Source organism: Nocardia sp. NBC_00565 (genome assembly GCF_036345915.1).
GTDB lineage: Bacteria > Actinomycetota > Actinomycetes > Mycobacteriales > Mycobacteriaceae > Nocardia.
Window position 1 is genome coordinate 789,942 of record NZ_CP107785.1, and the last position, 57,671, is coordinate 847,612.

The 57,671-nt window shown below is 67.3% G+C and carries 51 protein-coding genes and 1 riboswitch (2 of these 52 cut by a window edge); of the genes, 32 read left to right on the forward strand and 19 right to left on the reverse strand.

Annotated features, from left to right (window positions below):
• Positions 1 to 450: the beginning of an LLM class flavin-dependent oxidoreductase gene (locus tag OG874_RS03985; protein ID WP_330253774.1), read on the reverse strand. 708 nt of this gene lie to the left of the window's left edge; 450 of the gene's 1,158 nt are visible here — the first part of the coding sequence; the start codon lies at positions 448 to 450; its stop codon lies beyond the left edge, outside the window.
• On the reverse strand, positions 447 to 653 hold the full coding sequence (locus OG874_RS03990) for a hypothetical protein (protein ID WP_330253775.1): 207 nt from the start codon (positions 651 to 653) through the stop codon (positions 447 to 449). Before OG874_RS03990 ends, OG874_RS03985 begins: the two co-directional genes overlap by 4 nt.
• 10 nt (positions 654 to 663) lie before the next feature.
• Positions 664 to 757, reverse strand: a riboswitch (SAM riboswitch).
• 316 nt (positions 758 to 1,073) lie between these two features.
• Here OG874_RS03990 and OG874_RS03995 point away from each other — a divergent pair.
• Positions 1,074 to 1,820 carry a hypothetical protein gene (locus OG874_RS03995; protein ID WP_330253776.1) on the forward strand — a complete coding sequence of 249 codons (747 nt, stop codon included), beginning with the start codon at positions 1,074 to 1,076 and terminating at the stop codon, positions 1,818 to 1,820.
• 151 nt (positions 1,821 to 1,971) lie between these two features.
• On the opposite strand, the gene OG874_RS04000 is transcribed toward OG874_RS03995, so the two are convergent.
• The 5 genes from OG874_RS04000 to OG874_RS04020 form a co-directional block, all read right to left on the reverse strand.
• Positions 1,972 to 3,144: a glycosyltransferase family 2 protein gene (locus tag OG874_RS04000; protein WP_330253777.1), complete on the reverse strand. Its 1,173-nt coding sequence runs from the start codon at positions 3,142 to 3,144 to the stop codon at positions 1,972 to 1,974.
• Positions 3,145 to 3,169: 25 nt separating this feature from the next.
• On the reverse strand, positions 3,170 to 3,874 hold the full coding sequence (locus OG874_RS04005; protein WP_330253778.1) for an LppM family (lipo)protein: 705 nt from the start codon (positions 3,872 to 3,874) through the stop codon (positions 3,170 to 3,172).
• A 152-nt stretch (positions 3,875 to 4,026) separates the two neighbouring features.
• Positions 4,027 to 4,830 (reverse strand): carotenoid biosynthesis protein, encoded by an 804-nt coding sequence (locus OG874_RS04010; protein ID WP_330253779.1) that lies wholly within the window; start codon positions 4,828 to 4,830, stop codon positions 4,027 to 4,029.
• Positions 4,827 to 6,395 (reverse strand): phytoene desaturase family protein, encoded by a 1,569-nt coding sequence (locus tag OG874_RS04015; RefSeq protein ID WP_330253780.1) that lies wholly within the window; start codon positions 6,393 to 6,395, stop codon positions 4,827 to 4,829. Before OG874_RS04015 ends, OG874_RS04010 begins: the two co-directional genes overlap by 4 nt.
• Positions 6,392 to 7,009: a GNAT family N-acetyltransferase gene (locus tag OG874_RS04020; RefSeq protein WP_330253781.1), complete on the reverse strand. Its 618-nt coding sequence runs from the start codon at positions 7,007 to 7,009 to the stop codon at positions 6,392 to 6,394. The genes OG874_RS04015 and OG874_RS04020 overlap by 4 nt, the downstream gene beginning before the upstream one ends.
• A 171-nt stretch (positions 7,010 to 7,180) precedes the next feature.
• On the opposite strand from OG874_RS04020, the gene OG874_RS04025 reads away from it, so the two are divergent.
• The 24 genes from OG874_RS04025 to OG874_RS04140 all read left to right on the forward strand — a co-directional run bounded on the left by OG874_RS04025 (position 7,181) and on the right by OG874_RS04140 (position 35,056).
• Positions 7,181 to 7,621, forward strand: coding sequence for an SAV_6107 family HEPN domain-containing protein (locus OG874_RS04025; protein ID WP_330253782.1), 441 nt, complete (start codon positions 7,181 to 7,183; stop codon positions 7,619 to 7,621).
• A 142-nt stretch (positions 7,622 to 7,763) separates the two neighbouring features.
• Entirely contained in the window at positions 7,764 to 8,186 is a 423-nt protein-coding gene (locus OG874_RS04030) for a DUF3040 domain-containing protein (RefSeq protein ID WP_330253783.1), read from the forward strand.
• 428 nt (positions 8,187 to 8,614) lie between these two features.
• Positions 8,615 to 9,046, forward strand: a complete 432-nt coding sequence (mraZ, locus tag OG874_RS04035) for a division/cell wall cluster transcriptional repressor MraZ (RefSeq protein ID WP_330253784.1) — start codon at positions 8,615 to 8,617, stop codon at positions 9,044 to 9,046.
• A gap of 261 nt (positions 9,047 to 9,307) precedes the next feature.
• The gene (gene rsmH, locus OG874_RS04040) at positions 9,308 to 10,285 is read left to right on the forward strand and encodes a 16S rRNA (cytosine(1402)-N(4))-methyltransferase RsmH (RefSeq protein WP_330253785.1); all 978 of its coding nucleotides are present in this window, start codon (positions 9,308 to 9,310) and stop codon (positions 10,283 to 10,285) included.
• On the forward strand, positions 10,282 to 11,064 hold the full coding sequence (locus tag OG874_RS04045) for a hypothetical protein (protein ID WP_330253786.1): 783 nt from the start codon (positions 10,282 to 10,284) through the stop codon (positions 11,062 to 11,064). Before rsmH ends, OG874_RS04045 begins: the two co-directional genes overlap by 4 nt.
• Positions 11,061 to 12,977 (forward strand): peptidoglycan D,D-transpeptidase FtsI family protein, encoded by a 1,917-nt coding sequence (locus OG874_RS04050; RefSeq protein ID WP_442943278.1) that lies wholly within the window; start codon positions 11,061 to 11,063, stop codon positions 12,975 to 12,977. Before OG874_RS04045 ends, OG874_RS04050 begins: the two co-directional genes overlap by 4 nt.
• A gap of 142 nt (positions 12,978 to 13,119) precedes the next feature.
• On the forward strand, positions 13,120 to 14,859 hold the full coding sequence (locus OG874_RS04055; RefSeq protein ID WP_442943279.1) for a Mur ligase family protein: 1,740 nt from the start codon (positions 13,120 to 13,122) through the stop codon (positions 14,857 to 14,859).
• A complete protein-coding gene (locus OG874_RS04060; protein WP_330253787.1) occupies positions 14,856 to 16,370 on the forward strand; it encodes a UDP-N-acetylmuramoyl-tripeptide--D-alanyl-D-alanine ligase in 1,515 nt (504 codons plus the stop codon). Before OG874_RS04055 ends, OG874_RS04060 begins: the two co-directional genes overlap by 4 nt.
• Positions 16,367 to 17,443, forward strand: coding sequence for a phospho-N-acetylmuramoyl-pentapeptide-transferase (mraY, locus tag OG874_RS04065; protein ID WP_330253788.1), 1,077 nt, complete (start codon positions 16,367 to 16,369; stop codon positions 17,441 to 17,443). The genes OG874_RS04060 and mraY overlap by 4 nt, the downstream gene beginning before the upstream one ends.
• A gap of 49 nt (positions 17,444 to 17,492) precedes the next feature.
• Positions 17,493 to 18,938, forward strand: coding sequence for a UDP-N-acetylmuramoyl-L-alanine--D-glutamate ligase (murD, locus tag OG874_RS04070; RefSeq protein ID WP_330257165.1), 1,446 nt, complete (start codon positions 17,493 to 17,495; stop codon positions 18,936 to 18,938).
• The gene (ftsW, locus tag OG874_RS04075) at positions 18,935 to 20,491 is read left to right on the forward strand and encodes a putative lipid II flippase FtsW (protein ID WP_330253789.1); all 1,557 of its coding nucleotides are present in this window, start codon (positions 18,935 to 18,937) and stop codon (positions 20,489 to 20,491) included. Before murD ends, ftsW begins: the two co-directional genes overlap by 4 nt.
• The gene (gene murG / locus OG874_RS04080) at positions 20,488 to 21,675 is read left to right on the forward strand and encodes an undecaprenyldiphospho-muramoylpentapeptide beta-N-acetylglucosaminyltransferase (RefSeq protein ID WP_442943281.1); all 1,188 of its coding nucleotides are present in this window, start codon (positions 20,488 to 20,490) and stop codon (positions 21,673 to 21,675) included. The genes ftsW and murG overlap by 4 nt, the downstream gene beginning before the upstream one ends.
• A 44-nt stretch (positions 21,676 to 21,719) precedes the next feature.
• On the forward strand, positions 21,720 to 23,159 hold the full coding sequence (murC, locus tag OG874_RS04085; RefSeq protein ID WP_330257167.1) for a UDP-N-acetylmuramate--L-alanine ligase: 1,440 nt from the start codon (positions 21,720 to 21,722) through the stop codon (positions 23,157 to 23,159).
• Between the two features lie 6 nt (positions 23,160 to 23,165).
• A complete protein-coding gene (locus OG874_RS04090; RefSeq protein ID WP_330253790.1) occupies positions 23,166 to 23,870 on the forward strand; it encodes a cell division protein FtsQ/DivIB in 705 nt (234 codons plus the stop codon).
• Positions 23,871 to 24,236: 366 nt separating this feature from the next.
• Positions 24,237 to 25,475 carry a cell division protein FtsZ gene (gene ftsZ, locus OG874_RS04095; RefSeq protein ID WP_330253791.1) on the forward strand — a complete coding sequence of 413 codons (1,239 nt, stop codon included), beginning with the start codon at positions 24,237 to 24,239 and terminating at the stop codon, positions 25,473 to 25,475.
• A 38-nt stretch (positions 25,476 to 25,513) separates the two neighbouring features.
• A complete protein-coding gene (pgeF, locus tag OG874_RS04100) occupies positions 25,514 to 26,242 on the forward strand; it encodes a peptidoglycan editing factor PgeF (RefSeq protein WP_330253792.1) in 729 nt (242 codons plus the stop codon).
• Positions 26,239 to 26,991 (forward strand): YggS family pyridoxal phosphate-dependent enzyme, encoded by a 753-nt coding sequence (locus OG874_RS04105; RefSeq protein WP_330253793.1) that lies wholly within the window; start codon positions 26,239 to 26,241, stop codon positions 26,989 to 26,991. The genes pgeF and OG874_RS04105 overlap by 4 nt, the downstream gene beginning before the upstream one ends.
• 135 nt (positions 26,992 to 27,126) lie before the next feature.
• The gene (locus OG874_RS04110) at positions 27,127 to 27,903 is read left to right on the forward strand and encodes a cell division protein SepF (protein ID WP_330253794.1); all 777 of its coding nucleotides are present in this window, start codon (positions 27,127 to 27,129) and stop codon (positions 27,901 to 27,903) included.
• Positions 27,904 to 28,027: 124 nt separating this feature from the next.
• The gene (locus tag OG874_RS04115) at positions 28,028 to 28,318 is read left to right on the forward strand and encodes a YggT family protein (protein WP_330257168.1); all 291 of its coding nucleotides are present in this window, start codon (positions 28,028 to 28,030) and stop codon (positions 28,316 to 28,318) included.
• A gap of 80 nt (positions 28,319 to 28,398) precedes the next feature.
• Entirely contained in the window at positions 28,399 to 29,262 is an 864-nt protein-coding gene (gene wag31, locus OG874_RS04120) for a DivIVA-like cell division protein Wag31 (RefSeq protein ID WP_330253795.1), read from the forward strand.
• A gap of 88 nt (positions 29,263 to 29,350) precedes the next feature.
• The gene (locus OG874_RS04125; RefSeq protein WP_330253796.1) at positions 29,351 to 29,551 is read left to right on the forward strand and encodes a hypothetical protein; all 201 of its coding nucleotides are present in this window, start codon (positions 29,351 to 29,353) and stop codon (positions 29,549 to 29,551) included.
• A 318-nt stretch (positions 29,552 to 29,869) separates the two neighbouring features.
• On the forward strand, positions 29,870 to 33,064 hold the full coding sequence (gene ileS / locus OG874_RS04130; RefSeq protein WP_330253797.1) for an isoleucine--tRNA ligase: 3,195 nt from the start codon (positions 29,870 to 29,872) through the stop codon (positions 33,062 to 33,064).
• Positions 33,065 to 33,450: 386 nt separating this feature from the next.
• Complete coding sequence (locus OG874_RS04135) at positions 33,451 to 34,020, forward strand: NlpC/P60 family protein (protein ID WP_330253798.1); 570 nt, start codon at positions 33,451 to 33,453, stop codon at positions 34,018 to 34,020.
• Positions 34,021 to 34,105: 85 nt separating this feature from the next.
• Positions 34,106 to 35,056: an SMP-30/gluconolactonase/LRE family protein gene (locus tag OG874_RS04140; protein WP_330253799.1), complete on the forward strand. Its 951-nt coding sequence runs from the start codon at positions 34,106 to 34,108 to the stop codon at positions 35,054 to 35,056.
• A gap of 15 nt (positions 35,057 to 35,071) precedes the next feature.
• On the opposite strand, the gene OG874_RS04145 is transcribed toward OG874_RS04140, so the two are convergent.
• Complete coding sequence (locus OG874_RS04145; protein ID WP_330253800.1) at positions 35,072 to 35,947, reverse strand: UTP--glucose-1-phosphate uridylyltransferase; 876 nt, start codon at positions 35,945 to 35,947, stop codon at positions 35,072 to 35,074.
• Between the two features lie 307 nt (positions 35,948 to 36,254).
• Between OG874_RS04145 and OG874_RS04150 the strand changes: the two genes are divergently transcribed.
• The 3 genes from OG874_RS04150 to OG874_RS04160 all read left to right on the forward strand — a co-directional run bounded on the left by OG874_RS04150 (position 36,255) and on the right by OG874_RS04160 (position 41,725).
• Complete coding sequence (locus OG874_RS04150) at positions 36,255 to 37,700, forward strand: DNA polymerase IV (RefSeq protein ID WP_442943377.1); 1,446 nt, start codon at positions 36,255 to 36,257, stop codon at positions 37,698 to 37,700.
• Positions 37,701 to 37,799: 99 nt separating this feature from the next.
• Positions 37,800 to 38,303, forward strand: coding sequence for a hypothetical protein (locus tag OG874_RS04155; protein WP_330253801.1), 504 nt, complete (start codon positions 37,800 to 37,802; stop codon positions 38,301 to 38,303).
• 155 nt (positions 38,304 to 38,458) lie between these two features.
• Entirely contained in the window at positions 38,459 to 41,725 is a 3,267-nt protein-coding gene (locus tag OG874_RS04160) for an arabinosyltransferase domain-containing protein (RefSeq protein WP_330253802.1), read from the forward strand.
• A 49-nt stretch (positions 41,726 to 41,774) separates the two neighbouring features.
• Here the strand turns inward: OG874_RS04160 and rarD are convergent, their stop codons facing one another.
• A complete protein-coding gene (rarD, locus tag OG874_RS04165) occupies positions 41,775 to 42,713 on the reverse strand; it encodes an EamA family transporter RarD (RefSeq protein WP_330253803.1) in 939 nt (312 codons plus the stop codon).
• On the opposite strand from rarD, the gene OG874_RS04170 reads away from it, so the two are divergent.
• Both OG874_RS04170 and OG874_RS04175 read left to right on the forward strand, forming a co-directional pair.
• Positions 42,712 to 45,135, forward strand: coding sequence for an HAD-IC family P-type ATPase (locus OG874_RS04170; protein ID WP_330253804.1), 2,424 nt, complete (start codon positions 42,712 to 42,714; stop codon positions 45,133 to 45,135). The two genes, rarD and OG874_RS04170, sit on opposite strands and share 2 nt — an antisense overlap.
• Positions 45,136 to 45,214: 79 nt before the next feature.
• Positions 45,215 to 46,033: a PhzF family phenazine biosynthesis protein gene (locus OG874_RS04175; RefSeq protein ID WP_330253805.1), complete on the forward strand. Its 819-nt coding sequence runs from the start codon at positions 45,215 to 45,217 to the stop codon at positions 46,031 to 46,033.
• Between the two features lie 44 nt (positions 46,034 to 46,077).
• Here OG874_RS04175 and OG874_RS04180 read toward each other — a convergent pair whose 3' ends face one another.
• The 3 genes from OG874_RS04180 to lspA all read right to left on the reverse strand — a co-directional run bounded on the left by OG874_RS04180 (position 46,078) and on the right by lspA (position 48,423).
• Complete coding sequence (locus tag OG874_RS04180; protein ID WP_330253806.1) at positions 46,078 to 46,704, reverse strand: hypothetical protein; 627 nt, start codon at positions 46,702 to 46,704, stop codon at positions 46,078 to 46,080.
• Between the two features lie 103 nt (positions 46,705 to 46,807).
• Positions 46,808 to 47,734: an RluA family pseudouridine synthase gene (locus OG874_RS04185; RefSeq protein ID WP_330253807.1), complete on the reverse strand. Its 927-nt coding sequence runs from the start codon at positions 47,732 to 47,734 to the stop codon at positions 46,808 to 46,810.
• Positions 47,731 to 48,423, reverse strand: a complete 693-nt coding sequence (gene lspA, locus OG874_RS04190; protein ID WP_442943282.1) for a signal peptidase II — start codon at positions 48,421 to 48,423, stop codon at positions 47,731 to 47,733. Before lspA ends, OG874_RS04185 begins: the two co-directional genes overlap by 4 nt.
• Positions 48,424 to 48,512: 89 nt before the next feature.
• On the opposite strand from lspA, the gene OG874_RS04195 reads away from it, so the two are divergent.
• Entirely contained in the window at positions 48,513 to 49,475 is a 963-nt protein-coding gene (locus tag OG874_RS04195) for a hypothetical protein (RefSeq protein WP_330253809.1), read from the forward strand.
• A gap of 83 nt (positions 49,476 to 49,558) precedes the next feature.
• Entirely contained in the window at positions 49,559 to 50,026 is a 468-nt protein-coding gene (locus OG874_RS04200; RefSeq protein WP_330253810.1) for a VOC family protein, read from the forward strand.
• Positions 50,027 to 50,087: 61 nt separating this feature from the next.
• Here OG874_RS04200 and OG874_RS04205 read toward each other — a convergent pair whose 3' ends face one another.
• The 7 genes from OG874_RS04205 to OG874_RS04235 all read right to left on the reverse strand — a co-directional run.
• Entirely contained in the window at positions 50,088 to 50,549 is a 462-nt protein-coding gene (locus OG874_RS04205) for a QcrA and Rieske domain-containing protein (protein ID WP_330253811.1), read from the reverse strand.
• 21 nt (positions 50,550 to 50,570) lie between these two features.
• A complete protein-coding gene (locus OG874_RS04210) occupies positions 50,571 to 51,167 on the reverse strand; it encodes a DUF6529 family protein (protein ID WP_330257170.1) in 597 nt (198 codons plus the stop codon).
• Positions 51,157 to 51,810, reverse strand: a complete 654-nt coding sequence (locus tag OG874_RS04215; RefSeq protein WP_330253812.1) for a hypothetical protein — start codon at positions 51,808 to 51,810, stop codon at positions 51,157 to 51,159. Before OG874_RS04215 ends, OG874_RS04210 begins: the two co-directional genes overlap by 11 nt.
• Before the next feature lie 280 nt (positions 51,811 to 52,090).
• Positions 52,091 to 54,022 carry an acetate--CoA ligase gene (acs, locus tag OG874_RS04220; RefSeq protein WP_330253813.1) on the reverse strand — a complete coding sequence of 644 codons (1,932 nt, stop codon included), beginning with the start codon at positions 54,020 to 54,022 and terminating at the stop codon, positions 52,091 to 52,093.
• A 46-nt stretch (positions 54,023 to 54,068) separates the two neighbouring features.
• Complete coding sequence (locus tag OG874_RS04225; protein WP_330253814.1) at positions 54,069 to 55,706, reverse strand: solute symporter family protein; 1,638 nt, start codon at positions 55,704 to 55,706, stop codon at positions 54,069 to 54,071.
• On the reverse strand, positions 55,703 to 56,059 hold the full coding sequence (locus OG874_RS04230) for a DUF485 domain-containing protein (RefSeq protein WP_330253815.1): 357 nt from the start codon (positions 56,057 to 56,059) through the stop codon (positions 55,703 to 55,705). The genes OG874_RS04225 and OG874_RS04230 overlap by 4 nt, the downstream gene beginning before the upstream one ends.
• A 169-nt stretch (positions 56,060 to 56,228) precedes the next feature.
• Positions 56,229 to 57,671 carry the 3' portion of a sodium/solute symporter gene (locus OG874_RS04235; RefSeq protein WP_330253816.1) on the reverse strand. 315 nt of this gene lie beyond the right edge of the window, so 1,443 of the gene's 1,758 nt are visible here — the last part of the coding sequence; its start codon lies beyond the right edge, outside the window; it ends in the stop codon at positions 56,229 to 56,231.

Genomic DNA, 57,671 nt, shown 5'->3' on the forward strand with positions numbered 1-57,671 from the left:
GGTCACGCTGTCGCTGTCCCACAGTGCCCGGAACAGTTCGTAGCCTTCGCGATTGCGATCCCACTGATCGTCGGTGGTGACGTGGTACAGCTTTGCCTGCGCCGCGCCGTTGCCCTTGCCGATAATGAGTTCGAGGCGTCCACCGGAGAGGTTGTCCAGCGTCGAGTAGTCCTCGAACGCGCGGACCGGATCGAGCAGGCTGAGCGTGGTGACGGCGGTGAACAGACTGATCCGCGAGGTGACCGCCGCAATGTGGCTGAGGAGCACCGGCGGTGCGGCCGAGAGGAACGGATCCTCGTGCCGCTCACCGACAGCGAAGCCGTCGAAGCCGAGTTCCTCGGCGAGGCGGGCCTGTTCGATCACATCGCGCAACCGCTCCCTGGTCTCGGGCAGTCGTCCGGTGACCGGATCGGGCACCCGGGTGACGAGGGTGAACAGCAGGAACTTCATGCGCGGACTCCCACCGGCCCGTGGATGAATTGCGCGAGCAGCACGAGTGCGATCGCGCTGACCACCCAACGCCAGGGGTGCCAGGCTTTGGCGACCGTCGGTGCGGTCGCTACGGCACGCCCGGGTGCTGTGGCATCGGGCGGGTGGGCACCCGGTATCGGAACATCCGATACTGGGGCATCGGATGCGACGGACGCGCTCATGGTTTCGGTTCCTCCATCGTTCCCGGCGGAAGCACCCGCACCCGGTGACCGGGGGGTTGCTGCGACGTCGACGAGCCAGGTCTCTCGGTCGCTCTGGATGGTGTCCGACGCCGAGCACGGGTCGGGTCAATGGGTCTAGCCGAAATATCATGCGAAGCAGGCGAAGTCCGGCACAAGGGTACGAATCACGGTGAGCGCAGACCTTGTCCGAAAGGTTGTGAACAGGGACTATTGTGCGGATCGTGTGGTAGCTCCTGATGCGCCCGCCCTGCTCGTGGCCGCGTATTTCGCCTGGAGCGCCCGGACGGCGTGTCGTCGCGACAGCCCGATACGGCGTGCGGCGCGCGGGTGTCGCCCGCCGAAATCAGCGTAGTTGCGGAGGTTTGCCGGAGTACTCTCGGACCTCGATCGTGCCCGACGATGAGGAGGTCCACTGTGGCCGTGCTGCGCCGTCTGACCACGCTTACCGCCATCGCGTCCGCTTCGGCCGCGCTGACTTTCGCCGCTCCCGGCGTCGCCACCGCCGGTCCGGTAGCGGCTCCGATGCCCGCCCCCGCGGTTCCGGCCGCGACGGCGCCGGATGATCCGCCCGGCCGAGCCGGAACCGTCGCCCCCGGCGATCTGCTCGGCGCCTACCGTGCTGCGGTCGACGCGCTGCGCACCTTCGGCGTCGAGCCGTTCCTGTATCCGGCCGCGGCCTTCTGCTCCGACGCCAGGCTCGGCCTGGTCCCCGCCGTTGCGGGCGCGGTCCCCGGGCCGTGGCCCAAGACCACCGTGGCAATCCCCGGACTCGACCTGTCCGCGGTCAAGGCGGGCCAGGTCCTGTTCACCTTCGTGCCCTACGGCGTCGCCGCGGACAACGCCAACACCTCCGGTATGAACGTCGCCTGGCTCAACCTCGCCAACGGTCGCAGCGGAGTCACCCCGATGGGCCCGCTCTCCGACGTCATCCGGACGATGGTCCCCGCCGCGATCCCACCCGAGCTGAGACCCTTCGCCGAACGCACCATCCAAGACGTCTTCGCCGCCTTCCCCACCAGCGCCGTCCGCGCAGTCCCAGTGGACACCGGCTCCGGCACAGTCCTCGCCGCAGTCTTCGGAACCGTCGACAACGCCGGCAAGCCCTGCGTCTTCCTCCCGACTGTGGGCATCACGTCGGTGCGCTGAACCCGCGGTCTCGGGAGAGCCTGGGGCTGAGGGGAAATGCGGCTGTGGGCCGCGAGGCCGCTGGAGCAGCGAGGTTGCGGGTTCGTGGATCAAGATCAGGTGAAACTGGTGAAGTGGGTCTTTTGCCGCCATGGATTCCACCTGATCGTGATCAGCCGGGGGACAGGTGGCGGGATTTCCAGGTGAGGGTGTTGGTGTGGCGCGCACGGCGGGAGTGGGAGTACAGGCGGAGGTAGGCGGCCATGGAGATTGGATGGGCTAGGGCCGCGAGGAGATCGGTTCGGGTCAGGGTGGTGCTTTCCAATGAACGGGCGAGTAGGCGACTGGCTACTGCTGCGCTGTAGCCGAGGAGTCCTGCCGTGCGCGTCGAACCTCGGCCACCGATGGCGGCCAAGGGCGGTACGCAGTAGGCGAGTGCCGCAACGGCTCCGACTGCTGCGCCGCCGATGGTGGTGGCGCCGTAGGCCGACCAGAGCCAGCGGGTGTAGCCCGTTTCCAGTTCGGCTGCGTCGCGGTACATTCGGGTGCTCGCGGATCGGCCCGCCGCGACCAGCGCGGTTCGGCGATCCGAACGGCGCAGTGCGCGAGCGATATCCAGGTCCTCGGTGGGGCTGGCGGCCACTGCCGCGTGAGCGCCGATGGCGTGGTAGGCCGCCGCATCGAAGACGAGGAACTGGCCGCAGGCAACCGCGGTGGAGCGGCGGCGGCTGCGGTTGGCCACCGCGATCGGCAGGCTGGCCGCCCACGACCAGCACAGCAGCGGCTGCACCAACGCCTCCGCCAGCGATTCGGCCACCTGATATGGCCACGGCGACAACAACGCGGCCTCGCTGTGGCGCAGTTCGGTGACCGCGGCGGCGATCGCCGTCGGTGCCAGCCGCACATCGGCATCGAGGAAGATCAGCACCGCCGCATCCGCCAGCTCGGCCAGTCGTGCGCAGGCCGCGGTCTTCCCGGTCCAACCCGGTGCGGGTTCGGCCTCGGAGCGGACCACCGTACATCGCGGATCGCTTGCAATCGCTGCCAGCGCAGCGGCTTCGGTTCCGTCGCTGGAGGCATCGTCGAGAATCAGCACCCGCAGCTGCGGTACACCTACCTGCCCACGAAGATCATCGATCAGCCCGGGCAGCCGCTGCGCCTCGTCGCGCGCCGGGATGCACACCGTGACCGATTCGATCGTTGTGGTCGGATCGACCGGCAGCCTCCGTACTGTCGCGCGGTTGAACAATGCGACCCCACAACCCAACAGCGCGGTCGCCGCGCCGATCCGTGTCGCTGTCGCCGCGCTCGCGTTCAACGCTCGCACCACCCGCGCGTTCAGCATGGGCGTGCGATACCCGGAGGCAATCTCAGCGTCGCAGCGTCGAACGCCACAGATTGCTCAGCGAGATACCGCCCTGCGGTGCGCCGGGAGGTGCTGGGTTGCGGTCCATGTAGGCGACGGCGCAGATGATCGCGGCGACGGCCAGGGTGATGCCGCCGACGATTCCGGCCCAGCCCGCGAACGAGCGGGTGTTCGGGTCGGCGTAGCTGACCTCGGCGCGCAGCGTGGAGACGTCGCCGGGTGGCAGCTTCCAGGAGACGGTGGAGTCGTCCTCGCGGTTGCCGTTGGTCTTGGCGACCCGGGCCGGGAAGGCCACCGTGAACTGCACGTCCGAACCGTGCGGCGGTACGGATTTCAGATCGACCCGGCCGTTGAGGCTGACCAGGTCGCCGGTGCGCTGGAACGACAGGTTGAACATGCCCTGGGTCTGGTCGGACAGCCCGCCGAGCTGGCCGACCTCGCCGAATGACAGATCTTCGAAGAACACCTTGCTGCCGACATAGCCGTCCTGGCTGTACGGTTCGACCCGCACCTTCGCGGCCAGCGAATCGGGCGCCTTCAGCTGCGGGCCCTTGTCATTGGCGTCCGCGGGCACGACCGCGGCCACGATCCGGCCGGAGACCCGGTCGTTGGACGACACACCCATCGATACCTGCACCCGTAGGCAGCCCGCGAGCGCGGGCACCAGCAATGCGGCCAGTAATACTGCCGCCGCCACCCGCCGCACCATGGACCGGGGTGAGCGTGGCGACGATAGAACCGGGGCGTCGGGCGTCGCGGTGTGAGGACTCGGGTGCACGGCTCACATCGTGCCAGGCCGTCGACCCGGATTGCCACGCGACGGGCGGAACGCGCGCCGAGCGAAATGGTCACCGCGCGGATTCAGCTCCGTCGCGCCAGGACCGACCGCACCAGCAGCGGCACGCCGAGCACACCCAGCCCGACACACCCGTACCAGGCCGAATACGGCAGATCCAGGAAGACCGCGTGCGCGAGTGTCGATCCCAGCCAGGTCCACAGAAACACCGCCACCGGCACGATCACCGCCGATGGAATCGGGAACCCAGTACGTGTCCCCACCGCGCGATCCGAACCAGCCAGCAATACCGCCATCACCAACGCCACCGCGAACCAGCCCAGATAGTTGGTATACGGAATGTCCCCGAGACCGGGCAGCCCCCAACCGGCCGCGCACCAACTCCACTGCCCATCCGCGACCATCTGCGGATCCAGAAACAGATCCCAGCCAACCGCCCCGACCGCCGTCAACACGATCCGAACCGCGATCCGCCGAGTCAGCATCCCGGCCACCACCCACACCGGATACAGCCCGCCGGTCCAGGCCAATGCGACCACCAACGGCACCCCGGCCACCGCGGGCCCCAACCGGCCGTCGGCGTAGTCATAACAACCGAATGGGAATCCCGTTGCGGTGCCGACGATCTCGGCGATCAGTCCGAGTCCGGAGACGATGACCAGAAACCCGACGGCATACCGAACCCCGCACGTCGCTCCCGCATGCGCCAACGCCGTCCCCGCCGAGAGCAGCACGACAACGACGGTCACCCGGTCGCGGGCGACCCCCGAGGTCAGCGGATAACCGATCTGCGCGAGCACCAGCAGCACCGCGAATGCGGCAGGCACCACCCATCGCGGCGTCCTCAGGAACGAGAGCGGCTCGCTCATCGCCTGCGCAGCAAGGGAAACCGGCTCCGCCGCCGATCACGCAGCACCAATTGCGCCGCACTACGCCCACTTGCCCCGGACACCCCACCACCCGGATGCGTCGACGCCCCGGTCAGATACAACCCGGCCGCCCCCGGCACCCGCTGCCCGGACAACTCCGGCAACGGCCGCCACAGCATCATCTGATCCAGCGACATCTCCACATGCATCACATTCCCGCCGCGCAACCCCATCTCGCGCTCGAGATCAACCGGCGTCTGGACATGCCGCCGCAATATGCTCTTGGCGAACCCCGGTGCGTAGGAATCGACTTCGGCGATGATCCGATCGGCCTCCGGCTCCGCGTGCGCGGTCCAGTCGCTGCCATCGGCCAACTCGTACGGATGCCACTGCGCCCACAGCGAAAGCTGATGTTCACCGGCCGGAGCGATACTCGGGTCGACCGCACTGAAACTCATCGCGAGCACTACCGGTCGCGGCGGCAGATCCCCGGCCGACGCCGCACCGTGCGCCCGGCGCAGCTGCCGCCGATCGGCGACGAGAAACTGCAGCCCGTTGGCGGATTCGGCGGTCGAGCTGCCGGGATACCGCGGCAGCGCGTCGGTCGCGAGCCGCACCACCATGCCGATGCCCGGTCCGACCCGGATCCGCCGCCGCCAGTCGTCGAGCACGGCTGCGTCGAAGCCGCCGTCCTGCAACAGATCCAGTGTGGTCAGCACGTGCGTGCCCGCGATCACGGTATCCACCCGCAGCTTTCGGCCCGCAGCGGTGCGCACCTCCCAACCGGCACCGATCTGCCGCAGTGTGGTGACCGCGTCGCCCGCCGCAACCACGCCACCGTCGGCACGCAACCGCGCGACCAGAGCCGCTGTCAGCGCCCCACTTCCGCCCACCGCCCGACCGGGCGGCAGCGTATGCATCAGCGCGGCGAACCCGATCATCGGCGCGGTCCCCGGTTCCGACATCGGCGGCCCGGACTGCGCACCGAACCAGGCCAGCGACGCTTTGAGCCGCTCGTCGTCGAAATACGCGTCCAACAGGGCGTCCCCGGTCTGCAGGAACTCCCGCGACAAGGCGCTCCCACCGTCCCGAGCGTCAAGCCCCCAGAACGAACGAAGCAGCCTGCCCGGGGTCGGCGGCGCGCCGAACGCCCGCATCACCCGCGCCGACCGAGGCCCCCACACGCCGACGAAGCGCCGATACGCCGCCGCATCCCGCGCGCCGCATGCCTGCTCGATCGCCGCACAGGTGCGATCGAGATCTCGATGGAACACGATGGGCGCACCGCCCCGTGGCCCGGCGGGCGTGAAACCCCAGGGGTCACAATCGATGTAGCGCAGCCCGAAGCGCGACAGCTCCAGCTCCTCGATGATCCCGGTGTGACGCACCATGATGTGCGCCGAAGACCCGCGATCGACCAGATGGCCGGGAAAACGTTCGACCGTGGACACCGCGCCGCCGAGCACCTCATCGCGCTCGAGCACCTCGACCCGCTCGCCGGCGCGCGCCAGATAGCACGCGGCGACCAGCGCGTTGTGGCCCGAGCCGACAATGACAATGGTCACAGGGGCAGCCGGCGTCCGAGCACGGCGAACGGCCTGGTATCCCCGGCGAAGACGAAACTGCGGATCACATCGGTGAATCCGAGTCGCCGATACAGCTTCCAGGCGCGGTTGGCCTCGCGCTCGACCTCCGGCGTGGACAGCAGTACCGCGCCCTCGGTGCGGTGCTCGAGCAGTCGCGTCAGCAGTGCACCGCCGATGCCTCGGCCCTGCGCGGCGGGATGCACGTGCAGCTCGGTCAGTTCGAAATAGTCCGAAAGCAGTTCGCGCGCAGAGTGTTCCGGCCAACCCGAGCGCCGCATCCCGCTGTGCACCTGCTGATGCCACCACTGGTGCGCGGCGCCGCGATAGCCGTAGGCGATCGCCACGATCGGCGCGGTCCGCAGGTCGATCTGCCCGGAATCGTCCGGGATGACGGCGGCGACGGCCTGCCAGCCGGCGCGGGTGGTGTGCTCGGTCCACATCGGCGCGCGATGGTGCTCGGTGCCGTGTGGATATTCCATCGCCGCCACGTACACCCCCAGCACGTCGTGCAGCCGGGAGCGTAGGGCCGTGATCGAGAGATCGATGACGACAGGTGCGTTGGCGGGGGTGTGTTTGGGCTTGACGGCGGTCATGGCTCTCGTCGGTCCGCGGAAAGTTGTCGGTGGGTGTCCTTATATTCAATCTCAATTCAAACGTTCGAATACCTGTTCGATCCGTGCGGTGCTGTGAACTCGGTGCTCGCGCACACGATAGGCCAGGTCAGCGACGCTGAACGACTCTGAACGAACTCGGAGGGACGACTGATGTCCGGTCGGATCGAATACCCGGGGCAACCCGGCAAGGCGGGCAAGCTGCTGCGGCGGGCGGACGGCTTGCTGATGCAGGCGGCGGGGGAGCAGGACCCGCGCGAGCGTTTCCGGACCGCCTATCTCGCCGCGCTGCGCGGTGCCGGTGCGGTGCTCGCGTTCACCGGGGCCGACGCCGCGCCGCGGGCGCGCTCGCGCAACGCGTGGGTGCTGTTGCAACGCGCCGCGCCCGAATTCGTGATGTGGGCCGATTATTTCAGCGCCCGATCCGAGACCAGGGCGGCGCTGGAGGCGGGGCTGGATCGGCATATCGATGATCAGGAGGCCGACGAGTTCTATTCGCGGGTGGGCGCATTCCTGCACGATGTGGAAGATCTGGTCGAACCGGGGAGTCGGCTACGCCCCGCGCCGGGCTTGACGGGCGGCCTTACGGCATAGATCACAAGGCATGACCGCTTAGTTATCGGCGAGTAGGTGGTACGGCACTGATCGAACTCGTATCATTGGTGGCATAGCCGACCTTGGCTACCTGTCGCCTACCCGGAGGCGACAGCCACGTCCTAGTGCCGGGGGAGGTACCGTGCCACTCTCCGAGCACGAGCAGCGCATGCTCGAACAGATCGAGAGCGCGCTCTATGCTGAGGATCCGAAGTTCGCCTCGTCCGTCCGCGGCGGACGACTTCGCTCGACCTCGAGTCGCCGCAGACTCCAGGCCGCGGCTTTGTTCGTCCTCGGTCTGTTTCTACTCGTCGCTGGTATCGCCGCTCCGGTGAAGCTCGGCGACTTTCCGATCATCAGCCTGATCGGATTCATCGTGATGTTCGCCGCGGGCGTGCTGTTGCTGCTCGGCAGTTCCAAGGGCATTGCCAAGGGCGACCGGTCGGGCAATGCCCCGTCCGGTGGCGCGAGCGGCGGATCGAGCGGACGTGGGCGACAGCGCAAGTCCGGTGGTTTCTCCGAACGCATGGAGGATCGGTTCCGGCGCCGCTTCGATCAGGAGTAGCGCACCCGTAGCCGACATCTACATACCGAACGCGCCGCCGCACCGAACAGGGTGCGGCGGCGCGTTCTCATGCGTGAACCATCCGGCTGCTGAGTGATCTCCGTGCGAGGTTCCCCACCACTCCCCACCATCCACTCCCCACCGTGCCCCGATATCTGCTGAAACCGAGTGCACCAGGGTGTTTGCTGGTTGTTGTCGGGCGGTCGTGTAGCGACACGGCGTGTGTCGTCAGAACACGGTAGAAGTTCTCCACCACCGTGATAGCTGGGATGACCTGCGTAATCGACGACGCGGGGAGCCAGATCACCCGGAGTTTCGATTGAAAGTGGGGGAAAGTGGGGTAATGTGGAGCGCGCACTACAGGAGAGGACATACATCCGAGGTGATCACGCTCCCCGCGTCGTGGGGTTGATCCAGGAGGTAGCGGGTTGTTTCTCGGTACCTACACACCTCGGTTGGATGACAAGGGGCGACTCACGTTGCCTGCGAAGTTTCGAGACGATCTGGCGGGAGGGTTGATGGTCACGAAGGGTCAGGACCACAGCCTTGCCGTATATCCGAAGGAAGAGTTCACCGCGCTCGCACGGCGGGCTGCGGCGGCGTCTCGAAGCAATCCGCAGGCTCGCGCGTTCGTCCGGGCACTAGCGGCGGGAACGGACGAACAGCGTCCGGACGCCCAGGGCCGGATCGTGTTGTCGGCCGATCATCGTCGCTACGCGAACCTTTCGCGGGATTGTGTGGTGATCGGATCGGTCGACTTCCTCGAAATATGGGATAAGCAGGCGTGGGAGTCCTACCTCGCCGAGCACGAGGAGGACTACGCCGAAGCGAGAGACGAGTCGCTGGGCGGCATCTTCTAGCCCTGAGCGAACGAGTGCCACGCGGCCTCTGCCCGGACGCGCGGACCCTGACGTACTTCCCCGACGCCAGGTGCCGAGGCTCCGGTCAGAGACCCCGCGGCATTCGTATTTTCGAAAGCAGCTGTGTAACAAGGTGGCCCGTGGGCAAGCGCAGCGATTAAATCGAGCACAGTGCAGCGATCAATCCAGCACAGCGCGGCGATCAATCCAGCACACGGTGTCGATGCGCGACGAGGCGAATCAGGATTCCGGGAGGTCGAGGTGAACCGTGAACAGGACGGCCCTCGCCATGTTCCGGTTCTGCTCCAGCGAGCCGACGCGCTGCTCGGCCCGGCCCTATCCGAACCCGGGGCGGTATATGTCGACGCGACATTGGGTTTGGGAGGACACGCCGAACACTTTCTGCGGAGCTACCCCGGCATTCATCTCGTCGGACTCGACCGCGACACCCACGCGTTGGCACTCGCCGGTGACCGACTAGCGCCGTATGCCGATCGAATCACGTTGGTGCACATCCGATATGACGGAATCGCCGCCGCGCTGAAACAGGCGGGGCTGCCGACAACGGGTTCGGTGAGCGCCATCCTGATGGATCTCGGCGTCTCCTCGATGCAGCTCGACGAGACCGAGCGCGGCTTCGCCTACTCGGTCGACGCGCCGCTGGATATGCGGATGGATCCGACCACCGGCATCACCGCCGCCGACGTGCTCAACACCTATAGCCACGGCGACCTGGCACGGGTGCTGAAAACCTATGGCGAGGAACGCTTCGCGGGCAAGATCGCCTCCGCGGTGTTGCGCCGTCGTCAGCACAAGCCGTTCACCACCAGTGCCGAACTCGTCGAATTGCTCTACGCGACAATCCCGGCCGCGACCAGGCGGACCGGCGGTCACCCGGCCAAGCGCACTTTCCAGGCGCTGCGGGTGGAGGTGAACGGTGAGCTGGATTCGTTGCGCGCCGCCCTGCCCGCGGCATTGGACTCGCTGCGGGTCGGCGGCCGGATCGTGATCATGTCCTATCAGTCGCTCGAGGATCGGGTGGTCAAACAGGAATTGGCGCCGCGTACGACATCCAGGACGCCGGTCGACCTGCCGGTCGAATTGCCCGGTATGGGACCGGAATTCAAGTTGCTGACCCGCGGCGCCGAGAAGGCGACGGAACAAGAGATCGAAGAGAACCCGAGGGCGGCTCCCGTGCGGATGCGCGCGGCGCAGAGAATCCAGGAGGGGACACCATGAGTGTGCGCACGCGCGCCGTCGAGGCGCCGGGCCGGCTCGCTCGCCGGGTTCAGGCCGCCGAGCGGGTGAAATCGGGTGCCGCACAACGGGCCTACGCCAAGCGCCGGATGCGTGCCGAACAGTCGGGGGATCAGCAGAGCCTGCCCAAGCAGCGCGCATCGGTGATGGCCGCGCGAATTCCGTTCGTGGCGGCCATCATCGCGTTGCTCGGCTGCGGCCTGGCGCTCACCCTGCTGCTCACCACCCGCTCGGCGGAGGACAGCTATCAGCTCGGCGACGCCAAAGCGACCAATCGCAAGCTGGCCGACGAACGGGCAGCGCTGCAGCGGGAAGTAGAGGCCGCCGATTCGGCGCCCGAACTCGGCGCTCGGGCCGGCGAACTCGGGATGATCCCGGCCAAGGATCCGGCCCGCCTGGTGATCGGGCCGGACGGTGGGGTAACCGTGATCGGCAAGCCGACGCCCGCGCAGGGTGCGCCGGTGCCGCCGTTGAACAGCTCGCCCAACGCGCCCGTCGTACCTCCGTCGGGCAATGCGCAGGCGCGCGGTGAGCGAGTTGTGCCCGTGTCGACCACGCCACCGCGGCCCCCGGCGAACACTGGCCAGCCTGCGAATACCGTTGCGGGACACGCGAGTCCGCAGCCAGCGAGCCCGACACCGAGCATCCCGGTCCCGACGCCGAGCCCGATCGCGCAGACCCCGGTGGAGACGCCGCAGCCGGAGACTCCACAACCCGAGACGCCGCAACCGCAGACCACCCCGGACGGTGAGATTAGATGAGCACGCGGGAGACCAGGCCCGCGTCGCGTCAGCGGCGCGGGCCCGCGCCGTCCAAGGGGGCCGGATCAGCCAGGACGGCAGGATCTTCCAGACGGACGGTCGCCGTTGATCGGCCGCTGCGTCTGCGGCTCGGTGTCGGCCGGGTGATCATGCTGGTCGCGCTGGTGGTCGTCGCGGTGCAATTGCTGTGGATCCAGAGTATTTCCGCGCCGGGGCTGTCCGCGCAGGCGGCCGACCAACGCACCACCACCTTCACCGAGCAGGCGATCCGCGGTCCCATCACCGATCGCAACAGCAAGTTACTTGCCTTCACTACCACTGCGAAAGACCTGACCTTCCAGCCCGTTCAGGTGCGCAAGGAGCTCGCGGCGGCGAAGGAGAGGAGCGCCAAGGCCCCCGATCCGGATGAGCGGCTGAAGGCCATTGCCAAGATCATTCACGATAAGCTCGGCAAGCAGGCGCCTACGGAATCGGCGCTGCTGGACAAGCTGCGCAGCGATGAGCCGTTCGTGTATCTGGCCCGCGATGTCGACGCACGTATCGCCACCGATATCAGGTTGCAGTATCCGGAGGTGGGCGCGGACGCACAGCCGCTGCGCGAGCACCCCGGTGGGTCGTTGGCGGCCAACATCATCGGCGCCACCGGCTGGGACGGGCACGGTCTGATCGGCCTGGAATCGTCGCTGGACTCGGTGCTGGCCGGTACCAACGGTTCCCAGACCTATGATCGCGGTTCGGACGGCGCGGTGATCCCCGGAAGTTGGCGCGACAAGCAGCCCGCCATGAACGGCAATGGTGTCGAGCTGACCCTGGACTCGGATCTGCAGTTCTACGTGCAGCAGCAGGTCCAGCAGGCAAAGGAGATGTCCGGCGCGAATGCGTCTTCGGCGGTGGTGCTGGACGCCAAGACCGGTCAGGTGCTCGCGATGGCCAACGACAACACCTTCAATCCGGAGTTGGGGTCGGAGAATTGGGGTACGGCCAAGACCAAGAACCCATCGGTGGAGGATGTGTTCGAGCCGGGGTCGGTCAACAAGATCGTCACCGCGTCCGCTGCCATCGAGTACGGGCTGACGAATCCCGATGAGGTACTCCAGGTTCCGGGCAGGATCAGCATGGGTGGCGTCATAGTCTCAGATGCCTGGGTGCACGACGTTGTGCCGTACACGACCACTGGCATCTTCGGAAAGTCCTCCAATGTCGGCACGCTGATGCTGGCGCAGCGGGTCGGTGAAGAACGGTATGCCGATATGCTCCGGCGATTCGGACTCGGTGTGCGCACCGGGGTCGGGTTACCCGGTGAAAGCACCGGTGTCGTGCCTGCCCGCGATCAGTGGTCCGGTTCCACCTTCGCCAACCTGCCCATCGGGCAGGGGCTTTCGATGACAATCCTGCAGATGACCGGCATGTATCAAGCCATCGCCAATGACGGCGTGCGTATCCCGCCGCGAATCGTGAAGTCCGAGATCGCACCGGACGGCACCCGCACCGAGGAACCGCAGCCGGACGGCGTGCGGGTGGTGAGTCCGCAGACGGCTGCGACGCTGCGGACCATGTTCCAGGCCGTCACGCAGCGTGACCGGACCGACGCCAATCAGACCGGTACGGGTGCGCCCGCCGCCGTCGATGGTTACCAGGTCGCCGGTAAGACCGGTACCGCGCAGCAGATCGACCCGCGGTGCAAGTGCTACTCCAACTCCAGCTACTGGATCACCTTCGCGGGCATGGCTCCGGCCGACAATCCGCGCTACGTCATCGGCATCATGCTCGACGCTCCTATTCGCAGCTCCGACGGCTCCGGCGGCGGCTCCGCAGCGCCCCTGTTCCACAACATCGCCTCCTGGGCTCTGCAACGCGACCGTATTCCGCCGTCCACGGAACCGTCGCGGCACTTTGTGCTGCAGGCCGGGTGAGGTGGACAATCCGAGACGACTCGCCGTTGCACCCACCTGTCGTTCCAACGGGTGTCGAGACACCCCAATACCGAGCCGCGTTGTCCGGGTATGACCGATCGTCGGTAACCTGACCTGTCGATCCGAATTCGATCTGCATCGGATGACCGCCCGAGCCATCCAGACCGAGAGGAGCTTCGTGCCCGTGCAGCCCAGTTCGCAGGTGTTGCGTCCGGCTGCGCCGCCGACGACAACCCTGCGGATGCTTGCCGAGCGCACGGGCCTGCGCCCGAGCGGTGGCGATGACGACGCGATCGTGGTCACCGGGATAGAGCAGCGCTCGAATGCCGTGCAACCAGGTGACCTGTTCGCCGGACTGGCCGGCGCGCACGCGCACGGCGCCCGCTTCGCTCGCGACGCCGTCGAGCGCGGTGCGGTGGCCGTGCTCACCGATCCGGCCGGAGTCGAGCTGATCGGAGCTATCGATGTTCCGATTCTGGTGCACGACGACCCGCGCGCGGTGCTCGGCGAGGTATCGGCGACCGTCTACGGCAATCCGTCGCATCGGCTGCGCATCATCGGGATCACCGGCACCTCCGGCAAGACGACCACCGCCTATCTGGTGGAGGCCGGGCTGGCCGCCGCCGGGCTGTCCACGGCGCTGATCGGCACCATCGAGACCAGGATCGGCGGTCGGCGGGTGCCGAGCGCGTTGACCACGCCCGAGGCGCCGCAGTTGCACGCGATATTCGCGCTGATGGTCGAGCAGGGTGTGGACGCGGTCGTGATGGAGGTCTCCAGCCACGCGCTGGCGCTGGGCCGGGTAGACGGCGTGCGGTTCTTGGTCGGTGCGTTCACCAATCTCTCGCAGGACCATCTGGACTTCCACGCCGACTTCGAGGACTACTTCGCCGCCAAGCGCAGGCTTTTCGAGCCGCAGTCGCCACTGGCGGCCCGCAATGCGGTCATCTGCGTCGACGACGAGTGGGGACAGCGCCTGGCCGCCGACCTCGCGCACCCGATCACCGTGTCCACGACCGGTTCCGGCGTGTGGCAGGTGACCGGCGAGGTATCCGCGCATGGCGGCGAGCAGGAATTCACCGCTGCCGGCCCCGAGGTGAATCTCGATGTGCGCCTGCGGCTTCCGGGCCGCTACAACATCGCCAACGGACTGCTCGCGATCGCCGTGTGCGCCGCCGCAGGCGTCGATCCCGCCGTCGCCGCGCCCGCGCTGGCCACCGTCGACGTGCCGGGCCGGATGCAGCGGGTCGAGCGCGGACAGGACTTCCTGGCGATCGTCGACTACGCGCACAAGCCCGCCGCGGTCGAGTCGGTGATCGCCACGCTGCGCGGCCATCTCGCCACCGATCCGGCGCCGGCGACGGGCCCGGAGGCGGTAGCGGAGCGTGACCACGCAGGGCGCCGGGAGCGCGAATCGGATACCGCCGGTCGGCTGGCCGTGGTCGTCGGCGCGGGCGGTGACCGGGACGCGGGCAAGCGACCGCTGATGGGCGCGGCCGGTGCGCGCGGTGCCGATCTGCTGATCATCACCGACGACAACCCACGCACCGAGGATCCGGCGGCGATCCGCGCCGCCGTACGCGCGGGCGCGCTCGCGGTGCCGGCGGCCGAACGCGGCGAGGTGCGCGAAATCGGGGACCGGGCCGCGGCCATCGCCGCCGCCGTGGACTGGGCGCGCCCCGGTGACGTGGTGCTGGTGGCAGGCAAGGGACACGAGGCAGGGCAGGAGATCCAAGGTGTGAAGCAGCCGTTCGACGACCGCGACGTGCTCGCGGCCGCGCTGGAACGGCGACTGGGGGGATCGGAGCGGAGCGATCAGGCGCCGCGGAACACAGAGCACAGTCCGCAGGGGTCGGACGCGGAGGACTTGACGGTTTCATGATCGAGATGACACTGCGGGAGATCGCGGAGGTCGTCGGCGGCACGCTGCACGACGCCCCCGACCCGGAGGTGACGGTAACGGGTTCGGTCGAATTCGATTCGCGCCGAATCGGTTCCGGTGATCTGTTCCTTGCCCTGCCCGGCGAGCACGCCGACGGACACGACTACGCGCGGGTGGCGGTGGCGGCCGGTGCGGTGGCGGTGCTCGCGGCCCGCCCGGTCGGCGTGCCCGCGATCGTCGTGGCCCCGAGCCCGGGCACCGTACCCGCGAAATCCGTTGCGCTGGCCGGTGATTCGGACGGGTCGGGGGCCGCGGTGCTGGCCGCACTCGCTACGCTCGCCCGGGTGAGCGTCGAACGTCTTTCCGCGGCAGGCGGACTCACCGTGGTCGGGGTGACCGGCTCATCGGGCAAGACTTCGACCAAGGATCTGCTCGCGGCCGTGCTCACCCCGCTCGGTCCGGTCGTCGCACCGCCCGGGTCGTTCAACAACGAGCTCGGCCACCCGTGGACCGCGCTGCGCGCCGATGCCGACACCCGCTTCCTGGTGCTGGAGCTCTCCGCCCGCGGTCCCGGCCACATCGCCGCACTGACTCGGGTCGCACCACCGAAGATCGGCGTGGTGCTCAATGTCGGCACCGCCCATCTCGGCGAATTCGGCAGCCGCGACGCCATCGCGCAGACCAAGGGCGAACTCGTCGAGGCGCTGCCCACGACGGGTCTCGCGGTCCTCAATGCCGACGATCCGCAAGTGGCCGCGATGGCCGCGCGCACCCGGGCCCGCGTAGTGACGGTCGGCCAGGCGACGAACGCTGAAATCCGCGCCACCGACGTACAACTCGACACCGAGGCACGGGCGGGCTTCACCATGCACACCACCAAGGGCAGCATCCCGGTGCGCCTCGCAGTGCACGGTGAACACCAGGTCGGCAATGCGCTGGCGGCCGCCGCGGTCGCCCTCGAATGCGGCGCCGATATCGACACCGTCGCGAAGGCACTGTCCGATGCGCACGCCGCCTCGGCCCGCCGCATGGACGTGCGCACCACCGCCGACGGCGTCACCGTCGTCAACGACTCCTACAACGCCAATCCGGACTCGGTGCGCGCCGCCCTCAAGGCCCTGGTCACTATGTCGCGGGCCGGCGACACCCCGCGCCGCAGCTGGGCCGTGCTCGGCGAAATGGGTGAACTGGGCGAGGAATCCGTCATCGAGCACGACCGGATCGGCCGCCTCGCGGTGCGCCTGGATGTCTCCCGGTTGATCGTGGTCGGTACCGGAAGGCCATCCCACGCGATGCATCAGGGGGCGGTGATGGAAGGCTCGTGGGGCGAGGAGTCGATCCTCGTGCCCGATATCGGCGCGGCCATCGCGCTGCTCGACGCAGAGGTCGAGGCGGGCGATGTGGTGCTGGTCAAAGCGTCCAAGTCGGTCGGCCTGTGGGCGGTCGCCGAGCATTTGACCGGTACGGAACGTGCGGGAACTAGCAGTGGTAGCACGGAGGCTCTCGGATGAGGCAGATTCTGTTCGCGGCCGGGATCGCGCTGGCGGTCTCGATCCTGCTGACGCCACTGTTGATACGGATCTTCGCCAAGCAGGGCTTCGGCCAGGAGATCCGGGTCGACGGCCCGGCCAGTCATCAGGCCAAGCGCGGCACCCCGACCATGGGTGGTGTCGCCATCTTGGTCGGCATGTGGGCGGGTTACCTCGGCTCGCATCTGATCGGCATCGGCTACGACGCCGACGGACCATCGGCCTCCGGCATCCTGGTGCTCGGGCTGACCACCGCACTCGGTGTGGTCGGCTTCCTCGACGACTTCATCAAGCTGCGCAAGCAGCGCAATCTGGGGCTGTCGGCCGCGGGCAAGTACATCGGTCAGCTCAGCGCGGCGGTCCTGTTCGGCGTGCTCGCGCTGCAGTTCCACGGCGGCAACGGGTTGACCCCGGCGAGTAAGCATCTGTCCTACGTGCGCGACATCACCACGGTGTCGATGGGCGTGATCATCTTCCTGTGCTGGGTCTGCCTACTGGTGGTGGCCTGGTCGAACGCGGTGAACCTGACCGACGGCCTGGACGGTCTGGCGGCGGGTTCGATGAGCCTGGTGCTCGGCGCGTACGTGATCATCACGTTCTGGCAGTACCGCAACGCCTGCGCGACGATTCCGGAGGCCGGCTGCTACAACGTGCGCGATCCGCTGGATCTGGCCCTGGTCTGCGCCTCGGCCGCGGCCGCATGCGTCGGCTTCCTGTGGTGGAATGCCGCGCCCGCCAAGATCTTCATGGGTGACACCGGTTCGCTGGCATTGGGCGGCATGCTCGCCGGACTGTCCATCACGACCCGCACCGAACTGCTGATGGTGGTGATCGGCGCGCTGTTCGTCGCCGAGACCGCCTCGGTGGTGCTGCAGGTCGCGGTGTACCGCACGACCCGCAACCGGCTATTCAAGATGGCGCCTTTCCATCATCACTTCGAACTCAGCAAATGGGCCGAGACTACGGTGATCATCCGGTTCTGGCTGCTCGCGGCAATGGCCTCCGCGGTCGGACTCGGCCTGTTCTACAGCGAATATCTCTCAGCGGTCGGGTGAAGTAGCGATGGTCGAACATTCTCCGAGGGCCCTGCGAACACCGGGGCCCATGCTCGAATTCCTGCGTGGCCGTGACGTATTGGTGGCCGGTTGGGGCGTCTCGGGTCGCTCGTTGATCGAGCCGCTGCGCGATATCGGCGCCCGGCCGGTGGTCACCGACGGCGGTGCGGCCGCACTGGCCGAAGCGGCCGGACTCGGCCTGGACATCGCCACCTGCACCGAACTGGAGACCGCCGACTGGAGCCGCTTCGCGCTGGTCATCACCAGTCCGGGCTGGCGGCCGGATTCGCCGGTGCTGGCCGCGGCCGTGACCGAGGGCACCCCGGTGTGGGGCGATGTCGAATTCGCCTGGTGGGTCGATCAGGCCAGGATCTACGGCCCGGTCCGCAAGTGGCTGGTGGTGACCGGCACCAACGGCAAGACCACCACCACCTCGATGGTGCATTCGATCCTGCGGGCCGCCGGTATCGCCAGTGTCGCCTGCGGCAATATCGGGCTGCCGATCCTGGACGCACTGCGGCGCAGTCCGGGGCCGCAGGTGCTCGCCGTGGAACTGTCCTCGTTCCAATTGCATTGGGCGCCTTCGGTGCGGCCCGAGGCCGGTGTGGTGCTGAATGTGGCCGAGGATCACCTGGATTGGCACGGCGGCCTCGATGCCTATGCCGCCGCGAAATCCAGGGCGCTCTACGGTCGTGTCGGCGTCGTCGGACTCGACGATCCGGTGGCCGCCTCGCTGGCCCGGCGCAGTAAGGCGCGCCGCACGGTCGGCTTCCGGATCGGCGTGCCCGCCGACGGCGAACTCGGTGTGGTGGACGGCAAACTGCTCGACCGCGCCTTCACCAAGGCCGCGATCCTGGCCGAGGTCGGCGATATCAGCCCCAAGGGACCCGCCGGTGTCGCCGACGCACTCGCCGCCGCCGCGCTGACCAGGGCCATCGACGTCGCACCGCAGTTCGTGCGCGAGGGTCTCATCGAACACAAGGTCGGCCCGCATCGCGCGGCGTTCGTCCGGGAACTGGCCGGGGTCGAATTCGTCGACGACTCCAAGGCCACCAACCCGCATGCCGCGCGCTCATCGATCCTGGGCCACCCGCAGGTGATCTGGCTCGCCGGTGGGCAATTGAAGGGCGCGACGGTCGAGGACCTGGTCGAGGAGATCGCCGACCGGCTCGTCGCCGCCGTGCTGATCGGCGCCGACGCGCCGGTGATCGCGGCCGCATTGGCGCGACACGCGCCCGAGGTCCCGGTCGTCGAGGTCCGCGCGGGAGACCATGCAGGGATGGGTGACGCTGGGATCGATGAGGCCGCGAGCGCCGACGCCGTCATGGTGCGGGCCGTGCGGGCCGCGGCCGGATTCGCCCGACGCGGCGACACCGTACTACTGGCTCCGGCCGCGGCCTCCTTGGATATGTTCGCCGACTACACCCACCGCGGGCGCAGCTTCGCCGCGGCGGTGGCCGCGCTGGAAGACGGGGACATCGGGCGGACGCTATGACCGAGACCCCGCGGCGCGAGCTCAGGGCACGGAGGCGGCAGCGGAGCGTGACCACGGAGGGACCCGGGAGCGCCGCGAATCAGACACCGCGGCGGAACCGGTTGGCGGCAACGAAATTCGGCGCCTGGCTGGCGCGTCCGCTGGCATCGTTCCATCTCGTCGTCACCATCGCCACGCTGCTGACGGTGCTCGGCCTGGTCATGGTGCTCTCGGCGTCGAGCGTGGAGGCGTATGTCGACGGCGGGTCGGCGTATTCGCTGTTCATCCAGCAGGCCATGTTCGCCGCGGTCGGCGCGGTGCTGTTCTATCTGGCGCTGCGCATTTCGCTGCGGCGACTGCGGCAATGGTCGTTTCCGCTGTTCGCGATCTCGGTGCTGGCGCTGTTGCTGGTGCTGATTCCGGGCATCGGCTCGCAGGTGCAGGGTGCGCGGCGCTGGTTCTTCCTCGGTCCGATCTCGGTGCAGCCCTCGGAGATCGTGAAGGTGACCCTGGTGGTGTGGGGCGCGCATCTGCTCGCCTCGCGCCGCTCCGAACAGGCCAGCCTCAAAGAGATCCTGGTGCCGCTGGTGCCCGCCGGTCTGCTGGTGTGTCTGCTGGTCGTGCTCGAGCCGAACCTGTCGACCACCATCGCGCTCGGCATCGTGCTGGCGGCGCTGCTGTGGTTCGGCGGGCTGCCGGTGCGACTGTTCGTCACCATCGCGATCTCGGGCCTCATCGCCGCCGGTGTGCTCGCGCTGTCCGCGGGTTATCGCTCGGACCGGATGCGCGCGTTCTTCAATCCGGGCGACGATCCGCAGGGCATCAATTACCAAGCGCGCCAGGCGTTGTACTCGCTGGCCGACGGCGGCATCTGGGGTCGCGGTCTCGGGCAGAGCCGGGCCAAATGGCAGTATCTGCCCAACGCGCACAACGACTTCATCTTCGCCATCATCGGCGAGGAACTCGGCTTTCTCGGCTGCGCACTGGTGCTCGGGCTGTTCGCGCTGTTCGTCTACACCGGTCTGCGCATCGCGAGCCGGTCGGTCGATCCGTTCCTGCGACTGCTCACCGCGACCGCGACGACCTGGATCACCGGCCAGGCGCTGATCAATATCGGTTACGTGGTCAACCTGCTCCCGGTGACCGGTCTGCAGCTGCCGCTGGTCTCGGCGGGCGGGTCATCGCTGGCGATCACCCTGTTCATGTTCGGCATCATCGCCAACGCGGCCAGGCATGAGCCAGAGGCCATTTCGGCGCTGCAGGCCGGACAGGACGGCCGATTCAGCAGGCTGCTGCGGCTGCCCAAACCGGAGGTGTACTCACCGGCGAAGGCGGATGCGGCGCGGGCGCGCTCGGCCGCCGCCAAGGCCAAGGCCGCCGAGGATCGGGCCAGGGCGGAACGGGCCAAGGCCGATCGGGCCAGGGCCGGAGTGCCGCCCGGCCGACGGACGCAATCGGATCCGGGTCGGCGTCGGGTGCCCGAGAGCCGGGGGACGAGTTCATTGCGGGCGACCAGGGCATGGGAGCCCAGCTATCCGATAAACCATGCGAGAGATCGGGGAAGATCCAGGTGAGTGATGTGCGGCGCCCGGGAGCGGAGCCTGCGCAGCGACCCGGTAGCGCGGAAGCGGAGCTTGCGGAGCGACTTCGCAAACCGCTGTCGGTGATCGTCGCCGGCGGCGGCACCGCGGGACATATCGAGCCCGCGCTGGCCGTCGCCGACGCGCTGAAGCGACTCGACGATTCGATCCGGGTCACCGCACTCGGCACCGAACGCGGGCTCGAGACGAAGCTGGTGCCCGAACGCGGCTATCCACTCGAGCTGATCCCCCCGGTCCCGCTGCCGCGCAAGCCGACCGCGGACCTGTTGCGCCTGCCCAGCCGGGTGCGCGCGTCGGTGGCCAGGACCCGGGCCGTCATCGACGCGGTCGAGGCCGATGTGATCGTCGGCTTCGGCGGCTATGTCGCATTGCCCGCCTACCTGGCCGCGGGCCGGGGTGTGCTCGGCCGTCGGCGCGCGGTGCCGGTGGTGGTGCACGAGGCGAATGCCAAGGCTGGCATCGCCAACAAGGTCGGCGCCCGGCGCGCAGCCAGGGTGCTTGCCGCCGTGCCCGATTCCGGTCTGCGCAACGCCGAGGTCATCGGTATCCCGGTGCGCGGCTCCATCACGTCACTGGATCGGGCGGCGCTGCAGGCCGAGGCCCGCGCGCATTTCGGCCTGCCCGCCGAGGGGCCGGTGCTGCTGGTCTTCGGTGGATCCCAGGGCGCGGTGTCGTTGAACAACGCGGTCTCCGCAGCGGCGCGGCAGCTGGCCGCGGCGGGGGTCTCGGTGCTGCACGCGCACGGCCCGAAGAACACCCTCGACGTCCCGGATTCAGGTGAGGGCGCATCGCGGTATGTCGCCGTGCCGTATCTTTCCCGGATGGACTTGGCCTATGCCGCCGCCGACGCGGTCGTGTGCCGCTCCGGCGCGATGACCGTCGCCGAGGTGTCGGCGGTCGGGTTGCCCGCGTTCTATGTGCCGCTGCCGCACGGCAACGGTGAGCAGGAGCTCAATGCCAGGCCGATCGTCCGCCAAGGGGGTGGCAGAATCGTCCCCGATGCCGAGCTGACCCCCGACTATGTGATCGACGAGGTGATACCGCTGCTGACCGACCGCGCACGGCTGATCGAGATGAGCCTGTCCGCCGCAGGCGCCGGGCACCGCGACGCCGCCGACGAGCTGGCGCGCATCGTCGTGGAGGTGAGCCGCCGGTGACCACCGAAGCCGATGCCCTGCCGCCCGAATTGGCGCGCGTGCACATGGTCGGGATCGGCGGGGCCGGGATGTCCGGTATCGCCCGCATCCTGCTCTCGCGCGGCGGCTCGGTATCCGGTTCGGACGCCAAGGAGAGCCGCGGCGTGCTGGCGCTGCGGGCGCGCGGCGCGCAGGTCCGCATCGGTCACGACGCCAGCGCCCTCGACCTGCTGCCCGGCGGCCCGACCGCGGTGGTCACCACCTACGCCGCCATCCCGAAGACCAATCCCGAACTGGTCGAGGCGAATCGGCGCGATATCCCGGTGCTGCTGCGGCCCACCGTGCTCGCCTCACTGATGCGCGGACATCGCACGCTGCTGGTCTCGGGCACACACGGCAAGACCTCCACCACCTCGATGCTGATCGTGTCGTTGCAGCACTGCGGGTTCGACCCGTCCTTCGCGGTCGGTGGCGAACTCAACGAGGCGGGCACCAATGCCCACCACGGCACCGGTGAGATCTTTGTCGCCGAGGCCGACGAGAGCGATGGCTCACTGCTGCAATACGACCCGGACGTCGCCGTGGTCACCAATGTCGAATCCGATCACCTGGACTTCTTCGGTACCGACGAGGCCTATATCCAGGTCTTCGACGACTTCGCGGACCGGCTGGCCGCGGGCGGTCTGCTGGTGGTGTGTCTGGACGATCCCGGCTCGCGGGCGCTGGCCGAACGGGTCGGTCAGCGGTTGGCGGACAAGAACATTCGCGTACTCGGCTACGGCTCGGGCGAGCTGACCGACGCGCCGGTGCCGGTCGGCGTGCGGTTGCATAGCTGGGAGCCGCGTGATGTCGGCGGGTTGGCCCAGTTCCAGCTCGCCGATGAGGCCGCACCGCGCACCTTGCGACTCGCGGTGCCCGGTCGGCATATGGCGCTGAACGCGATGGCCGCGCTGCTCGTCGCGCGCGCCGCCGGCGCGGATGTCGGCGAAATCATCCAGGGGCTGGAGGGCTTCGGCGGTGTACACCGCCGGTTCCAGTTCGTCGGTCGGGAAAACGGCGTGCGGGTTTTCGACGACTACGCCCACCACCCGACCGAGGTGCGCGCCAACCTCCGCGCCGCGGCCGAACTCGTCGAGCAGGAGGCCCGCGACGGTGCCAGGTCCCGGCAGGGGCGGGTCATCGTGGTGTTTCAACCACACCTCTACAGTCGCACCGCCACCTTCGCCGCGGATTTCGGCGCGGCACTCAGCGTCGCCGACGAGGTGGTCGTGCTCGATGTCTACGGCGCGCGTGAGGAACCGCTGCCCGGCGTGAACGGTGCGCTGGTGGCGCAGGCGGTCACCAAACCAGTGCACTATCAACCGGATCTGTCGCGGGTCGGCCGTCAGGTCGCCGCACTCGCGCTGCCCGGTGATGTGGTGATCACCATGGGTGCGGGTGATGTGACGATGCTGGGCAGCCAGATCCTCGACGGGCTGCGAGCGCGTCCGCAATACGGACGGTGACCCGCGATGCGAACCACGGGTGACTGGTTCGAACAGTGGGCACGGCGGGGTCGTTCCGGCCGCTTTCGACTGTGGAGTTTGCTCGCCGTGTGCGTCCTTACCGTTCTCGCGGTGCTGGCCTGGTTCACCCCGGTGCTGTCGGTGAGTACCGTGCAGATCGACGGATTGGTCGCGGTGTCCGAACAACAGGTGCGCGCCAAACTCGAGATCCCGTCCGGGCGCTCGATGTTGCGCATCGATACCGACGCCATGGCGCGGCGGGTCGCGAGTATTCCGAAGGTGCGCACCGCCCGGGTGCAACGGGTATTTCCGTCGACCGTCAAGGTGACCGTCGTGGAGCGCACGCCCGTATTGTTCTGGGACAGCCCGCAGGGCGCGCACCTGATGGACGCGGAGAGTGTGGAGTTCGCGATCGAGGACCCGCCCATCGGCGTCCCCGAGCTCAGGACCGAGCACCCAGGCGGCGCCGATCCGGTCACCCGCGCGGCGGTCGCGGTTTTGTCGGTGCTGCCTGCGGATTTGACCACTCAGGTGGACAAGGTTGTCGCGCGGTCGATTTCGGATATTTCACTGAACCTGAGCGACGGTCGCACGGTACTGTGGGGTGGAATCAATGACGCGGAACGCAAGGCGGCCGTGGTAATGCCGCTGTTGACCCGCGATGGAACGGTGTTCGATGTTTCGAGTCCGAATCTGGTCACGGTAAAGTGATCCATACCCATTGTGCCCAGGGGATTTTCGATGGAACTGTGACCACGGTGGGAGCAGGACCAGCGAGACCGGGGTTTTGGGGGCAACCGTCCACGATACGGAGTGTTGTGCGGCGAGACGAGAGGGATCACACAAGATTCTGTTACTCGTTTCGGCGCGCCTGCGCGCCTATCGCGGCGGCTGCGAATAGCGTTCCGCAGCAGTCGGATACTTGACATAACGCTGACCCTATGGTTGAGGTTTAGGGTTTGCCCGAGCAGTGGAGCACTTCGTGAAACTGCCGGGCGAAAACAACCGGGGTTTGCACGGGCTGAGTGTCGAGAATCCGAAAACGACAGACTTTAGATCGAAGGAAGGCGAAGGCCCATGACGCCCCCGCACAACTACCTTGCTGTGATCAAGGTCGTCGGTATCGGCGGCGGCGGCGTGAATGCCGTCAACCGGATGATCGAACAAGGACTCAAGGGAGTCGAGTTCATCGCGGTCAACACCGACGCGCAGGCGCTGCTGATGAGTGATGCCGACGTCAAGCTCGACGTCGGCCGTGAACTCACCCGTGGTCTCGGCGCCGGTGCCGACCCCGAGGTCGGCCGAAAGGCCGCCGAGGATCACAAGGACGAGATCGAAGAGGTGCTCAAGGGCGCCGACATGGTCTTCGTCACCGCTGGCGAGGGCGGTGGCACCGGTACCGGTGGCGCGCCCGTGGTCGCCAGCATTGCGCGCAAGCTCGGAGCGCTGACCATAGGCGTTGTCACCAGGCCGTTCTCCTTCGAGGGCAAGCGGCGCGGCAACCAGGCCGAAGTAGGTATCAACCTGCTGCGCGAATCCTGCGACACGCTCATCGTCATCCCGAACGATCGGCTGCTGCAACTCGGCGATGCCGCGGTGAGCCTGATGGACGCCTTCCGTTCCGCCGATGAGGTGCTGCTCAACGGTGTGCAGGGCATTACCGACCTGATCACCACCCCGGGTCTGATCAACGTCGACTTCGCCGACGTGAAGAGCGTGATGTCCGGAGCCGGTAGCGCTTTGATGGGCATCGGCTCGGCCCGCGGCGAAGGCCGTTCGGTCAAGGCCGCCGAATCGGCGATCAACTCGCCGCTGCTCGAGGCGTCGATGGACGGCGCGCACGGCGTGCTGCTCTCGATCGCGGGCGGGTCGGATCTCGGTCTGTTCGAGATCAACGAAGCCGCCTCACTGGTGCAGGAGGCCGCGCATATCGAGGCCAACATCATCTTCGGTACCGTCATCGACGATTCGCTCGGCGATGAGGTTCGCGTCACGGTGATCGCGGCCGGATTCGACGGCGGCGGTCCGGCCCGGCGCACCTTCGAGGCGGGGCGCGGCGCGATCGGTGCCGCCCGAGCCGGTGAGGTCGGCCAGAGCAGCCGCACCAGCGAGGTCGCCGCGTCCACACGTGCCGAAACCGCCTCCGCCGCAGGTCAAACCGGCTCCACTCGGGGCGTGGTGCCCAGCTACCGCGATACCGAACGAGCCCGCACCCTGGCCGAGCCGACGGTTGCACACAACTCGCGCACCCACATCGAGCCGCCGGACACCGACGATGACGACGATGTGGACGTGCCTTCGTTCATGCGTCGCTAGGAAAGAAGTACCCCCCGGGCGCGGATAAGCTCGGGGGTATGACAGCGCCGACGACAGTGACCGTTCGACGAGTGACCACCACCAGAGCGGGCGGTTTCTCGGCGCCGCCGTACGATTCGTTCAATCTCGGGGATCATGTGGGGGACGACCCGGCGACCGTGCAACGGAACCGGGTCCGGCTGGCCGAGGGGATCGGCCTGACGCCGGATCGGCTCGTGTGGATGGAACAGATCCACGGGCGCAATGTCGAAATCATCGATGGGCCACGGAATGCGCCGGTGCCCGCCACCGACGCACTGGTGACGACGGTGCCGGGGCTGGCGCTGGTGGTGCTCACCGCGGACTGTGTGCCGATTCTGCTCTCCGATGACGAGGCGGGTGTGCTCGCGGCCGTGCATGCCGGGCGGATCGGTGCCCGCATCGGCATCGTGCCGCGGGTACTGGACGCGATGGTTTCGGTCGGCGCCCGGCTCGAGCGGATCGGCGCATTCCTCGGTCCGGCGGCCTCGGGTCGTCAGTACGAGGTGCCCGCCGCGATGCGCGCCGATGTCGAGGCGCATCTGCCTGGCAGTGCGACCACGACCGTGCGTGGCACCCCGGCACTCGACCTGCGCGCCGGAATTCGCAGGCAGCTCACCGAGGCCGGGGTCGCCGGGGTGGCGGTCGATCCGCGCTGCACGATCGAGGACAAGACGCTGTTCAGTCATCGCCGTGGCGCGCCGACCGGCCGCATCGCCGGGGTGATCTGGATGCAGGCGCAGGCATGACGGCTCCTGAATCCGTTGCGGCCGAAGTGATGGATGGTCGGACCGCCGAACTCGCGACCAACCTCGCCACCCTGAACAAGCGCATCGGCGCGGCTTGCCATGCGGCCGGCCGGGATCCGGACGAGGTGCGGCTACTGCCGGTGACGAAATTCTTCCCGGCCACCGACGTCGCGATCCTGCACCGCCTCGGCTGCCGGGAATTCGGCGAGTCCAGGGAGCAGGAGGCCACCGCGAAGGTGGCCGAGCTGGCCGCCCTGCCGGAGGTGCGCTGGCATATGATCGGCCGATTGCAGCGCAACAAGGCGCGGATCGTCGCGCGCTGGGCGCATACCGTGCACTCGGTCGACAGCGAACGTCTGGCAACGGCCCTTGACACCGCTGCGCGGGCCGCATTGGACGCCGGGGAGCGCGGTGAACCTGTTCGAGTTCTGGTCCAGGTGAGCCTGGACACGGACCCGGGTCGCGGCGGCGTCGCCCCCGAAGATCTTGTGGCACTGACGGATCGGGTGGCCGCCGCGGCGGGACTCCAGCTCGCGGGCTTGATGGCGATCCCCCCGCTCGACGGCACACCCGACGATGCTTTTGCACGCCTGGCAAGTTTGCACGAGGTGGTCCGGGCGAACCATCCCGACGCGACCGAACTCTCGGCCGGGATGTCGGGCGATCTGGAATCGGCGATCGAACACGGTTCGACCTGTGTGCGTGTCGGTACCGCCTTGATGGGCGCTCGACCGATAACCTCGGCGTAGCAAAGAAACCTCATCAGTCACATTTGACACATATGCTGGGACTGGAGAGGGCTGAGCAAGACTTCAACACCCGGCCGCCACCGGGGCCGAAGGAAGGTCGACCGAAATGAGCGAACGCGACAGCGAGGTGCAGTCATGAGCACGCTGCACAAGTTCAAGGCGTACTTCGGCATGGTTCCGCTCGAGGAATACGAAGACGACTATGTCGCCGAGTCCGCCCCCCGTGGCGTGGACGAGCGTGGCTCCCGTCGGCCCCGGCCCCGTGACTACTCCGAGCGCGCCGGTTACGGCGCGGACCGCTATGCCGATGACCGCTACGACGATGAGCCGGATTACCCTGAGCCCGCGTACAAGTCGCCGTACAAGGCGGGGTACCCGGTGTCCCGGCGCGACGATTACGTCGACGAGCCCTATGTGGACGACCGCTATGACGCGCGGCCGCGTCCCACCCGGATCGATACCGCACCGGCCGCGAGCCGATTCCGTGCGGGCGGTAACGCGCCGATGATGCGGGGAGCCACCAGGGGTGCGCTCGCCGTAGATCCCGAGGCCGAGGAGCGGCGCATGGAGGAGCGCGTGCGCCCCGAGCCCGCTCCCGCACGTCGGCCGGGGATCTTCGAGGACGGAGGTCCCTTGTCCAAGATCACGACGCTGCGCCCGCGCGACTACAGCGAGGCCCGCATCATCGGTGAGCGTTTCCGCGAGGGCAACCCGGTGATCATGGATCTGGTCGACCTGAGCAACGCCGATGCGAAGCGGCTGGTCGACTTCGCCGCCGGCCTGGCCTTCGCGCTGCGCGGATCGTTCGACAAGGTCGCGACCAAAGTGTTCCTGCTCTCACCGGCCGATGTCGACGTCTCGGCCGAAGAACGTCGCAGGATCGCCGAAACCGGCTTCTACAACCAGAAATAGCGCTGTGATCCGGGGGATGTGTTAGACCCGTTGCGTATGGGGCGGACCTTTTCGAGTGACCCGCGAGCAGGTGCTTGCGGTGTGGTCATTTTGCGCGACGCGGATTTTGGGGCAGAGTGAGGCGGTGGCCTTGTTCGCGGTGCTGTACTTCGTACTGTTCATCTTCTGGCTGTTGTTGATCAGTCGGGTGATCGTCGAGTTCATCCGTAGCTTTGCCCGAGACTGGCGCCCGAGCGGCTTCGTCGTGGTGATCCTGGAGGTGATCTTCACGATCACCGACCCTCCGGTGAAACTCCTGAGGCGGTTGATACCCCCGGTGTCATTGGGAGGAATTCGGCTCGATCTGTCGATTATGGTCCTGCTTTTCGTCGTCTTCATCTCGATGACGTATGTGGGCGGCCACGCCGACGGGTAGCCCCGGTGTGACAGAATGAACCGAGAAGATAGCTTGCTAGATCTGCTAGATCTCCAAAAGACGCGTGAAGGGATCCTTCCATGCCGCTGACCCCAGCCGATGTGCACAACGTCGCGTTCAGCAAACCTCCGATCGGGAAGCGCGGCTATAACGAGGATGAAGTCGACGCCTTCCTGGATCTCGTGGAGCAGGAGCTCTCGCGTCTTATCGAAGAGAACGCTGACCTGCGCCAGCGGGTCGCGGAGCTGGATGCGGAACTGGCCGACGCCAAGAAGAACCGGGGTCTGGTCAATGCCAACGCCGTGAAAGCACCGGTGCAACAAGCCCCGCCGCCGCCACCCGAACCCATCAAACCGCCGGTGCAGCAGGCCCCGCCGCCGCCCCCGATGCCCGTCGCCGCGCCGATAGCCAAGGATGCGCCGAGCGCCGATGCGAATCTGCAGGCGGCCAAGGTACTCAGCCTCGCCCAGGAGATGGCGGACCGGCTGACCAGCGATGCGAAGCTCGAAGCGGAGAACCTGCTCTCCAATGCGCGGGCCAACTCCGAACGCCTGGTCGGCGATGCGAGAACTCGCTCCGAGGCCATGATCGCCGATGCTCGACAGAAGTCCGATGCGATGCTCTCGGATGCGCAGACCCGATCGGACAACCAGCTACGGCAGGCAAAAGAGAAGGCCGACGCGCTGCAGGCCGACGCCGAGCGCAAGCACACCGAGATCATGGCGACCATCACCCAGCAGCGCAGCGTGCTGGAGAGCCGGATCGAGCAGCTCAAGACCTTCGAGCGGGAATACCGGGTGCGGCTGAAATCGTACCTGGAGTCGCAGCTCGAGGAGCTGGAGAACCGTGGCTCGGCCGTTCCGGTCGACGGCGGCGAGGCCTTCGTCGACGCCAATACCGCGAACAATCTCGCTCCCGCGTCGTTCGCCAAGGGCGGCAAGTAATCTCGTCATAGAGAGACATCTCCGCTGTAGTTGCTGTCCTAGCAGCTAGAGGTACCGTCGAGCCGCCTGGCATGCCTAGGGGGTCATCATGCTCGTCCTGACGCTCGTCCTTGCCGCGATCGGATTCGCCCTGCTTGTGGCCGCGCTGACCACCGGATCGGTGCTATGGGCCTGGGGTTGCATCCTCGTCTGTGTCGTAGGCGCTGTGCTGTTGTTGGTGAGTGCGCTCTCCATGCGGAGCTCCGACAGCGATGCCACGCCGCCACCCGGGCGGCATGCGAAGCGGTGAACTCTCCACTGCGCGCCTGACCCGACAATCGGGCCTAATATGTGATTTGACCGCTCTGGTTAGAATCAAACATGTAAACGGCGTCGATCCGGTCATCACCGGGGAGTCTTCGGAAGAACGGTGCGCCCGGCGCGCTCAGTAGAACCGAACGGTCGAGCCCGTCACAGCTCATAACGAGAGGTCCAGGTGGTCGCGCGGCTCGCGCGGATCCCGGACAAGCGGGGTGGTACCGCGGTATCGACGCAACCGGCGTCGTCATCGTCCCCGTGCTGACACATACGCGCCCATGGCGCGGCGGCACGAGGAGACGCATCCGCGATGGCGGACGAGACTTCCAGCAGCGCATACCCGCGCGTCGATCTCGGTGGCAGCGGGGCATCCTTCCCTGACCTGGAGCGTCGTGTGCTCGACGCCTGGGCCGCGGACGACACCTTCCGCGCCAGCATCGAGAACCGGACGGGTACGGGTGAGTTCGTCTTCTACGACGGCCCACCGTTTGCCAATGGTTTGCCTCATTACGGCCATCTACTTACCGGGTACGTCAAGGACCTGGTCCCGCGTTTCCAGACGATGCGCGGTAACCGGGTCGATCGGCGTTTCGGCTGGGACTGCCACGGACTGCCCGCGGAAATCGAAGCGGAAAAGCAGCTCGGTATCACGGACAAATCACAGATCGATGCGATGGGGCTCGCGGAATTCAACGCGGCCTGTAAATCCTCGGTGCTGCGCTACACCGGTGAATGGCGCGATTATGTGACGCGTCAGGCCCGCTGGGTCGACTTCGACAACGACTACAAGACGCTCGATCTCGACTTCATGGAGTCGGTGATGTGGGCGTTCAAGTCGCTGCACGAGAAGGGCCTGATCTACCAGGGCTTCCGGGTGCTGCCCTACAGCTGGTACGAGCAGACGCCGCTGTCGAACCAGGAAACCCGTCTCGACGACGCCTACAAGATGCGTCAGGACCCGGCCGTCACCGTGGACATGGTGCTGCGCGTGCCCGCCGAGCATCCACTGCACGCCCTCGATGGCGCCAATGCGCTGATCTGGACCACCACGCCGTGGACGCTGCCGTCGAACCTCGCGATCGCGGTGCATCCGGATGTGCGGTACGTGCATGTGCGCGCCGCCGACGGCAAGCGCTACCTGCTGGCCGCCGAACGGGTGTCGCACTACGCGCGCGAATTCGGCGACGCTGAATCGTCTGGTCGCTCCGCAGGCTCCGCTCCTGTCGAGGTGCTCGGCGAGTTCGACGGTCTCGCGCTCGCGGATCTGTCCTACGCACCGCCATTCGACTTCTTCGTCGGTCATCCGCGCGCGCATCGCGTGCTGACCGCCGACTACGTGACCACCGACTCCGGCACCGGAATCGTGCACCTCGCCCCGGCATTCGGTGAGGAGGATATGGACGTCGCCACCGCCAACGGCATCGAGCTGGTGCAGCCGCTGGATCCGGGCGGCAAATTCACCTCGATGGTGCCGCCGTACGAGGGCATGATGGTCTTCGACGCCAACCCGGTGATCATCAAGGATCTCAAGACGGCCGGAAAACTGCTGCGCCACGAGACGATCGAGCACTCCTATCCGCACAGCTGGCGTTCCGGTCAGCCGCTGATCTACATGGCGGTGCCGTCCTGGTTCGTCGCGGTCACCAAGTTCCGCGACCGGATGGTCGAGCTGAACAAGCAGATCACCTGGGTGCCCGAGCACATCCGCGACGGCCAGTTCGGCAAGTGGCTCGAGGGCGCGCGAGACTGGAACATCAGCCGGAACCGATATTGGGGCAGCCCGATCCCGGTGTGGGTCTCCGATGATCCGGCCTACCCGCGCGTCGATGTATACGGCTCACTCGATGAGCTGGAGCGCGACTTCGGCGTGCGTCCGACCGATCTGCACCGGCCGATGATCGACGAACTCACCAGGCCCAACCCCGACGATCCGACGGGTCGGTCGACCATGCGCCGGGTGCCCGAGGTGCTGGACTGCTGGTTCGAGTCCGGCTCGATGCCTTATGCCCAGGTGCACTACCCGTTCGAGAACAAGGAGTGGTTCGACAGTCACTTCCCGGGCGATTTCATCGTCGAGTACAACGGGCAGACCCGCGGCTGGTTCTACACCCTGCACGTGCTCGCCACCGCGCTCTTCGACAGCCCGGCCTTCAAAACCGTTGCCGCGCACGGCATCGTGCTCGGTGACGACGGACTGAAGATGAGCAAGTCCAAGGGCAACTACCCCGATGTGAACGAGGTGTTCAACCGGGACGGCTCCGATGCGATGCGCTGGTTCCTGATGAGTTCGCCGATCCTGCGCGGCGGCAACCTCATCGTCACCGAGCGCGGCATCCGCGAAGGTGTCAGCCACGCGCTGCGCCCGCTGTGGAACGCCTGGACCTTCCTGCAGCTCTACGCCTCGAAGCCCGGTGTGTGGCGTACGGATTCGCCGCATGTGCTGGATCGCTACATCCTGGCCAAGCTTGCCGAGACCCGGGATGCGATGACCGAGGCGCTCGAGATCTACGACATCGCCGGCGCCTGTGAGGAGCTGCGCTCGTTCGCCGACGCGCTCACCAATTGGTATGTGCGCCGGTCGCGTTCGCGGTTCTGGGAGGAGGATCGTGACGCGGTCGACACGCTGCATACCGTGCTCGAGGTCGTCACCCGGCTGGCCGCGCCGCTGCTGCCGCTGATCTCCGAGGTGATCTGGCGCGGGCTGACCGGGGAGCGGTCGGTGCACCTGGCTGATTGGCCGGCGGGAGCGGAGCCTGCGGAGCGACCAGAAAGGACAGCGGGTTTCCTTCCGTCCGATCCGGACCTGGTGGCCGCCATGGACGAGGTCCGGGTGGTCTGCTCGACGGTGCTGAGCCTGCGCAAGGCGCAGAACTTGCGGGTGCGGCTGCCGCTGGCCGAGGTCACCATCGCCGCGCCCGACGCCGAGCGGATGCGGCCCTTCGCCGACATCATCGCCGATGAGGTGAACGTCAAGAAGGTCGATCTGACCACCGATGTCGCCGTGCACGGCCGTTTCGAGTTGGTCGTGAACGCCCGCGCCGCCGGCCCGCGCCTGGGCAAGGACGTGCAGACGGTGATCAAGGCGGTGAAAGCGGGCGAATGGTCCGAGAACGCCGAGGGCGTGGTCACCGCGGCGGGTATCGAACTGCTGCCGGAGGAGTACACCCAGCGTCTGGTCGCGGCCGAACCGGAATCCACCGCGGCCCTGCCCGGGAATGCGGGCCTGGTCGTGCTCGATTCGGCGGTGACCGAGGAACTCGAGGCCGAGGGCTGGGCGCGCGATGTCATCCGCGATCTGCAGGAGACGCGAAAGTCCTTGGGGCTGGATGTGTCCGACCGCATCACCGTGGTGCTGGAGGTGCCGCAGGACAAGGCGACGTGGGCGCAGACCCATCGCGACTTGATCGCGGGCGAAATCCTGGCCACCGCGCTGAGTTTCGGTGATCCGGGCGCGGATGCCGCCGATATCGTCGGAGGCGTGCGGGTTTCCATCGCCAAGGTCTGATCCGGCGAGCGCTAGAGCTCGGTCTTTCGACCGGCAGTCGGGGCGGGACCACTCGGTCCCGCCCCGACTCATGTCGCACGACCGCCGATCAGCATGTGACATAGATCACATGCTGGTAAATAGCTGATTCCTTGTCGTGCTCGCACAATGCCCGGCACAATCGGGGATGTTGCTGCTGGTGCGGAGAGGCACTCCTGTGGTGGCAGTGAATGTTCGTACTTGAACTGCTCTACCTGAAATACCTTGCGCCCAAGGCGGATACACGCAGATCTATTGAGCGATCTGCCACGCAATCGCTACGGCCGCAGGTGCTGTGAAGTGCGGTTCCCTCCCCGACGGCGAGGCCGGTACCGCGCGGTAGCCGGGTCGACGGAAGGGACGAGCACATGACCAGAAAACCATTGCGCCGGATAGCCTTCGGGCTTCTGGTATCCACCGTCTTGACGCTCGCACTGGCCGGACCGGCCAGCGGTGACAGCGGCAGCGCCTCCGGTTCGGGCGACTCGGGATCCGCCTCCGGTTCGGGCGGCTCCGGATCTGCCTCCGGTTCGGGCGGCTCGGGATCCGCCTCCGGCAGTTCCAGCGGGTCCGCGGCACTGCCGCTGCCGAGTGTCGCTGGACTCGGCGCGTTGACCGCCGCGTACACGCAGATCGGCAAACCCTACGAGTGGGGTGGCACCGGACCTTTCACCTGGGATTGCTCGGGCCTGGTCCAATGGGCGTTCCGCCAGGTCGGCGTGAATCTCCCGCGCACCACCTGGCAGCAGGCCAGGGTCGGTGCCACGGTGCCGTTCTGGGCACTCTCGCTCGGCGATGTCGTCATCCTCAACGACGACGCTTCGCACGTCGGCATCTACGCGGGCTCCGGCCAGATCCTCGACGCCCACGACTGGGGCGTACCCGTCGGCCTGCATCCGCTGGACGAGTTCGACATCTTCACCATCCGTCGCTTCTGATCTCGGGGCGCACGCCGCACGTGGATCGGCTAGGTTTCCCTGCGACCAGCGCGGCTGCGCGCAAGACGCAACGATGGGGATCTAGATGGCAGTACTCGATGTGCGACGGGGATCGGTAGTGCGGGCGGCTGGTGGGGTCGCCGGGGCGCTACTACTAGTCGCGGCGGTAACCGGTTGCGGCGGTGACAAGAAGGCGGCCGCGGCCGCGGCGCCCAGTGTGTTGGACGGCTTTTCGAAGCCGGAGAGCGTGCTGGTCGCCGGGGACAAGTGGTTCGTCTCGAATATCGGTGCGACGCAGGAGCCGATGACCAAGGACGGGGACGGGTTCCTGACGCGGCTGGACGCGAACGGAAAGGTGATCGAGCGCAAGGCGATTCCGCGCGCGGGGGATCCGCCGCTGAACGCGCCCAAGGGGATGGCGTTCGCGGACAACAAGGTGTTCGTCGCCGATATCGATCGGGTGGTCGGCTATGACGTGGACACCCTGGGACAGGTCTTCGAGGCACCGCTGGGCGGTGACGCCGCGTCGCTGCTCGATGACATTGCGGTGCTGGACGATAAGACGCTGCTGGTCACCGATACGGTCCGCGGTTCGGTGTACAAGCTCGATCTCGAGACCAAGAAGTACGGCACCTTGACCACCGCGATCCCGGGCGCCAACGGCATTGTGCTCGACAAGTCGAGCAAGACCGCTTACGTCGCCGCGCTCGGCGCGTACTTCGAGGGCGGCAATCTGTACAAGCTCGGTGTCGAGCAAGCCCCGGCCGCCGTCGGCAAGGTCGGCACGGTGCACGGCATCCTCGACGGCATCGCGCTGCTGCCCAATGGTGATCTCGCGGTGTCGGATTGGGTCGCCTCGGACAATCCGGCGCCCGGCGTGATCAAGATCTATCACACCGATGGGACGGAGGTCACGACCGTAAAGCTGCCCGGCGAACTGCACGGCCCAGCCGATTTCACCCTCGACGGGGCCGGAAAGAACCTGCTCGTGCCCGCGATAGCCGACGACAAAGTCGCCATCGTCGCGCTGCCCTGATCGTTGCCGCCCTGATCAGTCGACGAGCTGGCGCAGCAACGGTCCGTACTGCGGATGGGCCAGGGCCGAGGCGAATTGGGCGACCAGGTAGTCGGCCGGATTACCGGTGTCATACCAGCGACCCTGGATGACCTGGCCGAAGACCGGGTTGTCGGCGGCGTGCACGTTGATCGCATCGGTGAGATACACCTCGCCGGTGCGGTGTTCGTACCAGCGCTCGGTCTGTCTGCGCAGTTCGGAGATGATGCCGGGGGTGACAACGTAGCCGCCGACCGCGGCGAAGTTCGACGGCGCGTCCTCGGGCTTTGGCTTCTCCATCAGACCGGTGATGCGCAGCAGACCGTCGCCGCGGTCGTCGGCGACGACCGGCACGCCGTAGCGCTGGGATTCGGACGGGTCCATCGGCATCAGCGCGAGCACCGGCGCGCCGGTCGCCTCGAAGGCGTCGATCAGCTGTTGCGCGCGCGGCACCTCGGCGACGAAGACGTCATCGGGCCACAGCACCAGCATGGGTTCGTCGCCGAGATTACGGGCGGCGTTGAGCACCGGGGTGCCGTTGCCGTAGGGGCCGTGCTGATCCAGGTAGGTGATGTGACCGAGCCGGGACAGATCGCCGACCTCTTCCACCGCGTCGGCGTAAGCGGCCTTCCCGTCCGCGCGTAGTTGGGCCACCAGCGCCGGGTTGGGGCGGAAATGGTCCTGGATCAAGGACTTTCCGCTGCTGACCACGATGGTGATATCGGTGATGCCGGATGCGACCAGCTCGCGGACGGTGTGCTCGATGACCGGCTTGTCGCCGACCGGCAGCATCTCCTTGGGGATCGCCTTGGTCAGCGGGAGGAGTCGGGAGCCGATTCCGGCGGCCGGGATGACGGCCTTGCGGATCTTCATGAACCGATCATCACATACCGAGGCGGTCCGAAAGTGCGATCCTCGGGCTTTTCCGAAACCATGTCGCGGTTCGGGGCGAACGGGATTCGGGCAGGTCACGGGCGGTCGGTGGGGCATTGCGGCGGGCGGATTCGGTTGCTGACGCTCGCACAGGATCGGCAGCAATCTCACAGTCACCACACAGCGGGAGCTGTCGGTGGGGCGGCGTACATTTCCGGACGTGAGCACCGACAACACCGTCGCCGCCCCGGAGCGCGCCGGGCCCGGCAGCGGCCGTACGGCCAGGCGGTGGGTGCTGCATATCGATATGGATGCCTTCTTCGCTTCGGTCGAGCAACTGACCCGGCCGACGCTGCGTGGCCGTCCGGTACTCGTCGGTGGCACCGGTGGGCGCGGTGTCGTGGCGGGCGCGAGTTACGAGGCGCGAGTGTTCGGGGCGCGTTCGGCGATGCCGATGCATCAGGCGCGGCGACTGATCGGGGTGAGCGCGGTGGTGGTGCCGCCGCGCGGCGCGGTCTACGGCGTGGTGAGCGCGCAGGTCTTCGAGGCGCTGCGCGGCCGCATCCCGGTGCTGGAGACGCTGTCGTTCGACGAGGCCTTCGGCGAACCCGCCGAATTGGCCGGGTCCACGGCCGAGCAGGTGCGCGAATTCTGTGAGGAGCTGCGCGCGCTGGTGCGCGAGCGCACCGGGCTGGTCGCCTCGGTCGGCGCCGGTACCGGCAAACAGCTCGCCAAGATCGCCTCCGGAATGGCCAAACCCGATGGGGTGCGGGTGGTTTCGCCGGACGAGCAGCAGCAGCTGCTGGCGGGGCTGCCGGTGCGCAAGCTGTGGGGGATCGGTCCGGTGGCCGAGAGCCGGTTGCGCCAACTCGGCATCGAGACCGTCGGCGCGTTCGCCGCACTGCCCGAATCCGAAGCCGTCTCTATCCTCGGCGGCAGCGTCGGCGCGGCACTGCACCGGCTGGCCCGCGGCATCGACGACCGCCCGGTCACCGAGCGCGCCGAGGCCAAACAGATCAGCGCCGAGAACACCTACGAGACCGATATCGTCACGATGGCGCAGCTGCGCCCGGCGATCGAGACGATGGCGGCGGCCGCGCACCGTCGCCTGGAAAAGGACGGGCGGGCCGCGCGCACCGTGGTGCTGAAGCTGAAGAAGTCCGATATGAGCATCGTGACCAGGTCGTTCACGCTGCCGTACGCGACCACCGAGCTGGCGACCCTGACCACCGCGGCGCAGCGCTCGGCCATCGATCCGACCGAACTCGGGCCGATTCGGCTGGTCGGGGTGGGCTACGGCGGCCTGTCGACCGTCCGGCAGGAATCGCTGTTCCCGGAATTGGATCAGGCGCCGGTCGAGGACCTATCCTACGCGGGCACGTGGGAGGCCGACGCCGTGCAATCCGATGCTTGGAGCGCGCGTATTCAGCCGGGGCCGTCCGATGCCGAGGACGGGCAGCCGGACCAGTCGGGCATCGGCGCGACGGCAGTCGGCGATGCGGTGCGGGAACAGACCGCGCAGACGAGTGGCGGTGCAGCTCAGAGCAACACGCCGACATCGCGGGCGACGCTGTGGTATCCAGGGATGGACGTCGAGCATCCGGAATACGGACACGGGTGGGTGCAGGGCGCCGGACTCGGCGTTGTTACCGTACGGTTCGAGACCAGCTCGACAGGGCCCGGTCCGGCGCGTACGTTTGCCGCCGACGACATCTGTCTGTCCCGGGCGGATCCGCTCGGCAGTCTCCGCTGACAGGTAGCCTGTGTCATTCGTGCAGCGTCGCCGGTTCGGGTGACGGCTGCCGTGGTTGGAACTACGACATGTACCTACTCGAACGTAAAGGACGAGCAGTTGAAGCTTCGTAAGACTGGACGCATCGCCATCGCAGGTTTGGCCGTCGTCGCCGCACTCGGCATGACCGCTTGCAGCGATGACAAAGACAGCAAACCGGCCGCGAAGACGAGCACCAGCGCCAAGGCTTCGGCCAGTGCGAGCGCGAACACCAATCTGCCGCCGACCCCGACTCCGGCCGAACTGAACGCCCAGCTGCAGCGGGCGCTCGACCCGTCGGTGCCGAACTCGGAGAAGCTGGACGGTGTGCAGGGCGCGCAGGCCGACCCGGAGCTGCCGAACCGTCTCGCCGAGGCGGCCAAGAGCGCCAACATCAGTGTCGAGGTCACCGACGTGACCACCTTCGGCGACAGCCTCAACGCCAAGGCCAAGGTCGTGCTCAACGGCCAGGAGAACATCGTCGACGTGCCGTTCGTCGCCGAGGATGGCAAGTGGAAGATCCAGAAGGCCTGGGCCTGCACCATGCTGACCAACCTCGGTCAGCAGTCGGTGGCCTGCAGCTGATTTCCCGCCCGGGCGACGGCTGGAGCGTCGTTCGAAAGAACGGCTGTCGCGGTCGACCATGGGTCGGCCGCGACAGCTGTGGGCTTCGGCGAGAATCAAAGCCGTACACCGGCAAGAACTTTCGTTTGGAATAGTTACCGTTAGGATCGAGCCCCGTGGCTGACACGATGGTGTGGGCGGGGCAGCCGTCCGTCGAGGAACCCGAACCCGGGACGGCACAACCGAAGAGACGTGGGGGATGGGCCGGGCCGATCGCGTTGATCGCGGGCCTGTTGGGCATGGTGTTCGCGGTGGCGGTGCCACTGTTGCCGGTGCGCGTGGACGCCGCGACGCTGAGTTGGCCGCAGGCCGGTTCCGCGCGCAGCATCGAAGCTCCGCTGATCTCCTATGCGCCACTGACTTTCGACGCCACTCTGCCTTGCACGGCGATCAACCAGCTCAGCGCCAAGGGCGGCACGCTCGCCGCCACCGGGCCGACCGGCGCGCCCGATCTCGAGCGGTACGGGTTCGTCGCCCGGGTTACCGCGCCGGGGGCGGATGCGGCGGCCCGGCTCGATGTGGTGCTGCGCAATCAGGCGTTGCTCAGTGTGCCGGTGGCCGAACTGGTTCCGGGGTGCGAGCTCACCGTGCATGCCGATAACACCAAGGCCACCGCCACTCTTGTCGGATTCGAGGCGCCCGGATTTCCGGTGCTGCTCAACGGCGATTACCGGCCGCAGATGGTCGGGATCTTCAGTGATCTGGCCGCGGCCGATGGGGCGAAGGTCACCGCCGAACTCGACACCAGGTTCTCCTCGACGCCGACCCCGATCAAGCGTGCGGCGATCTGGCTGGCCGTGCTCTGCACGATTGTCGCGCTGGTCGCGTTGTATCGGCTCGATCGGCAGGACGGTCGGCGGGTGCGCCGGTTCCTGCCGCAGCGCTGGTGGACGTTCTCGCTGCTCGACGGGGCGGTGCTCGGCACGATGCTGGTCTGGTACTTCATCGGGTCGACGACTTCGGATGACGGTTATCAGTTCGGGATGGCGCGCGCGTCGGGCGTCGCGGGCTATATGGCGAACTACTTCGCCTACTTCGGCGTGCCCGAAAATCCGGTCGGCACACCGTATTACGACCTGATCCGGATCATGACCGAGATCAGCACCGCCAGCCCGTGGGTGCGGCTGCCCGCCCTGTTGTGTGGAGTGCTGATGTGGCTGCTGCTCAGCCGCGAGGTGGCGCCCCGGCTCGGTGTCGCGGTGCGGCACAACGGGGTGGCGATGTGGACCGGTGCGCTGGGCTTCTTGACCATCTGGTTGGCCTATGACAATGGACTGCGGCCGGAACCGCCGGTGGCGCTGGGACTGCTGCTCACCTGGTGTCTGGTGGAACGTGCCATCGCGACGCGGCGGCTGTTGCCCGCCGGGTTCGCGATCCTGGTCGCGGCCTTCGCCTGCACGGCCGGGCCGTCGGGTGTGATCTGTATCGCGGCGCTGCTGGCGGGATTGCGGCCGGTGGCGCGAATCATCATGGCCCGCATCGGTACTCAGGGCTCGGTACGCGAGCGGATCGTCGGCTATGCGATGCTGCTCGCCCCGCTGCTCGCGGCGGGCACCGTGGCGCTGTCGATCATGTTCGCCGATCAGCCGCTGACGGCGATGTTCGAGATGAAGCGCATCCACCACATCGTCGGCCCGGATGTCGAGTGGTTCAACGACTATCTGCGCTACCAGTACCTGTTCCAAGGTGAGACAGACGGCTCCGTCGGCCGCCGGATCGGCGTGCTCGCGATGCTCGCCGGAATCGTCGTTTGCGTACTGGTGCTGCTGCGCAAGGGTGGTCGGATTCCGCTGACCGCGGCGGGTCCGACCCGGCGCATCCTCGGTGTCACCGTCGGCGCGCTGCTGCTGATCATGACCACCCCGACCAAGTGGACCCACCACTTCGGTGTCTATGCCGGTGTGGCCGGTGCCGTGGCGATGGTGACCGCCATGGCCGTCGCACCGCGGGTGTTGCGCGCGCCGCGCTACCGCGCCGTGTTCGCTGCGATGGTCGCGTTCCTGCTGGCGCTGGTCTTCTCCGGGCCCAACAAGTGGTGGTACGTCTCGTCTTACGGCATTCCGTGGTGGGACAAGACACCGGTGGTCGCGGGATTCGAACTCAACAAGCTGTTCCTCTCGGCGACGGTCGTTTTGCTCGCCGTGGCCGCCTGGTGGCACGTGCATTCACCGGAACCCGGTACCCCGCACCGGGTTTCACGATTCGCCTGGCGGGTGTCGGTGCTGCCGCCGCTGACCATCGCGCTGGCGTTGCTGGTCGTCTGGGATGTCGGCTCCTTCGCCAAGGCGGCGGTGTCCCAGGGCCCGGCATTCTCGCTGGCGCGCTCGAATATCGAAGCGTTGACCGGAAAGACCGCCGGCCTGGCCGGTCATGTGCTGGTCGAGACCGATCCGAACGCCGGCATGCTGGCACCGCTGACCGGCGATGCGGTTTCGACATTGTCGGGCGTCGGAACCGGATTCACCGGCGCCGGTGTGGCCGGTGACCTGCGGCCCGATGACAGTTCGAGTCCGACCGGCAGTATCGCCGACGCGCTGAGCAGTAAGTCGTCCTCGGAGAACACTGCTGGAACCGCCACCGACGCATTGCCTTTCGGGTTGAACCCGGCGACCACGCCGGTGCTCGGCAGCTATGGCTCCGGTGACGCTGGTCCGGCGGATCTGACCACCGGTTGGTACCGACTGCCCGAAAACGCCGACCGCACCGGCATTATCGCGCTCACCGCGGCGGGCCGGATCCGGTCGGTCGACGCCGACGGAATCGTCACGCCCGGTCAAACCCTCGAAATCGAGTACGGAGCAAGCGATTCCGCGACAACCGCGCAGCCGATGGGGCGCGTCACGCCGATCGATATCGGGCCGGCCCCGTCCTGGCGGAATCTGCGCGTGCCGTTCACCGAAATCCCCAGTGGGGCAGATGTCATCCGCATCGTCGCTGTCGATCGTGACCGAAATCCGAAGCAGTGGCTGGCGCTGACACCGCCGCGGGTGCCGCGGACCCAGACACTCGATGCGGTCGTCGGTTCCCGGGTTCCGGTGCTCACCGACTGGATGGTCGGCCTGCAGTTCCCGAAACAGCGCCCCTACGACCACCGCGACAACATCGCGGAGATCCCGGCCTACCGCATCCTCCCGGATCGGCCCGGGGCCGAGATCACCAGCCTGTGGCAGAGCCGCGACGGTGGCGGCCCGCTCGGCTGGTCCAATATGCTGCTGCGCCCGCGTACGCTCGCCACCTATCTCGATCAGGACTGGCGTCGAGACTGGGGTGAGCTCCAGCAACTCACCCGGATCGACGCCACGGCCGCGCCCGCCGCCCCCACCATCACTCGACAAGACCACTCGGGCTTATGGACCCCGGGCCATATCAACACGTCCTACTGACGCTCGACGCCGACTATGAACGTGTGGCCCTGGGCCGTGCGCATCAGCGTCAAGAAGGTGTGTGCGTTGGCGTGCGGCGCAGGCGGCGTGCGCGTATGAGTGCGTCGGCGGTGAAGATGGCCAGGGCGGCCCAGATGAGGGCGAAGCCGGCCCAGCGGGAGGCGGGCATGGGTTCGTGTGCCACGGCTACGCCCCAGGCCATTTGGAGGGCCGGGGTGAGGTATTGCAGGAGGCCCATGGTCGAGAGCGGGACTCGTTGTGCGGCAACGGCGAACAGCAGCAGCGGCAGGAGGGTGACCGGGCCGGTCGAGATCATCAATCCGAAATGCTCGATACCACTGGCGAATTCACTGTGGCCGGTGGCCGCGAACACGATCACGAAGGTCAGCGCGAACGGTGCGGCGACCAAGCCCTCGGCGGCGATGCCGGGTAGCGCGTCCAGTTGGATCACCTTCTTGACCAGCCCGTAAGTAGCGAACGAACACGCCAGCGTCAACGCGATCAGCGGTGGTCTGCCGTAGTCCACGGTCAGCACCGCGACCGCGACCGCACCGAGCCCGAGCGCCGCCCACTGCGCCCGTGCCAGCCGCTCTCGGAAGATCAGCACGCCGAAGGCGACCGTCACCAGCGGGTTGATGAAGTATCCGAGCGCGCACTCCACGACATGTCCGGACGTCACGCCGTACACGTACACGCCCCAGTTGATCGATAGCGCCGCGATCGCCACCGCGGCCATCCGCCAGGTCCGGCCGCCGATTCCACGCAGGCCGCCCAACTGCCCGGTCACCGCGAGTACGACGAGCACCAGCACCAGCGTCCACAGAATCCGCTGCGCGACCACCTCGGCCGGATTGGCGAACGCCAGCAACCCGAAATACGCCGGGAACAGCCCCCAGATCAGAAATGCGCCTGTACCGAACACAACACCGGGGACCGTCCTGCTTCGCTGCACCTTGCCGACGGTAGTTCTCGGTAGCCTTGCGGTCATGTCGATAACCGTGTCCAAGACGGCCGTCACCGGGCTGACCGCGGCGGAGGTCGAGCAACGTCGCCGCGACGGGCTCACCAACGACGTGCCGGACCGGGCGAGCCGATCCGTGCGCGAGATCGTCCGCGCCAATGTCTTCACCAGGATCAATGCCATCCTCGGCGTGCTGTTCATCCTGGTGCTGACGACCGGCTCGATCATCGATGGCATGTTCGGTCTGCTGATCGTCGCCAATAGCGCGGTCGGCATTATCCAGGAGGTGCGCGCCAAGCGCACGCTGGACCAGTTGGCCATCGTCAGCCAGGCCAAGCCGACTGTGCGCCGGGACGGTCGGGCACAGGAGGTCATGCCGAGGGAGGTCGTGCTCGATGATCTGATCGAGCTCGGTCCGGGCGACCAGATCGTCGTCGACGGCACCGTCGAGGAATCCGCGCTGCTCGAGATCGACGAATCGCTGCTCACCGGTGAGGCCGATCCGGTGGACAAGCCGATCGGCGCGCCCGTGATGTCGGGCAGCTACGTCGTCTCCGGCTCCGGCGCCTATCGCGCGACCAAGGTCGGCAAGGACGCCTACGCGGCCAAGCTGGCCGAGGAGGCGAGCAAGTTCACTCTGGTCAAGTCCGAGCTGCGCAGCGGTATCGACACCATCCTCAAGGTCATCACCTATCTGCTGATCCCGGCCGGTCTGCTGAGCATCTACAACCAGTTGTTCTCCAGCAAGGAGTCCTGGCGGCCCGCGGTCTCCGGCATGGTCGCGGCGCTCGTGCCGATGGTGCCCGAAGGGCTGGTGCTGATGACCTCGGTCGCGTTCGCGGTCGGCGTGGTGCGCTTGGGGCAGCGCAAATGTCTGGTGCAGGAGCTGCCCGCCATCGAGGGGCTGGCCCGCGTCGATGTGGTGTGCGCGGACAAGACCGGCACGCTCACCGAGAACGGTATGCGCCTGTCCGATATCAAGGTGCTCGGCGACTTCGACGACGCGCAGCTGCGACAGGCGTTGGCCGCCATGGCCGCCGACGATCCGCGGCCGAACGCGAGCGTGCAGGCGATCGCCGAGGAGCTCACCGATAAGCCCGATTGGACCTACACCGCGGTCGCGCCGTTCTCCTCGGCGAAGAAGTGGAGCGGCTTCTCCTACGGCGAGCACGGTGACTGGTTGCTCGGCGCGCCCGACGTGCTGCTCGACCCGGCCTCCGAAGATGCCCGCGTCGCAGAGGAACTCGGCTCATCGGGGCTGCGCATCCTGCTGCTCGCGCGCAGTGACCGTCCCGTCGACGCCGCCGACGCACCGGGCGAAGTCCGGCCCGCCGCCCTGGTCGTACTCGAGCAGAAGGTGCGCCCCGACGCCCGCGAGACCCTCGATTACTTTGCCAGCCAGCATGTTTCGATCAAGGTGATCTCCGGCGACAATGCCGTCTCGGTCGGCGCGGTGGCCTCCTCGCTCGATCTGCGCGGCGGCGACCATGCCCTCGACGCGCGCGAATTGCCCGAGGACCGCGACGCTCTTGCTGATGTGCTGGAGCGCGAGACCACCTTCGGCCGGGTGCGTCCGGATCAGAAGCGAGCCATGGTGGCCGCCTTGCAATCTCGCGGCCACACCGTCGCCATGACCGGTGACGGCGTGAACGACGTACTGGCGCTGAAGGATTCCGATATCGGTGTGGCGATGGGCTCGGGTAGCCCGGCCACCCGCGCGGTCGCGCAGATCGTGTTGCTGGACAACAAGTTCGCCACACTGCCGTATGTGGTCGGTGAGGGCCGCCGGGTGATCGGCAATATCGAGCGGGTCTCGAATCTGTTCCTCACCAAGACCGTTTACTCGGTGCTGCTCGCGTTCCTGGTCGGCCTCGCCGGCGTCGGATCGCAGATCTTCGATTACGATCCGATCGGCTATCCGTTCCTGCCGAGGCATGTCACGATCGCGGCCTGGTTCACCATCGGCATCCCGGCGTTCATCCTGTCGCTGGCCCCGAACAACGAACGCGCCCGGTCCGGATTCGTCCCGCGCGTCATGCGTTTGGCCATTCCGTCGGGCGTGGTGATCGGCATCGCGACCTTCGTCGCCTACCTGATCGCCTACGCCGGACCGGATGCCACCGCACAGCAGAAGGAGCAGGCCGGTACCACCGCGCTGATCACGCTCATCATGATCGCGGTCTGGGTGCTCGCCATCGTCGCCAGGCCGTATGTGTGGTGGAAGGTGGTGCTCATCGGCGCCTCGATCGCCGCCTATGTGTTGTTGTTCACGATTCCGTTCACTCGGCACTTCTTCAAACTCGACCCCTCGAATATCGGGCTCACCACCGCGGCGTTCATCTGCGGCGCCGTCGGCATCGTGCTCGTCGAGGCCGCCTGGTGGATCGCCGCCGCGGTCCAGGGCGAGCAGCGCACGTTGCTGCCGACCGCGCCCGGCGGGGCCGCCTGAAAAACTGGACACCTGACCCGCCGCGCCACGAGATACCTTGTGCGAGGCGATCATTCAGGGTTGGAGTACCTTCTCGACTATGGAGGTACTGCTGCACCAGATCGACGCGTTCGCCGACGCACCGTTCTCGGGCAACCCGGCCGCGGTCATGCCGCTGCCCACGTGGCTGCCCGACGAGCTGTTGCAACATCTGGCCGAGGAGAACAACCTCGCCGAGACCGCCTTCTACACCTCGCAATTACCCGACGAAGCGGGTGGGCCACCGGGGGAGTGGCCCGCCTTCCAGTTGCGCTGGTTCACCCCGACGATGGAGGTGGACATGTGCGGCCATGCCACCATGGCCGCGGCCGTGCAGATCCTCGAGGACATCCACCCCGGTGCGGACCGGGTGAGTTTCTTCACTCGTAGCGGCTGGTTGCACGTCGACCGGACCGATGACGACGAATACGTCCTCGATCTGCCCGCGCTCGAATCCAAGGAGATCACTCCCGATCCGGCGCTGGTGGACGCGCTAGGCGTGCGCCCGGTGCGCACATACACCGGATTCGATGAGGTAATCGTCTTGGGCTCCGAGCGGGAGGTGCGCGAGGCACGGCCGAATTTCGCGGCTTTCCCACCGCTCGCGTTCGACGCCGTGATCACCGCACCCGGCGATACCGTCGACTTCGTCTGCCGCGTCTTCGGCCCCGATCTCGGTGTCGTCGAGGATCCGGTCACGGGATCGGCGCACGCCCAACTGGTTCCGCTGTGGAGCCGTGAACTCGGCCGCGCCGAACTCAGCGCCCGTCAGCTGTCTCGACGCGGCGGTAGCCTGCGTTGCGAACTCGCAGGCGATCGCGTGCTGCTCATCGGCCGTTGCCGCCGGTACCTGGATGGTGTTGTGACGCTGCCGGATTAACCAGCCCCGCGGTTCACACGAGGACTCTGTGACGGTCGCCGGAGTTACCGGTCCGGGACCGGACCGTCGTCCGGGCCGGGGAGCGCGAGGTCCTGGTACTCCGGGAGTAAGGGGACGATGGCGAAGCTGGTCGCGACCGCGTCGGCGGGGAGGGCTTGGACGGCGCGGATTCCGTTCTGGGTGGCCAGGTTTCGCAGTTGGGGCAGTTGTCCGCGGACCACGAGGCCGACGGTGCAGGCGCAACCGGCGCGCAGGCGGGCGACCGAGACCGCGGTGACGCGGTCGGTGCGCTCGTCGGCGGGGTGTTGGGCCAGCAGTTGCCAGGCGGCGCTGTCGGCCGAGGCGATGGCCACCGCATCGCCCGCGGGTAGTTGGATGGTGACGATCGGGGTGTGGACGCGGGGGATCGACACGTGGTGGATGGCATCGGCGATGCGCAGGCCACCGCTGTGGGCCGGAATCTGGTCGGAGGTAAGGGGTTCGGTGAAGGAGACCAGGGCCCAGTGCTCGTCGGTATCCGAGCCGGACAGCGAATCATGCGCCTGTGCAAGATAATCCGCGACCGGCTCGCCCCGCTCAGGTCCGAGCCGGTCGGTGGAGATCCCGGACCGGAGTGGTGGATTGACCGTGCCGATCACGAGGATGAGCACAGCGAACCCGACGACCGCCACGGCAATCACGATGCGGCGCAAGAAGATCGGATGTCTTTCGCTGGAGTGTGGCTCCGCAGGGCTCGGTCGCCGCGGGCCGGGCTCGCCGGCTCTCGGCTCGGTCTCAAGCATTACGCAGCACGTCGAGCGCGTTCTTCAGATCGTCCGGATACTCGCTGGTGATCTCCAGATACCGGCCGTCGGCCGGATGATTGAACCCCAGCGAACGCGCGTGCAGCCATTGTCGTTCCAACCCCAGGCGCTCGGCCAGCCGCGGATCCGCGCCATAGGTGAGGTCACCGCAGCATGGGTGCCGGATCGCGGAGAAATGCACCCGGATCTGGTGCGTGCGGCCGGTCTCCAAATGGATATCGAGCAGGCTCGCCGCCTGGAACGCCTCGACCGTGTCGTAATGCGTGATGCTCGGTCGCCCGTCGGCCGTCACCGCGAACTTCCAGGCATCACCGCGAGCCCGGCCGATCGGCGCATCGATGGTGCCGCTGCTCGGGTCCGGATGTCCCTGCACCAGTGCGTGATACCGCTTATCGATGGTGCGCTGCTTGAAGGCCCGCTTGAGAACTGTGTACGCATGCTCGGACTGCGCGACCACCATCACACCGGAGGTGCCGACATCGAGCCGGTGCACGATGCCCTGCCGTTCGTGCGCGCCCGAGGTCGAGATGCGATAGCCCGCCGCGGCGAGTCCGCCGATCACGGTCGGGCCGGTCCAGCCGACGCCGGTATGCGCCGCGACGCCGACCGGTTTGTCCACCGCGACGATGTCGTCATCGGCGTAGAGGATCTTCATGCCCTCCACCGGCGCGGCCTCGATGGTGAGTTCCCGCTTGGGCTCCGGGAATTCGACCTCCAGCCAGGCACCGGCCACCAGCCGATCCGATTTGCCCGCGGCGATGCCGTCGAGCTGTACCGAACCCTCCTCGGCCAGCGTGGCCACGGCGGTGCGGGACAGACCGAGCAGCCGCGACAGCCCCGCATCGACGCGCATCCCGTCGAGCCCGTCGGGGACCGGCATGGTCCGCGTTTCCCTCATGCCGCATTCCCCTTACTGCTGGCCGCACCGTTGGCCCCGTTGTCCGATGGTTCGTCGTCGGGCTCCGCGCCGGAGCCCGCGGAATCGCCGCGCCCGGTGCGCGTGCCGTCGGGCTCGAAACCGAATACGGTCAGCACGACGAGCAGAATCGCGCCGCACACGATCGAGGAGTCGGCCACGTTGAATACCGGCCACCAGCCGATCGCGACGAAGTCCACCACATGCCCCTGCAGCGGCCCCGGCGCACGGAACAACCGGTCCACCAGATTGCCGAGCGCGCCGCCGAGCACCATGCCGAGCCCGATCGCCCACCACAGCGAGCGCAGGGTGCGCCCGATCCGGATCACCCCGATCACCACGGCCGCGGCCACCAGCGTCAGCAGCCAGGTCATGCCGGTCGCCATCGAGAACGCCGCGCCCGGGTTGCGCACCAGCGACAACCGGGCGAAATCGCCGATGATCGGCACCGGATCGCCCGGGGTGAGCCGCGCCACGACGATGGTCTTGGTGAGCAGGTCCAGGCCGAGCAGCACCGCGGCGATGATCAGCAACGTGCGTAGCCGCAGCGGTGCTGCGGGCTGGTCGGCGGTGCGGCCCGAATCGGTGGTTGGGGTCGGTGTTTCTGCGTCGTCGCCGGGCGGCACCGCCTTATCAGCGGAGTTGTCCTCGGGCGGCCGGTCGTCACTCACGTCGACCATCATCTCTCGAGTAACGATATGCCCCGCGCACGCGGTCACCTGCATGTCCTAGCTGACACTCAGGAAGCGGTCGTACTCTGATGCTCGTGACGGTGTTGTCTTCCCCCCACATGCTCCGGATCGCGCGCCCGGGTGTGCTGCTGCTGGTGCTCGCGGTCGGTCTGTCCGCATTCGGCGTCGGCTGCGGTGAGGGCGCCGACTCGCGCGTCGAAACCGACAGCACCGAGCCGCTCGGCCTCGGCAAGGAGGTGACCGTGCCGATCTCGGCCGCGGTCGCCACGGTCGTCTCGCCGGGCGACGAGCCGCGCACGCTGCTGCGTTCGACCTACTCGGTGGGCACGGTGCAGCAGGTGACGCTGCGCACCGATCACCACATACAGCAGCAGATCGATGCTCAACCGCCGAGCGACTTCTCCACGCCCGCGCTGACCATCCCGATGACGGCCATGGCGGATAAGGAAGGCGTCGAGCTCACCCTCGGCGCCATCTCCACCCCGGATCCATCGCTGGCCAAGGCGCTCACGGCCGCGGGCGGTTCGCACGCCGGATTCGATATGAGCGAGCTCGGTGCGATCACCGCACTGCGCCTGGCCCCGTCACCGGATACCTCCAACTCCGCCCGCGCGGCGCTGGAACAGGCCTTCTATCAAGCGGTCTACCGTTCGGTCGCTTTTCCGGACCAGCCCGTCGGCGAGGGCGCGGTCTGGACGGTCCAACAGGAAGTCGACGGCGGCGTCGCACTCGATCAGGTGACCACCGCCACGCTGACCAAGCGTGACGGCGATCGGCTGACCATCGAGCTCGCGGTGACCCAGAAGCCGAAGTCGCCGGTGTGGACGCTGCCCAATAACGCGGGCACCCTCGACATCAAGGATTACGTCATGCAGGGTGCCGGCACGATCACCGTCGACCTCGGGCTGCCGCTGCCGGTGGCCGGATCCATCACCGTCGGCGGGCATCAGGCCTACCGTGATCCGCGCAGCGCGAGCATGCTGCAGCAGACGATCAATACGCAGGTCACCTGGAACGATGAGAATCCCTAGATAATCGCGCCGATCAGGCCTTTTTGCCGGACCCGAGGAATAGGCTCGCAGCTGTCCGACAAACGCCCCGATCGGAGGTTCCCATGTCCGATGTCAAACCGATCCCCGAGGGTTACCCGGTTGTCTCACCGGGGTTGGCGATCGACGGCGCCGCTGCCGCCATCGACTTCTACAAGCGTATCTTCGGCGCGTCGGAGCGGATGCGCATGCCCGGCCCGGACGGCAAGATCGCGCACTGCGAGCTCACGTTCGGCAACTCGCTGGTGATGGTGGGCGACCCGGCCCCCGATATGGACTTCCTGGACCCGAAGACGGTCGGCGGCACGCCCGTCAACCTCTACGTCTATGTCGAGGACTCCGACGCCGCGTTCACCGCGGCCCTCGCCGCGGGTGCCAAGGAACTCACCCCCATGACCACCCAGTTCTACGGTGATCGCAGTGGTGCGTTCGAGGACCCATGGGGCCATCGGTGGACGGTGGCCACCCACGTCGAGGATGTGCCGCCGGATGAGATGGACCGGCGGATGGCCGAATTGTTCGGCAGCCCCTGAGCTTTGCTCGTGCGGTAGGCCGCGCGGTTGGTGTGCCGCGCGGCGAGCGGTGTGCGGTGTGTCACCCCGCCACGATCGAGTCACCGTCGACGCGAATGGCTTTCGCGGCGAGCGGTTGCGTGGCCGGGCCGTTGACCACCGAGCCGTCGAGGCCGAATTTGCTGCCGTGGCAGGCACAGTTGATGGTGCCGCCGGCGATGGTGGCGACTTTGCAGCCCGCGTGCGTGCAGGTCGAGGAGAGACCGACGAAAGAACCGGCGCTGGGCTGGGTCACCACCACATTGCCCTTGATGACGCCGCCGCCGACCGGAACCTCGCCGGTCGAGGCGATGGCGTTCGGATTCGGTTGGCCGGCGGCGACATTCGGACCGCTCGAACCCGCGGCAGGCTTGGGCGGGTCGGCTTGGGCTGTATCGCTCTTGCCGTAGGTGGTGCACGCGGTCAGTGCGGCCGCGGCGGCCGCCGCGCTCGCGCCCGCGATCACGACGGTGCGACGGTTGATGGCGAGTTCATTGTTGGTCATTGCGGACTCCGATCAGAAGGTTCAGAAGGTGACGCCGTTGTGCTGGAAGAACCACAGGGCCGAGGTGAGCCAGATGCCGGTCAGTCCGGCCAGCACCAGCCCGCCCGCGACCGGAATGACCCAGCCGGGCAGCCCCTTTCGGGTCAGCAGCAGCATCTTGGCGACGAAGGCTCCGTAGAAGAAGCAGCCGAGCAGGGAATGGATCAGTACGCGGTTCTCGTAGTCCTGAAAACCCAAGGCGTACAGGCAGTGCACGGCGACCGGAACGCTCACGAGCACGGCCAGCCGGCCCGACCACACATGGACCGGGGCGACCCAGGAGGTATTGGTACCGCTCAGCCGCCGCAGGACCGGGTTGAGCTTGCCGTACATGGCCAGCGCCGAGATGAACTGGAACAGCGCCAGTGCGGTGGCCAGGGTGGCCAGCCAGGTCTTCACCGCGACCGGGCTGGAGAATCCGGCCACGTTGATGGAGAAGAACCTGGGATCGTGCTGCTTCGCATACACGCCTAGCAGTACCGCGGCCGCCGCGCCGACGAGCACCGGCACGATGATGGCCACCGCCGAAGCCGGGCTCGGATTCACCCGGACCGTGGGTGCTTCTCGATCAGCCGACACTGTCACCACCACTAACCTTGTTCGCCGTTACCTTCTTGCCGTTGACGAGCGCCGTCGCGTCGGGCGCGAGGGTGACCGCCGAGGCGGTGGAGCCGTCTGGATTGCGCTGGACGCCAGTGACGCCGCCGTTCGCGTCGACGATCCAGCTCTGGCGGGTGCCTGCGTCGCTGTAGACATAGAGTCCGGCGGGCGGCTGGACCGGAGCAGCGGTGTAGTCCCACTGCTTGCCGCCGATCCGCAGGATGCCCTGCACGGTCTTGCCGTTGAAGGCGCCGGTCAGTTCGGCGTCGTTCTTGCCGGTCAGCTGCAACGATCCGTTCGTCGCGCTGCCCTGCAGCCAGGATTCGATCGCTTTGCCGTCACAGGCATAGGCGGTGGCCTTATCGCCCGCGACGGTGATCTCGAGGGTGATGGCGCGGCCGGCGGCCAGTGGGATGGTGCCCACGTAGTCGGCTTTGCCCGGGAACGGAACAGATGGGGGTGTGGTCGGTGGCGCCTGTGTCGTCGGCCCCGTCGTGGTCGTGACCACCGCGTTCGTATTCGCCGTCGACGGTTCGGTGTCCTTGGACATATTGATGACCAACAGGACTAGCCCGAGCACGGCAACTGCCGCCAGGGTGAGCCACGGTCCCAGTCGCTTCATAGGATCTCCTCGAGGTGCGGCCACCGACATGCCGGCCGTGCCGGCCGCCGGTACCGCTGTTCGCATTGTCTACGTGACAGCCCCACCGAGCGGTTCAATCGGACAGTCGCGGGCGCCGGTCCAGCGGCGTGTCACGAGACGTGTCGTTTCTTACCGGTCGGTCAGTGCGAACGGGCATCCAGCTCGCGGGAAAGTGGCCTTCGGGCAATGGCACCCGAGGTGTGGGGCGGACCCGGTCCCCCTCATCATTGTGGTGGCCGGGTCCGCCCGAGAGCGTCGCCTATCCGCGGGCGATGGCCTCGAAGACCTTCGGATCGACGAGGGTCGACGTATCGCCGAGTTCGCGACCCTCTGCGATATCGCGGAGCAGGCGGCGCATGATCTTGCCGCTGCGGGTTTTCGGGAGTTCCGGGACGATATGGATCTCCCTCGGCCGGGCGATCGGGCTGATCTCCCGTGCCACTTCGGCTTTCAGCGCGCCGACGAGGTCCGCGCCGGTATTACTCGCACCGGCGGTGAGGATGACGAACGCGACGATGGCCTGGCCGGTGGTCGCGTCATTCGCGCCGACCACGGCGGCCTCGGCGACCGCCGCATGGCCGACGATCGCGGATTCGACTTCGGCGGTGGAGATTCGGTGACCGGAGACGTTCATGACATCGTCGACCCGGCCGAGCACCCACAGGTCGCCGTCGTCGTCGAACTTGGCCCCGTCACCGGCGAAATACCAGCCGTGGTCGGCGAATCGGTCCCAGTAGGTCTCGCGGAAGCGGTCCATATCGCCCCAGATGCCGCGCAGCATCGAGGGCCACGGCTGATCCAGTACCAGCAACCCGGAGTGGCCGGGGTCGAGTTCGGTGCCGTCGTCGTCGACGATCTTCGCGGAGATGCCGGGCAGTGCGGTCATGGCCGCGCCCGGTTTGGCGGCGGTGACGCCGGGCAGCGGGGAGATCATGATCGCGCCGGTTTCGGTCTGCCACCAGGTGTCCACGATGGGAGTCCGGTTGCCGCCCAGTACCTCTCGGTACCAGCGCCATGCTTCCGGATTGATCGGCTCACCCACTGAGCCGAGTAGCCGCAGCGAGGACAGATTGTGCGCGTCCGGAATCTGGCGGCCCCACTTCATGAAGGTCCGCACCAGGGTGGGAGCGGTGTAATAGATGGTGACGCCGTACTTTTCGATGATGTCGAAATGCCGGTGCTCATCGGGGGAGTTGGGTGTGCCCTCGTAGACGACCTGGGTGGCGCGGTTGGCGAGCGGCCCGTAGACGATGTAGGTGTGCCCGGTGACCCAGCCGATATCGGCGGTGCACCAGTAGACATCTTGTCCCGCTTTGTGATCGAAGACGTTGTGGTGGGTGTAGGCGGCCTGGGTCAGGTAGCCGCCGGTGGTGTGCAGGATGCCCTTGGGTTTTCCGGTGGTGCCGGAGGTGTAGAGGATGAACAGCGGATGTTCGGCATCGAAAGCCTGCGCCTGGTGATCGGGCGAGGCGTCGGTGACGGTGTCGTGCCACCACAGGTCGCGGCCCTCGGTCCAGGGCACCTCGATATTGGTGCGTCGCACCACGAGTACGTGCTCCACGGTGTGCGTACCGTCGGCCAGCGCCTCGTCGACGGCGGCCTTGAGCGGCGCGGCGGTACCGCGCCGCCACTGACCGTCGGTGGTGATCACCAGCCGCGCCCCGGCATCGTCGACCCGCTGACGCAGGGCTGTCGGGGAGAAACCGGCGAACACCACCGAATGCGTCAGACCCAGGCGGGCGCAGGCCAGCATGGCGACGATCGCCTCGGGGACCATCGGCATATAGATGGCGACCCGATCGCCGGTCCGCAGCCGGAGCTCGGTGAGATAGTTTGCCGCCCTGGAGACTTCGGCGAGCAGCTCACTGTAGGTGAGGTCACGGGAATCGCCCGGCTCACCTTCCCAGTGGATGGCCACTTGGTCGCCGTGCCCGTCGAGCACATGGCGGTCCACGCAGTTGTAGGCGACATTGAGTTTGCCGTCGACGAACCATTTCGCGACGGGCGCGTCGTTCCAGTCCAGGACCTGGGTCCATGGCTGGTGCCAGTGCAACCGCCGCGCCTGTTCGGCCCAGAACTCGAGCCGGTCGGCCGCGGCGCGATCGTACAGTCCCACACCGGCATTGGCGGTCGCTACGAACTCCGCCGCCGGCGGGTAGTTGGTGTCACGGTCGGTGGTTGCACTGGTCAACGTCGATCTCTCCTATCGAAATAACAAGGGCGGCAGGCTCAGGCGGTCAGTGCACGACCGCCTTCTCCGCGCCGACGCCGGTGAGCGAACGCACCTCCATCTCGGCCTGCTTGGCCGGATTCTCGGGCTTGCCGCCGCCGACGAATGTGCCGACCACGCCGAGCACGAAAGCCAGTGGGATGGAGACGATGCCGGGATTCGACAGCGGGAACCAGTCGAAATCCGAGCCGGGAATCATCGAGGTCTTCGTCCCGGATACCGCGGGGGAGAACACGATCAGCACGATCGTCGAGATCAGTCCGCCGTACATGCTGAACAGCGCGCCGGTGGTGTTGAACCGCTTCCAGAACAGCGAGTACAGAATGGTCGGCAGATTCGCCGCCGCGGCGACGGCGAAGGCCAGCGCCACCAGGAACGCGATGTTCTGTCCATTGGCCAGGATGCCCAGGCCGATGGCCAGCGCGCCGATCACCACCGCGGTGATCCGAGAGACTCTGACCTGCTTGTTCTCGTCGACCTTGCCCTTCTTGAGCACGCTGGCGTAGATATCGTGCGCGAACGATGCCGAGGCGGTGATGGTCAGGCCCGCCACGACCGCCAGGATGGTGGCGAACGCGACCGCGGAGATGATGCCGAGCAGGATCACCCCGCCGAGTTCGAAGGCCAGCAGCGGGGCCGCCGAATTCTGCCCGCCTGCCGAGGCGAGGATGCGGTCGGGCCCGACGATGGCGGCGGCGCCGTAGCCGAGCACCAGGGTGAACAGATAGAACGCGCCGATCAGGCCGATCGCCCAAACCACCGAGCGCCGAGCCTCTTTCGCGGTCGGAACGGTGTAGAAGCGCATCAGCACATGCGGCAGACCCGCGGTGCCGAGCACCAGCGCCAGGCCGAGCGAGACGAAGTTCAGTTTGGAGGTCGCGTTGCCGCCGTACTGCGCACCGGGTGCGAGCACGTCACGGGCGGCCACGCCCTTGGTCTTCGAGCCGGAGACCGCGTCCTGAGCGGAGCTGAGGATATCGGAGAAGTTGAAGCCGAACTTGGCGAAGACCATGACGGTCATCAGCGCCGCGCCGGTGATCAGCAGGACGGCCTTGATGATCTGCACCCATGTGGTGCCCTTCATGCCGCCGACCAGCACGTACACGATCATCAGTACACCGACGACCGCGATGACGATGCTCTGTCCGGTCTTATCGGATATATCGAGCAGCAGCGCGACCAGGCCGCCCGCGCCCGCCATCTGCGCCAGCAGATAGAACAGCGAGACCGCGAGGGTGGTCAGCGCCGCGGCGGTGCGGACCGGGCCTTCCTGCAACCGGAAGCTCAGCACGTCCGCCATGGTGAATTTGCCGGTGTTCCTGAGCATTTCGGCGACCAGCAGCAGGGCGACCAGCCAGGCGACCAGGAATCCGATGGAGTACAGGAACCCGTCGTAGCCGTACACCGCGATGGCGCCGGCGATGCCGAGAAAGCTTGCGGCGGAGAGGTAGTCGCCCGCGATGGCGATGCCGTTCTGCGGTCCGGAGAAACCGCGTCCGCCGGTGAAATAGTCGGCGGCGGTGCGATTATTGCGGCTGGCGCGGATCACCACGACCATTGTGATCGCCACGAAGACACCGAAGATGGCGATATTCGCGGCGGGATTGCCGACTGCCCCGGCGTCGGCAAGGTACTGCTGATTCACGCCTGGCCTCCCTCGAGCTGGTTACGGATCGACGCGGCGCGCGGATCCAGTTCCTTGTTCGCGAACCGGACGTAGAGCGCGGTGATACCGAACGTGGAGACGAATTGCGCAAGACCGAGCAGCAATCCGAGGTTGATGGTGCCGATCACCTCGGTCGCCATGAAGTCGTGCGCGTAGGCGCCGAGCAGCACGTAGCTCAGGTACCAGACCAGGAACAGCGCGGTCATCGGAAAGACGAAGCGGCGCAAGCGGCTTCGCAATTCCTGGAATTCGGGACTCGATTGCATTGCGGCGAATTCCTCGGCGCTCGGCGTACGTCGCGGGGCGACGTCATCGATGTCGATACTGGTCATCAGGGGGTCCTAGCGTGTGACGTGGCTTACTAGGGCAGACGGTAACCGGGCGACCGTGCGTGATTCATGATGTGGCGCAGGTCACTCCGCGAAGGCGTCCGATTGTGCGGTGAGCGGTCGTCTGGCCGCGATGAACGGCGAGTGGTCGGACCCGCCGAGGATGGGAATGTCAGCGGTGCAGGCCGAGGCCGCTCTCGCGATCAGCGCCCATGCCGAGCCGTTCCGGGGCGTGCAGCCGGACGAAGATGCGCCCGACTGTGCGGGCGCTCTGACCCCGCGTCAGCTTGCTGACCACGATCATCGAAACGAATGCCAGCGGGACGCTGATGGCCGCCGGATAGCCGAGGATCGCGGCGGGCCAACCGCCGCCGACCTCATCGGAGATGCCGCCGGTCACCGACACCACGGTGGCCGCGCCCGACGCGAGGCCGCCCGCGATGAGTCCGGTCGCCGCCCCCTTCGCCGTCAATCCGCGCCACCAGATACCCAGCGCCAGTAGCGGACACAGTGTCGACGCGGCGACCGAGAATGCCAGCCCCACCGTGCGGGACAGATCCAGTGATTGCACGGCGAGCGAAAGACCAAGGGGGACAGCACCGGCGAACACCGCGGCGATGCGAAAGTCGCGAATCCGGCCGCGCAGCATATCCGTACTGAGCACGCCCGCGATGCTCACCAGCAGGCCGGACGAGGTGGACAGGAATGCCGCGATCGCGCCAGCGGCGACCAAAGCGGCAAGCAGCTGTCCGGGCAGTCCCGCCAGCACCGAACCCGGCAATAGGACCACCGCCGCATCGGAGGTCCCGGTGATCAGCAGCTGCGGTACGTACAGCCGCGCGAAAACCCCGAGCAGAATGGGGAAGAGATAGAACAGCCCGACCAGACCGATCACCGCCAGCGCGGTGGTGCGCGCGGCCCGGCCATCCGGATTCGTGTAGAACCGCACCAGCACGTGCGGCAACCCCATCGTGCCGAGGAAGGTGGCGATGATCAGGGAATACACCTGGTAGGTCGGATGCGTGCCGCCGAATCCGCCGCCCGGTGTCAGCCACGCCGAGCCGTCGGTCGGCGCTCCCGCGACCACCGGCACCGTCGAGCCCGCAGCTAGCACCAGTTGGGTCCCCGCCGCCAGGTCGTGTGTCCCCGGCGTCAGCAGTACGGGTCCGTCCACGGTGGCGTCGTCCAGCGTTCCGTTGATCGAAACCTGTTGTGGCGCACCGACCCGCACCACCACGTCGGTGCTGACATCGACCGTCGTGCGCTCGGCGACCACCGGGGGAGCGGGCGCGCCGAGTTCGCGGTTGTCGGCGAGGAAGTGCCCGAGCAGCACCAGAGCCGGAATCGCCACCGCGGTCAACTTGAGCCAGTACTGGAATGCCTGCACCAGGGTGATCGAACGCATCCCGCCGCCGGCCACATTCGCGATGATGATCGCGCCGACCGCGACCGCGCCCACCCAGTCCGGCACATCGAGCAGGATGTGCAGCGTCAGCCCGGCCCCCTGGAACTGCGGGATCAGATACACCGCGCACACCAGCACCACCACGACCGCCGCCAACCTGCGCAGTCGCAGTGAGCCGAGCCGGAATTCGGCGAAGTCGGGGACGGTGTA

Excerpts from the sequence above, each read along its gene's own strand:
- OG874_RS04145 (WP_330253800.1), bottom strand. The coding sequence starts at position 35,947 with ATGAAGATCCGCAAGGCCGTCATCCCGGCCGCCGGAATCGGCTCCCGA.
- OG874_RS03995 (WP_330253776.1), top strand. The coding sequence starts at position 1,074 with ATGAGGAGGTCCACTGTGGCCGTGCTGCGCCGTCTGACCACGCTTACC.
- OG874_RS04170 (WP_330253804.1), top strand. The coding sequence starts at position 42,712 with ATGTCGATAACCGTGTCCAAGACGGCCGTCACCGGGCTGACCGCGGCG.
- OG874_RS04125 (WP_330253796.1), top strand. The coding sequence starts at position 29,351 with ATGCTCGTCCTGACGCTCGTCCTTGCCGCGATCGGATTCGCCCTGCTT.
- ftsZ (WP_330253791.1), top strand. The coding sequence starts at position 24,237 with ATGACGCCCCCGCACAACTACCTTGCTGTGATCAAGGTCGTCGGTATC.
- wag31 (WP_330253795.1), top strand. The coding sequence starts at position 28,399 with ATGCCGCTGACCCCAGCCGATGTGCACAACGTCGCGTTCAGCAAACCT.
- OG874_RS04005 (WP_330253778.1), bottom strand. The coding sequence starts at position 3,874 with ATGGTGCGGCGGGTGGCGGCGGCAGTATTACTGGCCGCATTGCTGGTG.
- OG874_RS03990 (WP_330253775.1), bottom strand. The coding sequence starts at position 653 with ATGAGCGCGTCCGTCGCATCCGATGCCCCAGTATCGGATGTTCCGATA.
- OG874_RS04010 (WP_330253779.1), bottom strand. The coding sequence starts at position 4,830 with ATGAGCGAGCCGCTCTCGTTCCTGAGGACGCCGCGATGGGTGGTGCCT.
- OG874_RS04175 (WP_330253805.1), top strand. The coding sequence starts at position 45,215 with ATGGAGGTACTGCTGCACCAGATCGACGCGTTCGCCGACGCACCGTTC.
- OG874_RS04000 (WP_330253777.1), bottom strand. The coding sequence starts at position 3,144 with ATGCTGAACGCGCGGGTGGTGCGAGCGTTGAACGCGAGCGCGGCGACA.
- OG874_RS04055 (WP_442943279.1), top strand. The coding sequence starts at position 13,120 with ATGACCGCCCGAGCCATCCAGACCGAGAGGAGCTTCGTGCCCGTGCAG.
- OG874_RS04020 (WP_330253781.1), bottom strand. The coding sequence starts at position 7,009 with ATGACCGCCGTCAAGCCCAAACACACCCCCGCCAACGCACCTGTCGTC.
- OG874_RS04150 (WP_442943377.1), top strand. The coding sequence starts at position 36,255 with ATGGATGCCTTCTTCGCTTCGGTCGAGCAACTGACCCGGCCGACGCTG.
- OG874_RS04110 (WP_330253794.1), top strand. The coding sequence starts at position 27,127 with ATGAGCACGCTGCACAAGTTCAAGGCGTACTTCGGCATGGTTCCGCTC.
- pgeF (WP_330253792.1), top strand. The coding sequence starts at position 25,514 with ATGACAGCGCCGACGACAGTGACCGTTCGACGAGTGACCACCACCAGA.
- OG874_RS04185 (WP_330253807.1), bottom strand. The coding sequence starts at position 47,734 with ATGAGGGAAACGCGGACCATGCCGGTCCCCGACGGGCTCGACGGGATG.
- OG874_RS04200 (WP_330253810.1), top strand. The coding sequence starts at position 49,559 with ATGTCCGATGTCAAACCGATCCCCGAGGGTTACCCGGTTGTCTCACCG.
- ftsW (WP_330253789.1), top strand. The coding sequence starts at position 18,935 with ATGACCGAGACCCCGCGGCGCGAGCTCAGGGCACGGAGGCGGCAGCGG.
- OG874_RS04195 (WP_330253809.1), top strand. The coding sequence starts at position 48,513 with ATGCTCGTGACGGTGTTGTCTTCCCCCCACATGCTCCGGATCGCGCGC.
- mraY (WP_330253788.1), top strand. The coding sequence starts at position 16,367 with ATGAGGCAGATTCTGTTCGCGGCCGGGATCGCGCTGGCGGTCTCGATC.
- OG874_RS04230 (WP_330253815.1), bottom strand. The coding sequence starts at position 56,059 with ATGACCAGTATCGACATCGATGACGTCGCCCCGCGACGTACGCCGAGC.
- OG874_RS04090 (WP_330253790.1), top strand. The coding sequence starts at position 23,166 with ATGCGAACCACGGGTGACTGGTTCGAACAGTGGGCACGGCGGGGTCGT.
- murC (WP_330257167.1), top strand. The coding sequence starts at position 21,720 with ATGGTCGGGATCGGCGGGGCCGGGATGTCCGGTATCGCCCGCATCCTG.
- OG874_RS04135 (WP_330253798.1), top strand. The coding sequence starts at position 33,451 with ATGACCAGAAAACCATTGCGCCGGATAGCCTTCGGGCTTCTGGTATCC.
- OG874_RS04025 (WP_330253782.1), top strand. The coding sequence starts at position 7,181 with ATGTCCGGTCGGATCGAATACCCGGGGCAACCCGGCAAGGCGGGCAAG.
- murD (WP_330257165.1), top strand. The coding sequence starts at position 17,493 with ATGCTCGAATTCCTGCGTGGCCGTGACGTATTGGTGGCCGGTTGGGGC.
- OG874_RS04105 (WP_330253793.1), top strand. The coding sequence starts at position 26,239 with ATGACGGCTCCTGAATCCGTTGCGGCCGAAGTGATGGATGGTCGGACC.
- ileS (WP_330253797.1), top strand. The coding sequence starts at position 29,870 with ATGGCGGACGAGACTTCCAGCAGCGCATACCCGCGCGTCGATCTCGGT.
- OG874_RS04205 (WP_330253811.1), bottom strand. The coding sequence starts at position 50,549 with ATGACCAACAATGAACTCGCCATCAACCGTCGCACCGTCGTGATCGCG.
- OG874_RS04060 (WP_330253787.1), top strand. The coding sequence starts at position 14,856 with ATGATCGAGATGACACTGCGGGAGATCGCGGAGGTCGTCGGCGGCACG.
- OG874_RS04050 (WP_442943278.1), top strand. The coding sequence starts at position 11,061 with ATGAGCACGCGGGAGACCAGGCCCGCGTCGCGTCAGCGGCGCGGGCCC.
- OG874_RS04215 (WP_330253812.1), bottom strand. The coding sequence starts at position 51,810 with ATGAAGCGACTGGGACCGTGGCTCACCCTGGCGGCAGTTGCCGTGCTC.
- OG874_RS04045 (WP_330253786.1), top strand. The coding sequence starts at position 10,282 with ATGAGTGTGCGCACGCGCGCCGTCGAGGCGCCGGGCCGGCTCGCTCGC.
- rarD (WP_330253803.1), bottom strand. The coding sequence starts at position 42,713 with ATGACCGCAAGGCTACCGAGAACTACCGTCGGCAAGGTGCAGCGAAGC.
- OG874_RS04140 (WP_330253799.1), top strand. The coding sequence starts at position 34,106 with ATGGCAGTACTCGATGTGCGACGGGGATCGGTAGTGCGGGCGGCTGGT.